Origin of the sequence: Actinoallomurus liliacearum (assembly GCF_039542035.1) — a bacterium.
GTDB classification, from domain to species: Bacteria; Actinomycetota; Actinomycetes; order Streptosporangiales; family Streptosporangiaceae; genus Actinoallomurus; species Actinoallomurus liliacearum.
The window spans coordinates 1-57,107 of record NZ_BAABHJ010000031.1 but is presented as its reverse complement, the minus strand read 5'-3'; the positions used below and the strand labels follow the sequence as shown (position 1 = coordinate 57,107).

Here is a 57,107-nt window from a genome sequence, read left to right as displayed (position 1 = left end):
GGGGTTCTGGTAGCGGAAGAAGGAGGTGCGCTCCGGGGCGGCGAAGTCGCCGTCGAAGTCGACGATGTACATGCGCCAGCCCGGTTGGTCCTCGTTGGTGTGCCAGAGCCGGTAGGCGGACGGCGGGTACCACATGCTGCCCGAGAAGCGAACCTCGGCGTGGAACACGTCCTCCAGCGCGGCGATCGCGCGCGTCTTGGCGGCCAGGTAGGCGTCGTATCCCTGGTGCGCGACGTGGTCGTCGAGGTTGATCAAGTGGAAGTCGCGCCTGACATCGCCGGGGGGCGCGGCGGCGACGCGGTCACGCCAGGCCTGGTACTCGGGGCCGGATGGCGCCAACGCGGTCGAGTGCAGATCCTCCTCACGAAACGCGTCGTGGAAACGGGCCAGGTCGACCGTGGACGGTTGAACCTTCAGCCGCGGAAGCTCGTCGATGATCGCGCCGAAGCCGGGCAGGTCGTTCATGTCGTACTCGTAGTGATAGACCGCGCCTGCCGGTGCCTTCGGGCGGTCCCCGGCCGGTGGGGCGTCCATCGGCTCCGGCACGTCCCTGGCACCGGCCTCGGCGGATGCCGTCATGAGGTCGCGGACGGTGAAGTCGTAGCCGCCGGTACGGGCGAGCCGGATCACCTCCTCGACCCCGGTCAAAGCCTTCATCTGCTGCCGGACCTCCGGGTCCTCCTCGGCCAGGCGCAGGAACCGGGTGCAGGACTCAACGGTCATCGTGTCTCACTCCTTCGATGGGCGGGGCGGGGCCGGCGGGTCGAGGAGCAGGACCGACGGGGTGCTCTCGGGCCGGGCCAGACGCAGGAAGTGCATGCCGAAGCCCGCCAGGCCCAGCATCAAGCCCGGAAAGAATCCCGACTCCGGTCCCGGCCGGGCGTCCTCCAGGTTCCGCCACTGGGCCTGGGCCTGGACGTTGGCCTCCATCCGGAACGCGGGCTCTTCGGCGAGCTCGGCGAACCGCAGGAACAACTCGGCGTTGCCCGAACGGCCGTGACACAGCGAGTCGTTCTGCAGGCGCGGGAAGCCGCGCATCGTGGCCGTGAGCGCTTGACGCGCCTCGTTGAGCATGGCGTCGTCGTCCTTGCCGAGCAGGGCCCAGCTGTGGATCCGGGTCATGCCGATGCCGGCGGCGCCGTTGCACCAGGCGTTGGCGTAGTGGCGCCCGTTGCGGAGCCGGCCGCCCGGGATGCGCCGCAGGTCGTACCAGTCCTGCTCGTCATGGTCGAAATGGCGGGCCTCGTAGGCGAAGGCGCGCCGGCCGGCGTCGACGTATCCGGAACGGTCGTCGCGGCACCCCAGCATGATCAGTGCCCAGCCGATGCCGCCGGCGCCATGCGAGAGGCCGGTCAGGTCGGCCGCCACGGTGTGCGGGTCCGGACTGGGCCACGAGAGGGTGTCGCCGTCGGTCCGCGCATGGCGCAGCAGGTGCGCGGCGCATCGGTGCGCCTGCTCCAGGCCGTGGCCGCCGGTGGCGTCCGCGAGCCCGAGGAACACGGGGATGAGCCCGGCCACGCCGTGGAAGACGTCGAGGTGGCGGTCCTGCTCGATCAGGTCGGCGGTCTCGTCGGCGAGGCGGACGGCACGGTCGAGCAACGCGCGGTCGCCCCACAGGCGGTGCAGATGGGTGAGGAGGTAGACCAGTCCACCGAGCCCGGCGAAGGCCCCGATGCGGCTGCGGTCGCGGGTGTCGAGCGCGTGGGCGAGGGCGCGTTCGGCGGCGCGGCGAAACTCCGGCCGCGGATCCGCCTCGTGGAGGTGGGCGAGGAAGAACGCGACGCCCGCCGACCCGAGGTACAGGTCGCCCTCGATGTCGACCTCGGCCTTGCCGTCGCCGGTGATGACGTACGACGTCCACGGCGCACCGTCCGGCCCGCGCAGCATCTGGCACAGCCGCAGCCCGACGGCGCTCGCCTGCTCGACGCAGGTGGCCGCGAAGTCCGGGCTCGTGACGTCGCCGCCGGACAGGCCCGCGGCGATGTACTGGTCCTGCTGGGCGCGGTTTCGCACGGAGAGCCGCCGGATCCGCGCGGCGGCGTGGTCCAGCGGCGTCGCCTCGACCGTGGCCGCGACCTCGTCGCGGTGGTCGTGGACGAGCCGGTCGCCGGCCGCGTCGACCGTGAACATGGGCACGTCCAGCCGCCACATCGACGCCAGCTCCCAGGGCGGCAGCACGCCCTCGCCGTCCCAGTTGCGGGGGAACGTGCGCACCGTGTTGACGAGCAGGTCCACCTCCAGCGGTTCGATCAGGCACTTGGGGTGGCGCGCGGCCGCGAGCAGTTGCGCGTAGACCTGCGTGCTCCAGTTGATGAAGCGCACCCGGGTGTCGGCGAAAAGCCCGGTCACGTACTCGACCGCCGGCTCGGGCCGCTCCTGGAACCACCGGTAGACGCGGTGGAACCCGGTCCTGATCGCGTCGATGAAGTCCTCGGCCCGGGCGAGCTCGTCGCCGACGAAGACGCGGTTGGGCGCTCCCGGCTCGACCAGCACGCCCGCGCGGTGTGTCACGGCCGCGCCGAAGGACATCCGGTGCTCGTTGACCCGGGGGACCGGCATCGGCATCCGGTAGGCGTCGCCCCCCGAGTAGCCGCTGAGCCTCATGCCCGTGTCGGCCGCCGTCGCAGGTGCGGGCGCGGGCCATTCGATCAGCCCGGTCCTGAACACCGAGTCCATGAGCGTGCCGGACGGCCGCGGTTGCCCCCTGGGCGGCGCGCCGAGCACGGTCTCGCAGTCGCAGATGAACGCGTGGCCGTCGGCGACCAGGACGTTCTCGAAGTGCAGGTCGCCCCCGCCGAGGATGTAGAAGATGGCGAGATAGCCGCCGAGCTCGGCGTACACGTGCCCGGCCTGCTCGCGCGTCTCGACCCGGTTGCGTCCGGACGGGATCAGCGCCTCGTAGCCGTACCCGTCCCTGGGCAGCACCGGCCGCGGGGCGAAGTCGAGGACGTCGTCGTCGCGCAGCCGGACCAGCAGCTCCTGCAGCGCGGCCTCGCCACGGACACAGCGTGGCTTGTAGACGAACGACGCGTCGGTGCCGTCCGCCAGCGTGACATCGACGATCGCCACGCTGCGGGCACCGGCGTGCATGTCGGATCGGCCCAGGCGCACGGAGCGCACTCCGGCGATCGGCGCACCGAAGAACGCCGCGGCGATGACGTCGGCGTCGGCGCGCAGCCGGGCGATCATCTCGCGGCCGTGGCCGGCGAGCAGCTCGGTGACGTGCGCCAGCCATCGTCCGAGGACCGGGAAGTCGAGGTAGAAGCGGTGGTAGGACGCGGCATCGGAGAACGTTTTGTCGAGGTAGGCCAGGTAGTCCTCACGGGTCGTCCGCGCCGGGTCGATGCCGTGCAGCGCGCAGTGCGCCTTGGAATCGGCCTCCACCGCCCAGGCCAGCGCCAGCTCGAAGCGGCCGAGCAGGTGGGCCTGGAAGTCGTCGATCACCTGGGCGTCGATGCGGAGGGCCGTTCGGCCGGCGTCCTCCGCGAGGGCTTCGCCCAGCCGCCGGCCCAGCTCGGTCAGGAACGGCTCGCAGGCGATGGCGAGCCGGCCGTAGTAGGCGTCGAGTTCGCGCCAGCTCGCCTCGGCGGTCCGCTCACCGGACCGGTCCAGCCCTTCCAGGGCGGCCTGGTACGTCGGCAGCCATTCGGCCTGCAGGTCCGTGAGGATCCGGCCGAGGGCGTCGTCGGGGCCGGTGAGCGTCAGCTCGTGCCGCCGGTACTCGGTCAGGATGTCGGTCAGCGAGCGCCGGGTGTGCCGCGCCGGCCCCGGCCGCCGCGCGCGCTCCTCATGGAACCGCCCGGCCAGCCGGTCCGCCAGTCGGCCGATCCGCCACCGGTCGAACTCCGTCAGCGGTGGCGCGTCCTCGGCCGGCCGCAGCGCGGAGACGACCTGAGCCTGTTCGGAGAGGTTCGCGGCACGGGCCGCGAGGTCCAAGGGGAAGAGTGGGGTCACGGCGGGGTTCCTCGCTCCGGCGGTCTGCGCGGGCCGGTGGGCCGGTGGGCCGACCGCGTCGGCCCACCGGTTGGTTCTCGCTCGGCGGTCGGCTACTTGGTGCCGCCGTCGCAGACGATCGTGAACGGACCCGCGCTGCAGCTGCTCGCGCAGGCGTACACCTCGGTGGCGGCCACGCCCTCGGTCCAGAAGTCGAGGGTCTCCTCGTCCAGCGGCTCGACGGAGGCGGGAACGGTGCCCGCGGAGACCCCGAACGCCTCGGGAGCCGCCAGCATCTCGGCGCGGACCTCCGCGTCCGCCGCCGCGTGACGCAGTACGCTGCTCGGTGACATCGCCTTTCTCCTTTTCTGTCGTGAACCCTGCCGTGCTATTCGACCAGTTCGGTCGCCAGTCGTATGCCGAGCTGCCGTTCGGCATTCTTGATCTCGGCTATCGCGGCGTCCATGTTCGGCTTGTCGTTCTGCCAGGCGATCATCTCCTCTTCCTCAGCGGATATTCCATCCCGAATCCAGAGGGATTCGAGCCATTCCTTGGTGGTCTGGGGGTGCAGGTCCGTCACTGGGGTCATCCGCGCCAGCAGCGGCTCCTCGTGGAGCGAGAGCGCGAGCCGGAGCACCTCCTGCAGCCTGCCGTCGGGCGGTAGCAGCGCGCACAGCAGCATGAGGTGCTGGATCTGACGGACCGTATCGATCGCCCGATGCTTGGTCAGATCGCTCGGGGGCTTCGGTCCGGTGCCCTTGAGTCCCATGCGGCATGTCCTCCTCGGGCGATCGATGATCGCTTTGTGTAATTGCATCGTCACGCAGAGTTAAACAAGATGGATGCTATTGATGTGCCAGTGGGAAGTCAAGACCCCGTGGAATGTCCTATAGAGGGTGATTTGACAGGAGATGAAGGTCGAGGGCTTGCCAGTCGAATTCATCAATGCTGGAATCTGCTCACACACGGAAGTGCGGAGGGTGCGAACGGTCCGTGAAGTCTCATTTTTCGGCATTCATCGTGGAGGAGGTGGAATGGCGACTTCCGCGACTCCCGCGACTCCTGTCACCGTCGATCTTCTGGATCCCGAACTGCTACGGGACCCGTTTCACGGCTATTCGCGGCTGCGCGAGCAGTCGCCGATGGCGCAGGTCGTGCACGGCGACCGAGGCTCGGCCCTCTGGATCGTCACGCGGCACGCGGACGTCCGGCTGGTGCTGAGCGACCGCAGGTTCGTCAACAACCCGCGCAACGTGCCCGGCATGGAGCTCGAGGACGCCCGCGCGGAGATCTTCCGGACCATGGGGATCGACGACGAGTACGCGCCGTACCTGCTCCGGAGCGTGCTGGACGTCGACGGCGGCGACCATCTCAGGCTCCGCAGGCTCGTCTCCCGCACGTTCACGGCGCGCCGGGTCGCGACGCTGCTGCCCCGGGTCAGGGAGATCACCGGCAGGCTGCTCGACCGCCTTCCCGACCGGGCGTCCCCGCAGGACGGCGTGGTGGACCTCCTCGAGCACTTCGCCTATCCGCTGCCGATCACGGTCATCTGCGAGCTGGTCGGCATCCCCGAGGAGGACCGCGAGCAGTGGCTGCGGTGGAGCAGCGCCCTGATGCGATCGCACGAGACCGGGAACTTCACCGCGGCGATCCGCGGCATCGTGGAGCACATCGAGGAGCTCGTCGCCCGCCGCCGGGCCGAGCCGGCCGACGATCTGCTGACCGCGCTGATCGGCGTCCACGACGAGGACGGCGCCGTGCTCAGCGAGTTCGAGCTGGTCACCATGGTGCTGACCATCGTGCTGGCCGGGCACGAGACCACCGCGCACCTGATCGGCAACGGCATGGTGGCGCTGCTGACCCACCGCGACCAGCTCGAACTGCTGCGCGCCGACACGACCGTGCTGCTGCCGCGCGCCGTGCACGAGCTGATGCGCTGGTGCGGGCCGGTGCAGGCCGCCCGGTTCAGGTACGCCGCCGAGGACGTCGAGATCGGCGGCAGGAGGCTGCGGAAGGGGTCACCGGTGATGGCCAGCCTCGTCTCCGCCAACTTCGACCCGCGTCGCTTCGCCGACCCGCACCGGCTCGACATCACCCGCCAGCCGGACGGCCGTCAGGAGACCCACCTCGGATTCGGCCACGGCCTGCACTACTGCCTCGGCGCCGCCCTGGCCCGCCAGGAGGCCGAGGTCGCCTTCGCCGGCCTCCTCGGCCGCTACCCCGACCTGTCCCTCGCCGTCCCCCCGGAGAACCTGGACCGCATCCCCATGCCCGGCGCCTGGCGGCTGGCCGCCCTCCCCGTACGGCTCAGCCCCACCGCCTGACCCTGTGTCCACCCCGCCGTTCGCGGGACTCAGCGCGTGTTCGGTGCGGCGAGGCGGTAGAGGATCTCGCCGGCGTCCGGGACGACCAGGAGGTCCGGGTCCGGGTCCGCGATCCACCGGGCGACGTCGACGGTGGCGGGGTCGCGGTAGCCGAGGCCGTGGGCGGCGCAGACCTCCTCGGGGATGCCGGTGGCGAGCGTCACGTTGATCCGCGGCCGCTCCACCCCCGCCTCGAAGGTGCCCTGACCGCGCAGGTGCGTGCTGTGCGCCAGGACGCCGAGCGGCCGGTCGCGGAACCGGTCCCACTGGGCGAGGAAGTAGTCGCGCGTGTGGTAGCCGATCTCGGCGAGGACCGCGCCGTGGGTGACGCTGAACCGGTCGATGTGCGGGGCGTAGACGATCACTTCACCGCCGTCGGCGATCACGGGCTCGACCTTGTACATCCCCTTGGCGGCCGTCCACATGTCGGCGTACCGGCGCGGCATGACCGACAGCACCGTCTTGTACGGCCGGTCGACGTACCGGACGTGCACGCGGGCGGACAGGTCGGCGGCCGCGGCCCAGGCGTCCTCGGGCGTCCCCGCGTAGAGGCCGGCCAGGTCGGTCCCGCCCGGCCGTACGACCATGGCCAGGCACAGCTTCGGCGTCGGGATCATCGTGGCCGCGTGGTCGATGATCGCCCGTACGGGGGTGATGCCGCGGGTGCCGATGATGTCGTGGCTGGTGATCAGGGCGCCGAGCCAGTGCGAGAGATCGATCACCTCCGGGCCGGCGACGCCCGGGAAGAAGTACTTGTTGCCCCCGGAGAACCCGACGACCTCGTGCGGGAACACCGGGCCGCAGACGATCACGAGGTCCGCGTCGACGACGAGACGGTTGATCCGTACGGCGACGCCACTGTCGAGCCGTCCGCCGCTCAGCTCGCGGACCTGTTCGGCCGTGATCGTGCCGAGGGCCGCGTACGTCGCCGGATCGGACCAGGCGTGGTTGAGGACGGTCATCGCCGGGAGCAGACGGTCCCGGCCGATCCCGGTGGCGCCGACGAGGGCGTCGAGGGCGGCGTCGTCCATGGGCTGGTGGGTGCCGAGCGCGACCAGGACGTCGATGCGGGCCGCGCGGCCGGCGAGCGCGTCGTGCAGCAGGCGGAGCATCAGGGGCATCGGCGCCGAACGGGTGCCGTCCGGGATGATGACGGCGACGTGCCGGCCGTCCAGATCCTGGCCGGCCAGCATGTCCTGAACGGTCCGGCGGATCTCCTCCTCGGTGAGCGTGCGCTGCGGCCCGCCCGTTCCCTGTACCACGATCGGATCTTCCTTCCCTCGGTCGCCACCGCCTCCCCGGAAGACCATCTCACCATCGAATCCCTGATGAGAGAACGGGGTTGCGTCCCACGGAACGCGCGGTTCCCACGACGGGTTCTTCTGAGAATCCTCTGAGGAGCACCGGCCTAGCCTCCTGCGCGTCGGACGAGTCGACCGCAGCGAGGCGACGATGCAGGACAGGCCAGACGACGGGCTCTTCCCACGGGCTCTGCTGGACGCGCTGGCGAGCGCGCCGGAGACGCCGGCGTTCGAGCACGGGGACCGTACGGTCTCGCGGGGCGCGCTGCTGGAGACGATCCGGCGGGTGGCGGGCGCGTTGCGGGCCGCGGGCCTCGGCCCCGGTCAGGGCGTCGCGTTGGTGACGTCGGTCTCGCCGGAGGCGTTCGCCGCGCGGGTCGCCGCGTACACGCTGGGCTGCCGGGTCGTCGGCGTACGGCCGGGGTACACGGCCGGGCAGCTCGCCGCGATGCTGGATGCCGACCTCGCGGCGATCGTGGTCGACGGACCGTCCGTGACGCCGGAGCTGATCGCGGAGGCCGGGGCGGTACCGCTGCTGTCGCTGGGGGAGAGCCCGGCGGGGGAGGATCTGCTCGCCCGAGCGGCCGACGGGCCGCTGACCGTCCGGGGGCGACCCGGCGACGTCGCCCGGCTGACCTACACGAGCGGCAGCACCGGGCGGCCCAAGGGGTGCGCGCAGACCTACCAGGCCCTCACCGCGCACTGGGCGCACCGGCCCGCAGCCTGGACGCCGGAGCTCGTCCGGATGGCGCACGACTTCGAGCGCTGCCTGGTGTTCGGCACGCTGGCCAGTCCGGTGGTCATGGACTGGGCCACGTTGTCCCTGATAGGCGGGGGGACCTGCGTGATCCCGGATCCGGGCGACAGGCGCCCGCTGTTCCCCTACGCCCTCGAGCGCCATCGGATCACCGGGACGATCATGACCGTGCCCCGGCTCTACCAGCTGCTCGACGTCCTGCGCGAGGAGGCCGCCGACCTGGGGAGTCTGCGAGCGGTCATGGTGTCCGGGTCGCCGGTGAACCCGCGGCGGCTCGCGGAGGCCGTCGAGCGTCTCGGCCCGGTGGTGTACCAGGGGTACGGGCAGAGCGAGGCGGGTCTGATCTCGGTGCTGACGCCCGACCTGATCGCCGCGGGTCCCGCCGCCGTCCTGGCCTCGGTGGGCCGGCCGCTGCCGTTCGTCGACATCGAGGTACGGGACGAGAGCGGGCGCCCGGTCGGGATGGGGGAGACCGGTGAGATCTGGCTGCGCAGCCCGTACATGATGAGCGGGTACTGGGGCGATCCGGCACAGACCGCCGAAACGCTGCGGGACGGCCTGCTGCGCACCCGCGATCTCGGCCGGCTGGACGAGCGGGGCCTGCTCCACCTCGTCGGGCGCAGCCGCGACGTGATCATCGTCAACGCCGAGGTCTGCTACGCCGGTCCGATCGAGTCGGTCCTGGCGGACCATCCGGACGTCGACCAGGCGTACGTCGTCGGCACCCCGGACGAGCGGACCGGCGAGGCGATCCACGCGTTCGTGGTGCCGGCCGAGGGCCGGACCCCGGACCTCGGCGCGCTGGCCCGGGCGGTGCGGGAGCGGCTCGGCGCCGCGAGCGTGCCCGAGACGATCACGGTGATCTCCGAGGCACCGGTCGCCGCCAGCGGAAAGTTCGACAAGCGGGCGCTGCGCTCCGGACTCGAGGACCGCGGGAAGCGGTGACCACGGATCGTCGTTGCGGTGGTCGCCGTACGGATCGGTTCCTCGTGACGAGGATGGTAACGGACCGTGATCATGGTCTGTCGGATCGTGCATGTCCCCGCACCCGGCGCAGGTAGAAGCAGGTACCCGAAGGGGGAGTTCCCCCGTATCGCCGTCGGCCGGGCAGAGGGACGATCGGTCGTGGTTCCTCCGAACGAGTACACCGAGGCGCAGAAATGACAAAAATCCCCCTCTGCGGCCGGGCTGAGGAGTCGGGCCGTTCGATACCCGTCGGTGGTGTCGTGTGACCTCCTACGACGACCTCCCCGCCGGATTCGCAGACATCGTCGCCCCCAGCCGACAGGCCAGGGCCCTCGCGCGCGCCCTGAGTTTCGGATGGCGGCCCATGGTCGACCGCCTGAGCGGACGCTTCGTATCCCTCACGGTGCTCCGCATGGCCATCGAACACGGCACCCGCCTGCTACGACCGGATCCCGGAGTACGGGTCGAGGCCCTGGCCCGAGCGGCGGGCGCGCCGGTCTCCGGCGAGTGGGTCCGGCCGCCCGAGCCCGCCAAGGGCGCGATCCTGTACCTGCACGGCGGCGGGTACGCGTTCTGCTCGCCGCGCACCCACCGGACGCTCACGAGCCGGCTCGCCGCCGACACGGGGTTGCCGGTCCTGGCGCCGAGCTACCGCCTGGCCCCCGAACATCCGTTCCCCGCCGCGCTCGAGGACGCCCTGGCGGCCTACCGGTGGCTGCTCACCGACCTGCCGCCGTCCCGGATCGTGATCGCGGGCGACTCCTCCGGAGGCCACCTGGCCGCCGCCATGGTCGGCGAGGCGCTCCGTTCCGGACTGCCGGCGCCGGGCGGCGTCGTGCTGTTCTCGCCCTGGGTCGACCTGAGCTGCGAGCTGTCGGTGCTCAGCGACCGGGAGTACCGCGATCCGTTCATCAGCCCCGCGCTGGCGCGGCACTTCGGCCGGCTGTACGTCGGCGATCACAACGACTGGTCCGACCCGCGGCTGTCGCTGCTGGACTGTGACGGCCTCGAGCTGCCGCCCTTCCTCATCCAGGTGGCGAAGCAGGAGGTCCTGCGCGGGGAGGCCGAACGGCTCGCCGAGGCCCTCACCAGCTCCGGGAACAGATGCGAGCTGCAGGTCTGGCCAGGGCAGATCCACGTGTTCCAGCTGTTCAACCGGCTGTTCCCCGAAGCGCGGGCGGCCGTACGGGAGGCGGCCGACTTCATCCACACCGCCGTCGGCATCGACGCCGCCGACGAGGCGGCCTGATCGCCGAGCACGTCCGACACCCGTCGGCCGGTCCGACCGACCGATCCCGGTCACGAGGAGCCGAGGGCCTCCCCCGGGCGGGACGCCCGGCCGGCGGCGTGCTCGGCCGCGCCGAAGCGGGCCACCGCGACGGCGCCGGCGACGGCGAGCACGAAGCCCACCAGTGCGGCCCAGGTGTAGCCGGGGCGTGAGGCGTCGCCGAGCCAGACCACACCGAGCAGGCCGGGGACGACCGTCTCGCCCACGACGAGGGCTGCGGTCGCCCCGTTGACAGAGCCGATCTGCAGCGCGACCGTGTGCAGGTACATGCCTCCGACGCCGCCGACCGTCAGGGCGTACAGGGCGGGGTCGGCCAGCAGCGCGTCCGGGTCGAGCGGTCGCACGCCGTTCAGCACGCGCACGCCCACGCCCACTGCGCCGAAACCCAGTCCGGACAGCAGCCCGGCCAGGATCGCGGCCTTGGCGCCCACCAGCCGTACGACGAGGAATCCGGCGCCGATGAGCAGCACGGAGATCGCCAGGAGCCACCAGTGGGTCGAGATCGAGGTGTCGCCGGTGCCCTCGTGCCCGGCCGCCCCGGCCAGCAGGACGAGAGCACTGCACACGACCGCGATGGACAGCCACTCGAGCCGGTTCAGCCGGACGCCCAGCAGCTTGATTCCCAACAGGGCGGTGATCACCAGGTTCGCACTGATCACGGTTTGCGACAGGAACAGGGGGAGTAGCCGCGCGGCCAGCGCGCCGAGCCCGAAACCGGCCGCGTCCAGGACCGCCCCCAGGAGGAACTCCCACGTGACGGCGGCCTTGGCGGTGGAGGAGAGGCTGGGGCCGCCGTGCGCGGTCGTGGCCGTCGTGGCCCCCGCCGCGATCTCCCGGCGGGCGGACCTGCGCGCCCCCACCGCCTGCAGGACCGATCCGGTGCCGTAACAGGCGGATGCGGCGACGGCGGTCAGGAGGCCGATGACCATGCACTGCTCCGATCGTGCACCGCCGGGTCGGGGATCCCGGCGCCGTGGGCGGGGGTGCGGGGCGACGGAAGTGAGATCACCACCCTCGATAGTCCTGACGCCCGGCGAGGGGTGCGAAGTTCCGGGCACGGGCCGCCGCTCAGGTTTGGGCCGGGACGCACGGGGCATCTCGCGGCCGATCCAGGAGGTGGCTCATGACCGCGCACAGCGCGCACCTACGGGCGGCCGGACGCCGCGCGTCCAACAGCACGCCGTTTCAGCTTCTCGCCCGGAGCGGCCTCGCCGCCCGCGGCCTCAATTACCTTCTGGTCGGCTACCTCGCGATCAAGGTCGCCTTCGGCAAGGGCGGCCACGCGGACCGGCAGGGCGCGCTGGAGACGGTCGCCAAGACCACCGGCGGCAGCCTGATCCTGTGGCTGGTGGCGCTCGGTTTCGCGGGCCTGGCCCTGTGGCGGTACAGCGAGGCCCTCCTCGGCCAGTCCGGGCCGGACGGGCACAAGGCCACCAAGCGCCTGGCCTCCCTGGCGCGCGGGGTGTTCTACACGGGTGTGTGCGCCACCACGGTGGCGTTCATCATCGGCGCCGGCGGGCGGAGCTCCAGCGACAAGAAGTCCAAGGACTACACGGCGAAGGCGATGCACGAGATCCCGGCCGGGCGCTGGCTCGTCCTGCTCGTCGGGATCGGTTTCATCGCCGGCGGCATCGGCATCGCGGTCGGCGCCCTGCGGCGCAACTTCGAGAAGCAGCTCAAGACCGAGCAGATGAGCGCACGGGTCCGTAGGGTCGTCGAGGCACTGGGGATGGTCGGCCGTTCCACCCGGGCGCTCGTGTTCGCGGCGGCCGGGGTCTTTCTCGCCTACGCCGCGATCACCTTCGATCCCGGCAAGGCCAAGGGCGTCGACGGAACACTGCGCGAGTTCGCCTCCACCTCGGTGGGGCCGTGGCTGCTGGTCCTGGTCGCGTTCGGCCTCGTCGTCTTCGGCCTCTACTCCTTCTGCGAGGCCCGCTGGCGCCGGGTGTAGCGCCTCGCGGCGGGCGTCGTCGCCGGTACGGCCAGGTCGTCCGGCGGCGTCGCCCGTACGGGCATCTCGTCCGGCGCCGTGGCCCGTACGGGCGTCTCGTCCGGTGCCGTCGCCGGTACGGCCGCGTCGTCGGGCGGCGTCGCCCGTTCGGGCGCCTCGCCCGGCTCTGGTTCCCGGCTGCCGGTCACCTCACGGGCGAGCACCTGGACGGCGTGGGTGAGCAGGGCGACGCTGACTTCCAACCGGTGGATGCGTTCCTCCAGAAGGGCGATCGACGGCTCCGACAGCCCGGAGGCGATCTGCCGCGGCATCGGCTCTCCTCTCCCGTCCCGTGCGTCCACGCCCGATACCTCCGATCAGCTCGGCGGTATCGCGCTGCCCTCCGGGTGCCGTCCGGGCAGTACCGGCTCGATGCGGTAGAGCGCAGGGGTGGTGATGTGCCCGGCTTGGGCGGGCCGGCGCGCGCCGGCGGCCAGCGCGATCAGGTCCCGTGCCGTGAACAGGCCGGACAGCCGCCCGTCGTCGTCGAGGACCGGGACCACATCGGTCCCGGCGGCCAGCATCGCCCGCGCGGCCGTGGCGACGGAGTCCTGCGGGCGGACGTGCGTCGGCGAACGGTGACCGACGAGGGCCCCCACCGGCTTGCGCATCCGGTCGGGGCCACCGCTGTCCCAGGCGGCGGCCAGCGTCTCGGCGTCCAGAACTCCGACGAAGCCCCCCTCATCGCTCAGGACGGGTACGTGGTGGTAGCCGCCCTGCCGCATCAGCTCCCAGGTCAGCAGGGCGGACTCCGTCTCGGTGACGGCGAGCACGTCCGTCGACATGGCCTCGCCCACCGGCTGTTCTTCCAGTGTCCCGGTCATGGTCTCGCCTCCACCATCATCGGATGAAACCGTCGTCCGCTGACGACGTCACTCCGGATACGGATGAAGTGGTCGTGCCGTCCGGGGATCCACGAATCAAGCGGCAACCGGGACAACCCGGAGCGCTCCCCGGAGTCGTACACCGCCCGCGCCTGCCCGACGACGGTGACGGACCAGCCCGCCCGGTCGCCGGCGTCGAAGGCGTCCACCTCGAACGCGACGATCGCACCGCACGTCGCCGCGGCCAGCTTCGAACCGGACGCGGTCGCGATGATCACGTCCTCGCCGTGCAGGACGAAGTTCACCGGCTGGATCGCGGGCAGGGCCCGGTCGGTGAAGACGATCCGGCCGACCTGGACGGATCCCATGAGGGCGAGGCACTCCTCCCGGCCGAGGACCTCCAGCCCGTTGACGTCGAGGCGCATATCTCGATGCTGTTCCGTCGGAGGTGTCACAGGGCAGAGGCGAACGTCCCATGTCCGATGGCCCTTCTCCGGCGGTGCGTCCGGTTCGGGACCTTCGTACTCGGCACGTGGCTCCGTTCCGCGGCGCGCGCCCGCGCGTCCGGGGACCTTCGTCCCTGCTGGCGTCCCGGCGGCCCGTGATCAGATGGAGATCTCGGGCCGCCGACCGGCTGCGCGACGCTTCGTGCGAGGCGCGCAGGGTGACTGGAGCGGCTCGACCCGTGCCCCTCTCGCTCGAGGAGATCGCGCCATGACCTTGGCGGACGACGAACTGCGCCGGATCGACGCGTACTGGCGGGCCGCGAACTACCTGTCGGTCGGACAGATCTACCTGCGCGCCAACCCGCTGCTGCGGGAGCCGCTGACCCGGGACCACATCAAGCCGCGGCTGCTGGGTCACTGGGGGACCTCACCCGGGCTGAACCTCTGCTACGTCCACCTCAACCGCGTCATCAAGGAACGCGACCTGAACATGATGTACGTCATGGGCCCCGGGCACGGCGGTCCGGCGGCGGTCGCGAACGCCTGGCTCGAGGGCACCTACAGCGAGGTGTACCCGCCGGTGTCGCGTGACGCCGCGGGGATGGCCCGGCTGTTCCGGCAGTTCTCCTTCCCCGGTGGCGTGCCCAGCCACGTCGCGCCCGAGACGCCCGGTTCGATCCACGAGGGCGGCGAGCTGGGGTACTCCCTCGCCCACGCGTACGGCGCGGCGTTCGACAACCCGGACCTGATCGTCGCCTGCATCGTCGGCGACGGCGAGGCGGAGACCGGGCCGCTGGCGGCGAGCTGGCACTCCACCAAGTTCCTCGACCCGGTGGCCGACGGCGCGGTGCTGCCGATCCTGCATCTGAACGGCTACAAAATCGCCAATCCGACCGTCCTCGCCCGCATCCCGGAATCCGAGCTGGTCTCCCTGCTGGAGGGGTACGGTCACCGGCCGATCATCGTCAGCGGCGACGAGCCCGCGGACGTGCACCGGCGGCTCGCGGACGCCCTGGACGACGCTCTGACGGACATCGCCCGCATCCAGGCGGCCGCGCGCGGCGGCGAATCGACGGAGCGCCCGCGCTGGCCCATGATCGTGCTGCGGACGCCGAAGGGCTGGACCGGCCCGCGCGAGGTCGACGGGGTGCCCGTCGAGGGCACGTGGCGGTCCCACCAGGTGCCGCTCGGCCGGGTGCGGGAGGATCCGGAGCACCTGGCCGCGCTGGAGGCGTGGCTGCGCTCGTACCGTCCGGAGGAGCTGTTCGACGAGGACGGCCGGCCGGTCCCCGAGCTGCGGGCGCTGCCGCCCGAGGGGAACCGGCGGATGAGCGCCAACCCGCACGCCAACGGCGGCCTGCTGCTGCGCGATCTGACCTTGCGCGACTTCCGCGAGTACGCGGTGCCGGTCGACAAGCCCGGGACGACCTTCAGCGAGGCGACCCGCGTGCTGGGGGGCTTCCTGCGCGACGTGATCGCCGACAACCCGGACGATTTCCGGATCATGGGGCCGGACGAGACCGCCTCGAACCGCCTGTCGGCCGTCTTCGACGAGACGGACCGGGTCTGGGAGGCCGAACGGCTGCCGACCGACGAGCACCTGGGCCCGCACGGCCGGGTGATGGAGGTGCTCAGCGAGCACCTGTGCCAGGGCTGGCTGGAGGGCTACCTGCTCACCGGGCGCCACGGGCTGTTCAACAGCTACGAGGCCTTCATCCACATCGTCGACTCGATGTTCAACCAGCACGCCAAGTGGCTGTACGTCACCCGCCGCCTGCCGTGGCGACGGCCGATCGCGTCGCTGAACTACCTGCTCAGCTCGCACGTCTGGCGGCAGGACCACAACGGCTTCACCCATCAGGACCCGGGATTCCTCGACGTCGTGGTGAACAAGAAGTCGGAGATCGTCCGGGTCTACCTGCCGCCGGACGCGAACACCCTGCTGTCCGTGGCCGACCACTGCCTCCACTCCCGCGACTACGTCAACGTCGTCGTCGCCGGCAAACAGCCCGCCCTCACGTATCTGCCGATGGAGGAGGCGGTCCTGCACTGCGCGCGCGGCATCGGCATCTGGGACTGGGCCGGCACCGACACCGGCGGCGACCCGGACGTCGTCCTGGCCTGCGCCGGCGACATCCCCACCCTCGAGACGCTCGCCGCCGCGGACCTGCTCCGCCAGTACTTCCCCGAACTCCGCGTCCGCGTGGTCAACGTCGTCGACCTGATGCGGCTGCAGCCCGACACCGAGCACCCCCACGGGCTGTCCGACGCGGAGTACGACGCGCTCTTCACTACCGACAAGCCGGTGATCTTCGCGTTCCACGGCTACCCGTACCTGATCCACCGCCTCGCCTACCGGCGGCACGGCCACGATCACCTGCACGTCCGCGGGTACAAGGAGGAGGGCACCACGACCACGCCGTTCGACATGGTGATGATGAACGACCTCGATCGCTTCCACCTCGTGATGGACGTCATCGACCGGCTCCCGCAGCTGGGCGGGCGGGCCGCGTACGTCCGTCAGCAGATGGTCGACCGCCGTCTCCAGGCCCGCGCGTACACGCGCGAGCACGGCGAGGACCACCCCGACGTGGCGAACTGGGTGTGGCCGCACGGCGGCGGGCTCTCATGAGGATCCTCGTGGTCAACGCCGGGTCGAGCAGCCTCAAGCTGAGCCTGCTCGACTCCGACGACACGGTGCTGGCCCGGCCGCGGAGCGTGGAGGAGATCCCGGACCTGCCCGCCCCCGACGCGATCGGGCACCGGATCGTCCACGGGGGCCGGGAGTTCACGGAGCCGGTGCTGATCGACGACGACGTCGAGCGGCGGCTGCGGGCGCTCGTCGACCTGGCCCCGCTGCACCAGCCGAAGTCGATCGACGGCATCGACGCCGTACGGGCGGTGCTGCCCGGCGTTCCGGAGGTGGCCTGCTTCGACACCGCCTTCCACGCCGGGCTGCCGCCCGCCGCCGCGACCTACGCCCTGCCCGCGGCGTGGCGGGAGAAGTACGGCCTGCGCCGTTACGGGTTCCACGGCCTGTCCCACGCGTACGCCGCGCGGCGGGCGGCGGAACTGGTCGGCGCCGACACGGCGGGGCTGCGCGTCGTCGTCTGCCACCTGGGCGCCGGGGCGTCGCTGTGCGCGGTGGCCGGAGGCCGGTCGGTGGACACCACGATGGGCTTCACGCCGCTCGAAGGGCTGGTCATGGCCACCCGGTCCGGCAGCGTCGACCCGGGGCTGCTGCTGTGGCTGCAGCAGCGCGCCGGCCTGACCGCCGACGATCTCGCCCAGTCGCTGGAGCACGAGTCGGGCCTGCTGGCCCTGGCCGGGACCGCCGACATGCGGCAGATCCTCGCCCGCGACGACCCCGACGCGACGCTCGCGCTGGAGATCTACCTGCACCGGCTGCGCGACCGGATCGCGGGGATGGCGGCGGCCATGGGCGGTCTCGACGCCCTGGTGTTCACCGGGGGCGTCGGCGAGCACGCGCCCGAGGTCAGGAAGGGCGCGGCGGACGGGCTGGCCTTCCTGGGCGTGCGGATCGACCCGGAGCGCAACGCCGCCGCCCGCGCCGACGCGGACATCGGAGCGCCGGGGGCGGCGGTCCGCTCGCTGGTCGTGACGGCGCGGGAGGACGTCGAGGTCGCGGCGGGGACTCGGGCGGTGCTGCGGACGGCGTCCGGCTGACGTGCTCTCCGGCGGTTCGGCCCGGTGGGCCCTGCGCCCCGGTGACCTGGTGTTCCATACTGTGAACAGCGGGTCCGGGCAGCAGCCTGACGGGGGAGGTCTCCGCTGCCATGCCTTCAGACAGCCGGTCGGGCCAGGACCGGTCCGGCCTTCTGCCGCAGCTGAGGCTCGACGAACTGCTCGCCGAGCTGCAGACGCGGCTGGCCGACGTGCTCACCACGCGCGACCGCGTGCACGCGCTGGTGGAGGCGGTCGTGACGATCGAGAGCGACCTCGACCTCGACGGTGTGCTGCGGCGGATCGTCCAGGCGGCGGCCGCCCTCGTCGGCGCCCGCCGGTGCGCGCTGAGAGTGATCGGGGAGGACGACCGGGTCGGGCGGCTCGTGAGCGTCGGAGGCTCCGACGTTCCCGGGACGAACTCGTTGTCGGACCGGTCGTTCAGCGTGCCGGTCCAGGTCCGGGACGCGGTGTTCGGCACGCTCTGCCTCGCCGACAAAAAGGACGGCGGCGAGTTCGACGAGAACGACGAGAACGTGCTCACGGCGCTCGCCGTCGCGGCCGGGGTGGCGATCGAGAACGCCCGGCTGTACGAGGAGGTTCGGCGGCGGGAGCGCTGGCTCGAGGCGTCGGCCGAGGTCTCGGCGTCGTTGCTGTCCGGCACAGAGCCGGACGAGGTGCTCGTGCGGGTCGCCGAGCGCGCCCGGGAGGTCTGCTCGGCCGCCACGGCGTGCGTACTCCTGGCCGCGGGCGACGAATTCGTCATCGAGGCCACCGCCGGCCGGCACGCCGACGCGCTCCGCGGAACACGGCTCCGCCTCGACGACGTCATCGCGGGCCGGGTCTTCCGGAGTGGCCGGTCCGTCGTGCCGGCCGACGCGGAAGAGTATCTGCGCGCCGCCGGGATCCGCCTGCCCGACCCGATCGGGCCGGTGCTGATCGTCCCGCTGGGTTCGGGCATGGCCGCGCGCGGCGTTCTGTCGGTGTCCAACCCGCCCGGCGGGCCGAAGTTCGGGCGGTCCGCCCAGCGGTTGCTGGAGGCGTTCGCCGCACAGGCGGCGGTGGCGCTGGAGCTCGCGGAGCGGCGCCGCGACGCCGAGCGGCTCGTGCTGCTGGAGGAGCGGGGCCGGATCGCCAAGGACCTGCACGACACCGTCACCCAGCGCCTGTTCGCGACGGCCATGACGCTCGTGAGCACGGCCCAGGACATCGAACGGAACGATGTCGCCGTGCGCATCCAGCAGGCGGTCGACGACCTGGACGACACGATCCGGCAGATCCGCTCGACGATCTTCGCTCTACAGGTCGCGCCCTCTGAGCACGGACTGCGCTCGCGGATCCAGCGGGAGATCGACCGGGCGGAGGAGACCCTCGGCTTCGCTCCGGAGGTCCGCCTCAACGGCCCCTTGGACCTGGCGGTGGACGACCAGGTGGCCGGGCAGGTGCCCGCCGTCCTGGCGGAGGCGCTGTCCAACGCCGCCCGGCACGCCCGGGCCCATCGGGTGAGCGTGACTGTGACCGTGACAGCGGCCGACCAAGTGGTCGTACGGGTCGCCGACGATGGGATCGGGATCAGGCCGGGCGGACGCCGGAGCGGCCTGCGCAACCTCGCCGAACGGGCCGAGCGGCTCGGCGGCTCATTCGACATCGGCCCGGGGGCGGACGGCGGCAGCGTCCTGGAGTGGCGCGTGCCCGCCCGCGGACCCGGTAAGCCGGAGCACGCCCGGTGAGGCGAAGGGTCTTCGGTAGGCGGAGACCTGGCGCCCGGCGGGCCCGCGTACGGGCCGCGGACGCTGAGACATCAACGATTTCGCTGGTTACAGGGGCCGAGCGGCGACCATCACGGGGACCTTGGTCCCTTCAACCGCACCTCACCGGAGATGACGCTGGAGAGGTGAAGGAACCCCAGGAACCCCATGAAGATCGCATGGCGTACGCGGCCGGTGGCGGCGACCCGGCCGGGCCGCGACGATCTCCGCTGCCGATCGTCGTCGGGACGGACGGCTCACCCCGCGCCGGCCTCGCCGTCGAATGGGCCGCCGAGGAGGCGGGGCGGACGGGACGTCCGCTGCACGTGCTCCACGCGATCGAACGCTGGCCGTGCGACATGCCGTTCCACCCGGCCCCCGGTCTGGCCGAATCCCGCACCGAGAGCGGTGCTCGCATCCTCGCCGAAGCCGTCGACCTGGCCCTGAAGGCCAGGCCGGACATCGAGGTCACCACCGACCTCGTCGAAGAGACTCCCGCCGAGGCGCTCCGGCAGGCGGCCCTCGGCGCCTACGAGATCGTGATCGGCAACCGTGGCCTCGGGGGCCTCATGGCCCTGCTGCTCGGGTCGACCGGGTTGAAGGTCGCCGGGCACGCTCCCGGACCGGTGATTATCGTACGGGGAGAGCCGGTGGAGACCCATGGTGAGGTCGTCGTCGGAGTCGACCGTTCCGGGGAGTCCGCCCTCGCGCTCCGGTACGCCTTCGACGCGGCGCGGATCCGCGGCGTGTGGCTCCGGGCCGTGCACGTCTGGGAGACGTCGTTGGCCGAGATCGACGGCGCCTACCCGGCCGCGATCCGCGAAGCGGCCGCGTCCGCCGCGAACCTTCTGGTCGGCGCCGTGACGCCCTGGCGGGACCGGTATCCCGAGGTCAGAGTGCTCGAACAGGCGGTCGCGGGGCATCCGGTCGGGGAGCTCGTCGAGCGCTCCGCCCACGCGGACCTGCTCGTCGTCGGCGTGCGCTCGAACTGCGGCGGACGCCACGGCCTGCACCTCGGCTCGGTGAGCCATGGCGTGATCCATCACGCACTCTGCCCGGTCGCGGTCGTCCGCGCCCGTCCCTGACCGGGCGGGCGGCCTCAGGCCGGTGGCTCCTTGTCAGGTGACCCGACCGGCAGCCGGATCCGCACGCAGGTGTGTCCCGGTTCGCTGCTGAGCGTGCTGGACCCGCCGTGGGCCTGGACGACGGCGGACACGATCGCCAGCCCCAGCCCGCTGCCGCCGGCCTTGCGCGATCGTGAACCGTCGCCCCGTACGAAGCGTTCGAAGACGTCGTCGCGCAGCTCGGCGGGGACGCCGGGGCCGTCGTCGACCACCTCGAGGAGGACCGTCCCGTCCGGGTCGGGCGCGGCGACGCGCACGGTGACGTTCGTGTCCGGCGGGGTGTGGGTGCGGGCGTTGGTGAGGAGGTTGCCGAGGACCTGATGCAGCCGGAACTCGTCCCCGTACACCGTGACCGGGTCCTCCGGCAGGTCGAGGGCCCAGTGGTGGCCGGGGCCGGCGGCCCGCGCGTCGCTGGTCGTGTCGATGGCGAGGCGGGTCAGGTCGACCGGTTCGTGCGCGAGCGGGCGCCCTGCGTCGAGCCGTGCCAGCAGGAGCAGGTCGTCCACCAGGTGCCCCATCCGCACCGACTCCGCCTCGATCCGGCGCAGGGCGTGATCGACCCGCGGACCGGTCTGGCCGGGGTCCCGGCGGGCCAGCTCGGCGTGGCTGCGGACGCTCGCCAGGGGGGTGCGCAGCTCGTGGCTGGCGTCGGCGATGAACCGTCGCAGCCTGTCCTCGCTGGCCTGCCGCTGGGCGAGCGCCGACTCGACGTGTTCCAGCATGTGGTTGAAGGCCGTGCTGACCTGCCCGACCTCGGTGTCGGGCTCGGTGTCCGGCACCCGGGCGGGCAGCGCGACCTCCCCGCTCGCCAGCGGCAGCTCGGAGACGTGGATGGCGGTCGCGGCGACGCGGCGCAGCGGACGCAGGGCGAGCCGGACGAACGTGGCGCCGGCCACCCCGCCGACGGCGAGGACCACGATGAACACCGTGATCTCGACCATGACGAGTCGGCCCACCGTCTCGTCGACACCGTGCATCGGCAGCCCGGTGACCAGGACGTCGCGGTCCTCGCCCCGGCTGGCCATGAGCCGGTACTTGCCGAGGGACTCCAGCTCGACCGTCCGGGGCCGGCCGTCGGGAGACAGCGCCTCCAGCCGCGCCTGGTCCGGCGCCGGCAGGTCGAGCGCGCCGCCGTGGTCCCGTACGACGCCGCACTGGGTGACCTGGCCGTCTGCCAGGCGGGCGCCGAACGTGCCGACCGCCTGGCCCTTCACCCGGTCGAAGCGGTCGCCCTCCACGGCGTGCTCGAGGCTGATGGCGTACCGGCCCCTGGCGTCCTGGAGCTGGCTGTCCAGCCGCTCGATGAGGAAGCGCTGCAGGGAGAGGGTCGTGACGATGCCGACGATCGTGCAGGCGAGCGTGAACAGCAGGAGCGACCCGACGATCAGCCTGCCGCGGAGGGTACGGACCCGGAGACGGCCCAGCGGGAGGCGGAGCCGGCGCCGGGGAACGCGGTGGCGGGTGGGTTGGATCATGAGGCGGGCGGCCGCAGGACGTAGCCGACGCCGCGCACGGTGTGGATCATCGGCTCGCGCCCGGCGTCGATCTTCTTCCGCAGGTAGCTGACGTACAGCTCGACGACGTGCGCCTGCCCGCCGAAGTCGTAGTTCCAGACGCGGTCGAGGATCTGCGGCTTGGACAGCACCCGGCGCGGGTTGCGCATGAAGTAGCGCAGCAGCTCGAACTCGGTGGCCGTCAGCTCGATCAGGTCGCCGCCCCGGCGCACCTCACGGGCGCCCTCGTCGAGGGTCATGTCCCCGACCGCGAGGGTCTCGCCGCCCTGCGCCCGCGCCAGTCCGGAGCGCCGGAGCAGGCCGCGCAGCCGGGCCAGCACCTCCTCGAGGCTGAACGGCTTGGTGACGTAGTCGTCACCGCCGGCGGTGATGCCCGCGACCCGGTCCTCCACGGCGTCCCGCGCGGTCAGGAACAGCACGCACACGTCCGGATTGTCCGCCCGTAGCCGGCGCATGACCTCCAGGCCGTCGAAGTCGGGGAGCATCACGTCGAGCAGGACGGCGTCGGGCCGGAACTCCCGGCCCGCCTTCACCGCCTCGGCGCCGGCCCCGGCGGTCATGACCTCCCAGCCCTCGAAGCGCAGGACGCTGGCGAGGACCTCCGCGAGGCTCGTCTCGTCGTCCACCACCAGCGCGCGCACGGGTGAACCATCGGGGCGGGTCATCAACGGGTGCCTGGTCGACGGGGATTCGGGGGGCCGGGGGTCGTTCATCGTCACCTACGCTGCTCGCCGCACTTCTGCTCACCCTAAACGTTCGCTGAGAATCCCCTCTGAACGTCCCTCATCCGCGCAGGTCGCCGCGGTCTCAGCGGGCGCGCACAAGTGGTTCAGAAGGAACGTTCAGGTTCGAGCCCGAGAGTAGGCGTCCGAACGACCCAAAGCATACGGGGGGACAACTCGTGACCACTCTCAACGAACGGGCGACGGTGCGCCGGCCACCCGCGCGCCGGCAGCCGGTGCGCGCCCGGCCCGAGCACGTGCTGGTCCCGATCGGCCTGGGAGCGGCCGCGGTGATCGCGTTGTGGTGGCATGACACTCCGGCCATCACCGGGTTCGGTGACTGGCTCACCAACGCCGGGCGCATCACCGGGCTGCTGGCGGGCTTCGCCGCCGTCGTCCTCGTCGCCCTCATGGCCCGGATCCCGGCGCTCGAGCGCGGGGTCGGCACGGACCGGCTCGCCCGGTGGCACGCGATGGGCGGCCGGTACATGGTGTGGCTCGTCGTGGCGCACGCACTCCTGATCATCTGGGGGTACGCCGTCACCGCGCACACGGACCCGATCCACCAGACCAAGACGCTGCTGCTGAGCTATCCGGACGTGCTGATGGGCACCGTCGCGGCGTTGCTCTTCGTCGGCGTCGGCATCGTGTCCGCCCGCGCGGCACGCCGCCGGATGCGCTACGAGACGTGGTACTACCTGCACTTCTACACCTACCTGGCGATCGCGTTGGCGTTCAGCCACCAGTTCGCGACGGGCGCCGACTTCATGGCGAGCCTGCCCGCCCGCGTCCTGTGGTCCGCGCTGTACATCACCGTCGGCGCGCTGCTCGTCTGGTTCCGGATCACGGTGCCGCTGTGGCGGGCGTTCCGGCACGGGATGCGGGTCGAAGGCGTGTACCACGAGGGTCCCGGTGTCGTCTCGGTGTGGGTCCGCGGCCGGCACCTGGACGAGCTCCGGGCGGAGCCGGGCCAGTTCTTCCGCTGGCGGTTCCTCACCCGTGACCTGTGGTGGGCCGCGAACCCGTACTCGCTGTCGGCCCCCGCCCGGCCGGACATGCTCCGCGTCACGGTGAAGAACTTCGGGGAGCACAGCGCCGGGCTGTCCCGGCTGCGGCCCGGAACCCGCGTGTTCGCCGAGGGCCCGTACGGGGCGTTCACCGCGGGGCGGCGCCGGCAGCGGAAGGTGCTGCTGCTGGCCGGCGGGGTCGGCATCACCCCCATCCGCACGCTGTTCGAGACGCTCCCGGCCGCTCCCGGTGACCTGACGCTCGTCTACCGGGCCACCGACTGGTCCGACGTGGTCTTCCAGGAGGAGCTCCGCCGGATCGCGGAGGCCCGTGGCGCCGCGCTGTACTACCTGGTGGGATCGCGCCGGGATCTCGGCGGCGACCCGCTGTCCCCGCAGGTCCTCACGCGGATTCTGCCGGACCTGAGCGCCCACGACGTCTACGTCTGCGGCCCGGACGGCATGGCGAACGCCGCGAAGGCGGCCCTCCACCAGGCGGGTGTGCCGCGCCGCCGCATCCACCACGAGTCTTTCGAGTTCTGAGGAGACGAGAACCAATGAAGAGGGCGATCCTCACCATCGTCGGGACCGTCGCCGGGCTGGTCCTGCTGCTGAGTTTCAAGACGCATCAGGCCTCGAGCAGCGGCGCCGCCGGGGCAGCGGCGGGCACGGGTTCGGGCACGGACAGCGGCGCGGCGGCGCCGAGCGCCGGCAGCAGCGAGAGCGCCGGCACCGGGACCGGAAGCGGGACCGGCAAGACGACCAAGTCCACGACGCGGACCGTCACCGGGAACACCATCGACACGCGCTGGGGTCCCGTCCAGGTGCAGGTCACTCTCAAGGACGGGAAGATCACCAAGGTCCAGGCGATCCAGTTGCCGAGCGAGAACCCGCGCGACCGGGAGATCAACAACTTCGCCGTGCCGCAGCTCGACCAGGAGACCCTGTCGGCGCAGAACGCGCAGATCGACGCGGTATCCGGCGCCACCTACACCAGCGAGGGCTACATCCGGTCGCTGCAGAGCGCGCTCGACAAGGCCGGCAAGTGACGGCGCTGCGGCACGTCGAGCCCTGCATGGGGACGGTCTTCTCCTTCGACCTGCGTGAGCCGTACCCCAGTGACGGCGCGCTCGAAGAGGTCATCGCCTGGCTGCACTGGGTCGACGCGACCTTCTCAACGTACCGGCCGGAGAGCGACATCAGCCGGCTGGCGCGCGGTGAGGCGGAGGTGGGCGACTGCGCGCCGGAGGTCGGGGAGATCCTGGCCCTGTGCGACCGGCTCACCGAGGCCACCGACGGCTGCTTCAGCGCCTACGCCGGCGGCGCGCTCGACCCGTCCGGTGTGGTCAAGGGCTGGGCGATCGAACGCGCCGGAAGCATGCTGCGCGCGGCCGGGTCGCCGAACCACCACGTCAACGGGGGCGGCGACCTCCAGTTGTCCGGGGGCCCCGAGCCGGGCCGGCCGTGGCGGGTGGGCATCGCCGATCCGCTGCGCCCCGGCACGGTGGCCACGGTCGTCGCCGGGCGCGACATGGCCGTGGCGACCTCCGGGACCGCCGAACGCGGCGCGCACATCCTCGACCCGCGCACCGGACGGCCCGCAGCCGCCCTCGCCGCGGTGACCGTCGTCGGGCCGAGCGTCACCTTCGCCGACGCCTACGCGACCGCGGCCTTCGTGATGGGGGAGGCCGCCCGCGACTGGATCGAGGGCCTGGTCGGATACGAGGCGTACGGCTTCGGGATCGACGGGCGGACCTGGGCCACCGCCGGGCTGCGCGCCGACGCCCCCGGTCAGCCCTCGACCAGGTCCGGCAGGTCGACCATGTCCACGAGGTCGGCGATCGAGTCCGCGACCCGCTGCGGACGGAAGGGGTAACGCTCGATCTCGCCCTGGGAGGTCACCCCGGTCAGCACCAGGATCGTGTACAGACCGGCCTCCATGCCGGACACCACGTCGGTGTCCATGCGGTCACCGATCATCGCGGTGCTCTCGCTGTGCCCGCCGACGGTGTTGAGGGCGTTCCGCATCATCAGGGGGTTCGGCTTGCCGACGAAGTAGGGCTCCACCCCGGTGGCCTTGGTGATCAGCGCGGCGACCGCGCCGGTGGCCGGCAGCGCGCCCTCGGTGGAGGGGCCGATGGGGTCGGGGTTCGTGGCGATGAACCGTGCGCCCTTGTTGACCAGGCGGATCGCGGTCGTGATCGCGGTGAAGCTGTACGTCCGGGTCTCGCCCAGGACGACGTAGTCGGGTTCCAGGTCGGTCAGGACGTACCCGATCTCGTGCAGGGCGGTCGTCAGGCCGGCCTCGCCCAGGACGTACGCCGAGCCGCCCGGGCGCTGGTCGTCGAGGAACTGCGCGGTGGCCAGCGCGGACGTGTAGATCGACTCGACCGGCACGTCGAGTCCGGCCGCGCGCAGCCGGACGTGCAGGTCCCTCGGCGTGTAGATCGAATTGTTGGTCAGCACGAGGAAGGGCTTGCCGGCCTCCTTGAGGCGGGAGAGGAACTCCTTGGCCCCCGGTACTGGCTGGCCCTCGTGCACCAGCACGCCGTCCATGTCCGTCAACCAGGTGTTGATCGGCTTGCGCTCAGTCATGCGACCAAATATCCCGCATCGCCGTGGCCGTTATCCAGCCGGGACCACCCCGGCGGGTGACCCCCCGAAGTCGCGGGGGTGTCCGGCCGCCGACCTGGTGTTCCTTCAGCGGCGGAGGCGGTTGATCACGCGGTCGAGGCCGCTGGGCGGCGGCCGCCGGAACGGCGCGGCCAGACGAGTCCGGCTGGTGCGGCCGCGCAGCGTCACGGCGCTGCCGAGCCGCCAGTGCGCGGCCTCGGACTGGTCGGCGGACGCGACGACCGCGGCCGACGCGAGCAGCCGGTCGGGCGCCGCCGTCTTGGCGAGGTCGCTGAGCCGCGCGGCCTCGTTGACCGGATCCCCGATCACGGTGTACTCCAGGCGCTGCTCCGCGCCGATGTGCCCGGCGACGACCTGCCCGGCCGACACGCCGATCCCGGCGACCAGCTGGGGGAGCTCCTCCCGCAGTCGCCACGAGAGCTCACGGGCGGCGGCCAGGGCCTGGCCCGCCGGGTCCTCGAGCCGCTCGGGCGCACCGAAGACGGCCAGGGCCGCGTCCCCTTGGAACTTGTTGATCAGGCCGCCGTGCTCGGCCACGACCTCGACGACGACGCCGAAGTAGGCGTTCAGCAGGGCGACGACCTCACCGGGCGGCCGCGTCGCGGCCAGGTGCGTCGAGCCCTGGAGATCGACGAAGAAGACGGCGGCGTCGCAGGTCTCGCCGCCCAGGACGACGCCGTGTTCCAGCGCGTGCCGGGCGACGTCCTCCCCGACGTGCCGGCCGAACAGGTCCCGCAGCCGCTCGTTCTCCCGCAGTCCCGCCGCCATGTGGTTGAACCCGGCCTGCAGCCGGCCCAGCTCGCTCGCGTCGTAGACCGGGACCGACGCCCGCAGGTCACCACGCTCGATCCGCGCCAGCCCCTCCCGTACGGAGCGGACCGGGTCGGCGATCGCCCGGGCGGCGAAGTAGGTCACCTGGAATCCCACCAGCAGGGCGACGCCGCCGAGCACCAGGATCGTGACGGCCAGCTGGGTGAGGGACATGCCGTCGACGACCAGCGCCGCCACCGCGGCGGCGACGAGGCCCAGGACGGGCACCCCGCTGCCGAGCGCCCACGCGAGCATGGTGCGCGGCGTGATGCCGAACCACGCGTCGTACTGCGCCGGGCCCGCCGCCATCACCACCGCCGCGATGGGCCGCAGCAGGCGCTCGGTGAGCAGGTACACGATCGCGCAGGTGGTGACCCCGCCGAGCGCCGTGATCATGCCGACCTTCAGGGCGAGCAGATCGGAGTAGGGCGCGTCGATCACGGCCCAGCCGACCGCGCCCAGGCCCCACAACGTGCCCTGCATCGCCATCAGCCGCAGCGGGCCGCGCAGCACGCCGCGCCGCTCCTCCTCGGTGGGATCGCGCTCATGGCGGGCGAAGGTGCGCACCGGGCGGAACAGCCACATCCCCCAGGTGACGCCGATCGGCGCGCCGAACAGGAGATAGGCGCAGAAGACCAGGAGGTTGACGAGCCGGACGTGCGCGGGATCGGCGATCCCCGGCGGGTCCGGCATCACGAACGTCGAGAAGAGCAGGACGAACAGCGCGCCGGCGAGGTTCGCGCCGCCGACCGCCACCATGAGCAGCCACCGCGCACGGCGTTCGAGCATCGCGCGCGAGGCACCCGGCGGCCCGTCCAGCCGACCGTGCAGCCCCTTCTTCGTCACCGCTCTGGCGGCCACCGCCCGACTGCCTCCTCCGCGCATCTGTGGAAGACCAGTGTGACTGATCGTCCGGAGAACTCGTGCGGGGGAGGCCGGGACCCCCGGCGGACGGCCTCGTGGCACGGTAGGGGGATGACCGTGATCGGGAGGATGGGGCTCGGGCTGGCCGCCCTCGGGCGACCGGCGTACATCAACCTCGGCCGCGACGGCGCGCTGCCCGACGAACGTACGGTGGAGGCGATGCGGGCCGCCGCCTGGCAGGTGCTGGACGCCGCGTACGACGAGGGGCTCCGCTGGGTCGACGCCGCCCGCTCGTACGGGCTGGCCGAGGAGTTCCTGGCCGGCTGGCTGGACGAGCGGGGGCACCGGGACGTCACCGTCTCCAGCAAGTGGGGATACGCCTACGTCGGTGAGTGGCGGCTGGACGCGGACGTCCACGAGGTCAAGGAGCACTCCCTGCCGAGGTTCCGGGACCAGTCGGCGCGGACGCGGGAGCTGCTCGGCGACCGCCTGGCGGTCTACCAGATCCACTCCCTCATGGCGGACGGCCCGGTGTTCGCCGACGCGGCCCTGCAGCGGGCGCTGGCCGACCTCGCGGCCGAGGGCGTACGGATCGGCTTCTCCACGTCCGGGCCGGCCCAGGCCGGGACCGTACGGCGCGCGCTCGACCTCGAGGTCGACGGGCGGACCCTGTTCACGGCCGTGCAGTCGACCTGGAACGTCCTGGAGCCCTCGGTGGGCGACGCGCTCGCCGAGGCCCACGCCCGTGGTCTCCACGTCCTCGTCAAGGAGGGGCTGGCCAACGGCCGGCTCGCGGTCGAGCCGCCCACGGCGCTGCGGGAGATCGCCGCGGCGCACGGGGTCGGGACGGACGCGGTCGCGCTCGCCGCCGTGCTCGCCCGGCCCTGGGCGGACACCGTGCTGACCGGCGCGGTGAGCGTCCCGCAGCTGACGTCGAACCTCGCGGCCGCGCGCGTCTCGCTGAGCGCCGACGAGCGCGCCGCACTGGACGCGCTCGCGACCCCACCGGAGGAGTACTGGAGACACCGCGCCGCCCTCGCCTGGACATGACGCGGTATTGATCCAAACTGAGTACGAGATCCACCTATATCGGCGAACATGGCTATTGACGCCATGATCGCTATCCGCGACAGTCGTGACACTTGGAGCGAGGAGCAGGTGTCGCGAAGCGGGACGAAAGGCTCGGTGTATGGGTGGATCCGACGTCAGGGGCGCAGTCCTGGCGCTGATGGCGACCCTCATCTACTACCTGGGCTTCATCGTCTTCCGAGTGGCGGCGGGCCGCATGCCCGAACTCCGCGGTACCCGTCCGCTCCGTCTCCTGCGGTACACCTACACCGACTGGCTGTGGCTGTCCGGCCTGGTGATCGTGCTGGCCGGCGTGGCCACCCAGGTCAAGGCGCTGACGATGCTCCCGCTGAGCCTCGCCCAGCCGATCTTCGCCGCCAGTCTCCTGTTCATCCTCTTCTACGCCGGCGTCTTCTTCGGCGAGCGGCTGACCGGCCGCGAGTGGGCCAGCGTGGGCCTGTTCGGCCTGGCGACCGCGATGGTCGGAGCGTCGAACGGCCGGCACGAGGTGCTGACCAGCGCGGTCGCCGGGCCGCTCACCCTGGCCGCCGTCGTCGTCCCCGGGATCCTGGTGGGGGTGGCGGTCCTCGTCGGCGGTGACATCCGGACGTTCGGCCGGCACGCGCGGCCGCTGGCCGGCATCGCGTACGGCCTCGGCTCCGGCGTCAGCCTCGGCGTCTCCGAGCTCGCGCTCAAGGGGGTGGCCGCCATCTACAACACGCACGGGCTCGCGGCCGCCGCCTACGGCTCGCCGTACCCGTACGTCGCGGTCGGGATGGCGGCGCTCGGTCTGGCCCAGCTGCAGATCGGCCTGCAGCGCTGCCGGATGTCGATCGTCGTGTCCGTGCTCACCGTGATCGCCAAGACCCAGCTCGTCATCCTCGGCGCGGTGCTGTACAAGGAGCCGTGGCCGTCCGACCGCCTGCTGGTGGCGCTCCGGATCGCGGCGTTCGTGCTGGCGGGTGCGGCGCTGGTGCTGTTCCCCCGGCACGAGGTCGTGGAGGAGCGTCCCGGCGCCGCGCTGGTGTCCTCCGCGCGCGAGCGTGCGTAGCGGAGATTAACCGGACAGCCCCTAGCCTGACTCAATGGGTCAAAAGCCGCGTTTGTCATCTGATGTACTTCGGCGTGCGTCTAACGGGGCAGGGACTCGCGCGGCGCGCCGCGCGACAGAACGATGAGGTGGAATGGCCGACAACGACGCTGAGGACGTGACGCCGGAGAAGGCGTCACCGAAGGCGCCGGACTCCAAGGGCCCGGCGGGCGACGCGCCGACCGCGGAGACGCGACGGGGTGAGAAGGGCGAGCCGGGCGGTGAGCCGGCCGAGAAGGAGCCGGTGCCGTCGGAGGCCGCCGAGAAGGGACCCGAAGATGGGCCCGCCGAGGGGGAGCCCGAAGAGGGGTCCGGCGGGAAGAGGTCCGAAGAAGGACCCGCCGGCGGGGAGTCCGGAGAGGGACCCGCCGAGTCCACGCGCTCGGCCGGCGCGCCCGCCCAGGGGGCGCCGGCGGGCGACGGGCCCGGCGAGACGACCGCGGGCGCCGCGCCCGCAGAGGAGGCGCCTGCGGCGGCTGCGGTCAAGCCCGCGGGCCGCCGGGGGCGGCGGGCTCTGCGCTGGGTCGCGGTCGGGGTCGTGGTGGCGCTCCTCGCGGCGGGCGGCACGGCGTTCGGCCTGTACGAGAAGCTGCAGGGCAACATCCACAAGGAGCACGTCGACCAGCAGCAGCTGGGCACGAACCGCCCGCCGAAGCTGAACAAGTCGATGAACATCCTGCTGCTCGGCTCGGACTCCCGGGACGGGGACAACCACGAGTACTGGTCGCCGGACATCAGCGGGGAGCGCTCGGACACGACGATCCTGCTCCACCTGTCGCCGAACCGGGACCGCGCGGTCGCGATCAGCTTCCCCCGGGACTCCATGGTGCACGTCCCGGAGTGCAAGAAGAAGAAAGGCGGCACGGTGCCCGCCTTCTTCGGCATGCTCAACGCCGCGTTCGCCTACGCCGGGGCGACCTGCACCTGGAAGATGATCGAGTCGGACACCGACATCCACATCGACCACTACGTCAAGATCGACTTCGCCGGGTTCAAGCGGGTGGTCGACGCGCTGGGCGGGGTGGAGATCTGCGTGCCGCAGGCGGTCAACGACCCGCGCGCCAACCTGTCCCTGAAGGCCGGCCGTCAGGTCGTGAAGGGCAACGACGCGTTGGGGTACGTCCGTACGCGCTACGGCCTCGGCGACGGGTCGGACCTGGAGCGCATCCAGCGACAGCAGAAGTTCATGGCCTCGGTGGTCAAGAAGGCCACGAGCCAGGACATGCTGACCGACCCGACGCGGGCGTACCGGTTCCTGAACGCCGCCACCAAGTCGATCGCCACCGACGACGAGTTCAGCGTCTCCGCGATGAAGAAGCTGGCCACGAGCCTCAAGGGAATCAGCGCGGGCACCGTGCGGTTCGTCACCGTGCCGACGCAGACCTATCCCAAGGACCCGAATCGGGTGCAGTGGGACATGTCGCAGGCGGGTCCGCTGTTCGAGGCCATCCGCAAGGACGACGACCTGCCCGCGCCGAAGCCGGAGCCGTCCAAGCCGGCCGCGCCCACGCCCGACCAGGTCAAGGTCACCGCGGTGAACGCGCCGAAGAAGGTCGTGCGGGACCTGAAGGCCCAGGGCTTCCACGTCAAGGCGGCGAAGGGCCCGGCGCAGCCGCAGACCAGGATCCTCTACGGGCCGGGGGCCGAACGCTTCGCCGACGCCCTGGCGGTCGCCGTTCCCGGCGTGGTCATCGCCGCCGACAACGCGGTCGCGCCGGGCACCGTCTCGCTGGTCGTCGGCCCCGAGGGCGTGCCGGTGAAGGCACCGGACATCCCGAAGGTCAACGGGGAGATCAACGCGGCACAGAATCCGTGTCAGTGAGGACGGCCTCGTTGGGCCGGGGGCCGGAGCGGAGACCCGCCCACAGTCCCCGGCCCAGGTCCCGTACGAGCGCCGCCCGGTCGGCGGAGCCCGCGAGCGTACGGGCCCAGCGGCGGGCCGTCGCGCCGGCGTAGAGCAGGCGTTCCCCCGGGCCGAGGCAGCGGCTGCGGGTGAAGAGCCAGACCTTGTTGCGGACCTCGTGGAAGAACCGCCGCCCCGGGTCGAAGGCGGGGGAGGCGGTCTTGTGCACGGCCACGCTGTCCCGGCACAGCAGGCCGGTGCGCCCGCGCAGCAGCCGGAGCGTGAACTCGAAGTCGTCGTTCCACAGGAAGTAGTCGGCGATCGGCAGCCCGCGCTCCCGTACGGCCTCGGCGTCGACGAGCACCGACACGAACGACGCCGAGCGGATCCGGGCGCAGCCGGGGACGGGCGACGGCCGCGACCGGGGGGTGTTCATCGGATGGTCACGGCCGTCGGTCCAGACGACGCGGCCGGCGACGAGCGCGGGCGGCCGCCCGCCGCGGTCCCGTCCCCGGTCGCGCGCCGCCAAAAGGGCGGCCAGCGCCTCCGGTTCGGGCACGGTGTCGTCGTCGAGCAGCCAGAGCGCGTCCGCCCCGAGGCTCAGGGCGTGGGCGATGCCCGTGGCGAAGCCGCCGGCCCCGCCGGTGTTGCGGGGGAGCGTGAGCAGGCGGGCGGCCGGGAACCGCTCGCGGACCAGTCGCGGAGTGCCGTCCGCGGAGGCGTTGTCGACGACCACGATCGTGTCCGGCGGGCGCGTCTGCCGCTCGAGGGCGGTCAACGCCTCGGTCAGGAGATCTCGTCGGTCGTGTGTGACAACCACGGCGGCGATTTGGGCGTCTTTCAGCTGACACCTCACGAATCGCCGGGTCGGTAGGAGTAAAGCCGCGCGCATGAAGCTCGCAAAAGTAGCATAGGATGCATTCCGCCCCACTGGCCTCATCGCCTCCCCTTTCGGAGCGAGACGGACGCATGGCCGAACCCTTCGCGCTTCTCCTCACCGTCTACGGCGGGGATCGGGCGGACCACGTGCGGGAGGCGTTCCACAGCTCGGTGGACGCCCAGACGCGCCGACCCGACCAGGTGATCCTCGTGCAGGACGGACCGGTCTCGGCCGTACTCGCCGACTGTCTGGCCCGGCTGACCGAGGAGAGCCCCGTTCCGGTGACGTTCCTCCCGCTGGAGCACAACGGCGGCCTGGGCCTCGCCCTCGACGCCGGGCTGGCGGCCAGCCGGTACGACGTCGTGGCCCGCATGGACGCCGACGACATCGCCATGCCGCACCGCTTCGCGGTGCAGTTGCCGGTGATCGAACGGGGCGCCGACCTGGTCGGCGCGGGAATGCTGGAATTCGGGACGGGCCGGGAGGACATCGTGGGGAGCCGCACGCCGGTCTCCGACCCGGAGCACATCGCCCGGTACGCCCGGCTGCACGACCCGTTCAACCACCCGACGATCGTGTACCGGCGCACCGCCGTCCTGGCCGCCGGCGGCTACGGCGACATGCCGCTGATGGAGGACTACTGGCTGTTCGCGCGGATGATCGCGACCGGCGCGAAGGTCGTCAACCTGCCCGAGGCGCTCGTGTACTACCGCGTGGGCGAGGGCGCGTACGAACGTCGTGGCGGGCTGACGCTGCTGCGGGCCGAGCTGCGTCTGCAGGGCGAGCTGCGGCGCAGCGGCTTCACGACTCTCGCCCAGTACCTGCGCAACGTCGGCGTCCGCGGCGCGTACCGGCTGACGCCGTCGTGGATCCGCCGGCCGATGTACCGGCGGTACGTCGCGCCTCGCGGCGCGGTGGCACGGACCCCGGTGGAGGAGACGAGTGAACGCTGACCTGGTGGTCGCCGGCGCCGGCCTGTTCGGGCTGACCGTCGCCGAGCGCTGCGCCCGGGAGCTCGGCCTCCGGGTGCTGGTCGTCGAGCGCCGCGACCACATCGGCGGCAACGCCTACAGCGAGACCGAGCCGTCCACCGGCATCGAGGTCCACCGGTACGGCGCGCACCTGTTCCACACCTCGAACGAGCGGGTCTGGGAGTACGTCAACCGGTTCACCGCCTTCACCGACTACCGGCACCGGGTCTTCACGGTCTTCAAGAACCGCGTGTACCCGATGCCGATCAACCTGGGCACCATCTGCGAGTTCTTCGGCCGGGTGATGTCCCCCGACGAGGCCCGCGCGCTGATCGCCGAACAGGCCGCCGAGATCACCGACCCCGCCAACCTGGAGGAGAAGGCGATCTCGCTCATCGGGCGGCCGCTGTACGAGGCGTTCATCCGGGGCTACACCGCGAAGCAGTGGCAGACCGACCCCCGGGAGCTGCCGGCGGGGATCATCACGCGGCTGCCGGTGCGCTACACCTTCGACAACCGCTACTTCGCCGACCGCTACGAGGGCCTGCCGGTGGACGGCTACACCGCCTGGCTGGAGCGCATGGCCGACCACCCGAGGATCGAGGTCCGGCTCGACACGGACTTCTTCGACCTGGACGCCGTCGGCAACGTCCCGGTCGTCTACACCGGCCCGCTCGACCGCTACTTCGGCCACCGCGAGGGCGTGCTCGGCTGGCGCACCCTGGACTTCGAGCTGGAGGTCCTGCCGATCGGGGACTTCCAGGGCACGCCGGTGATGAACTACGCCGACGAGGACGTCCCGTACACGCGCGTTCACGAATTCCGGCACTTCCACCCGGAGCGGGAGTACCCGGGAGACCGAACCGTGATCATGCATGAGTACTCTCGGTTCGCCGGGCCCGCCGACGAGCCGTACTACCCGATCGACACGCCCGCCGACCGCGCGATGCTGGACCGCTACCGCGAACTGGCCCGCGCCGAGAAGGACGTGCTGTTCGGCGGCCGCCTCGGCACCTACAAGTACCTGGACATGCACATGGCCATCGCGTCCGCGCTGACCATGTTCGAGAACCGGCTGCGGCCGCGTTTCACCGGAGGCACGGAATGAGGGTGCTGCAGCGCGTCGTGCTGCCCATCCAACGCGACCCGGACGTCGTCGGCCTGTACGTCGACGGCCGTGTCGTGTGGGGCCGGGAGAAGGCCGGCGAGGACGGCGCCACGACGCGGCGGTCAACGGCACGGACCGGCTCCGAGGCCAGGATCACCGGCCGGCGCGGCCTCGTCGTGCCCGCCGGCCGTCGCGTGTCGTTCTGCACCTACTTCAACGCCTTCCCGGCGAGCTACTGGCGGCGGTGGAGCGTGGTCGACACCATCACGCTCCGGCTCCGGCTGCGCGGCGACGCCGTCGTGAACGTCCACCGTTCCACGGGCAAGGGCCTCACCCAGCGGGTCACGCGACTGGACGTCGACGCGAGCACGACCGTCACCCGCGAGGTCGAGCTGTCGCTGAAACCGTTCATCGACGGCGGCTGGTACTGGTTCGACATCGTCGCCGGCGACCGCGAGGCCGTCCTGGACGGCGCGGAGTGGTGCGCCGACACCGACCGGCCGCGGGGCAGCGCGAGCATCGGCATCACGACGTTCAACCGGCCGGACTTCTGCGTCGAGCAGCTCGTCGCGATGGGCGAGGCGAGCGACGTGCTCGAGGTCGTCGACGAGATCTTCGTCGTCGACCAGGGCACCGACCGCGTAGAGGACCACCCGGACTTCGCGGCCGCCGCCGAGTCGCTGGGCGACCGGCTGCGCCTCATCGACCAGGGCAACATCGGCGGGTCCGGCGGGTTCGCCCGGGCGATGAACGAGACCCTCGACGCCGGGCGGAGCGACTACGTGCTGCTCCTCGACGACGACGTGACCGTCGAGCCGGAGGGCATCCTGCGCGCGGTGACCTTCGCCGACCTGGCCCGGACCCCGACGATCGTCGGCGGCCACATGCTGGACATCTTCCACCGGTCCGTACTCCACGTCTTCGGCGAGACCATCGCGCGCTACCGCTGGTGGATGACGCCGGCCGCGCACACCCACCTGGGGCACGACCTGGCCGCGCACCCGCTGCGCCACACGCCCTGGCTGCACCGGCGGGTCGACGTGGACTACAACGCCTGGTGGATGTGCCTCATCCCGGTCGACGTGGTGCGCAAGGTCGGGCTGTCGCTGCCGTTCTTCATCAAGTGGGACGACATCGAGTACGGCATCCGCGCCGAGAAGGCGGGATACCCGACCGTGTCGCTGCCGGGCGCGGCGGTCTGGCACGTGCCATGGCATTCCAAGGACGACACGCTCGACTGGCAGGCCTACTTCACCGAGCGGAACCGCATCATCACCGCGCTCATGTACTCGCCGTACAAGCGGGGCGGCAACATGCTCAAGGAGAGCCTGTTCATCACCACCAAGCACGCCCTGGCGATGCAGTACTCCACGGCCGAGCTGATGCTGCTCGCCATCGAGGACGCGCTGCGCGGTCCCGAGCACCTGCACGAGTCGATGACCACGAAGCTCGCCGAGCTGCGGGCGCTGCGCGCCGCGTTCCCCGACGCGCTGGCCAAGCCGGACGTCGATGAGTTCCCCAAGGTCCAGCGGCGCAGGCCGCCCCGGCGCGGCCGCGAGCCCGAGCCGCCCGAAGGGCGCAAGGCGATGGTCCGGGCGGCGCTCGGCGGAATGCTCCGGCACTCCCGGCCGGTCGACTCCTTCCCCAAGTCGCACCCCGAGGTGTCCGTGCCGCACGTCGACCAGGCGTGGTGGCTGCTGTCGCGGTACGACAGCGCCCTGGTCACCTCGGCCGACGGCACGAAGGCCGCCTGGTACCAGCGGGACCCGGCACGGTTCCGCTCGCTGCTGCAGCGCGCCACGGCGCTGCACGCGCGGCTGGCGTACGAGTGGCCGGAGCTGAGCCGCCGCTACCGCGCGGCCATCCCCGAGCTCACCTCGCCCGAACGCTGGCGCGAGACGTTCGAGGCGGCCCGGCCGGAGGAGCGATGACGGCTCCGCCGCTGACCGCCCCGGGCAGCGGCGGCGGTCTGCTGGAGGTCGCCCGCCGCAGGTACCTGCTGCGGCTGCTGGTGCGCCGGGAACTGCGCAGCCGCTACCAGGGCTCCCTGCTCGGGCTCGGCTGGTCCTACGTCCGTCCCGCCGTCAACTTCGCGGTCTACTTCTTCGTCGTCGGCATCTTCCTGAAGATGAGCAAGTCCATCCCCGGGTACCCGGTGTTCCTGTTCTCCGGGATGGTGCTGGTCAGCTTCTTCACCGAGACGCTGATCACCAGCACGTGGTCCGTCATCGGGAACGCGCCGCTCGTGCAGAAGATCTACCTGCCGCGCGAGATGTTCCCGGCCTCGTCCACGCTGGTCTCGGCCGTGCACATGCTGCCCGGCATGGCGATCCTGTGGGGCGGCGCGCTGCTCGGCGGCTGGCGGCCCTCCACGCTCGCGGTCGGGTCGATGGCGCTCGGGCTCGCGATCGTGGCCGTGCTCGGCCTGGCGTTCGGCCTGCTGTTCGCCGGGATCAACGTGTTCTTCCGCGACTTCGGGCAGGTCGTCGACATCCTCAACATCGTCATCCCGTGGACCACTCCGATGATCTATCCGTGGACGGCCGTGCAGGACTCGGCCGGGAACGGCCTCGGGCTGCAGATCTACCTCGCCAACCCGCTCGGGACGGCGACGTTGCTGTTCCAGCGGGCGTTCTGGTGGCCCGCCAACCCACGCCAGGCGCACCTGCCCGACGGCACCCCGACCTTCCCGGACGGCAGGCACGCGTTCCCCGACCACCTGACCGTACGAGGGCTGGCGAGCCTCCTCGCCGCCGTCGTGCTGCTGGGGCTGGCCCAGATGGTCTTTCACCGCCTGCAGCGGCGGTTCGCCCAGGAGCTCTAGTTGGAATCGATCGTCGTCGACGGCGTGACGAAGCGCTTCACGCTGCGCCACGCGCACTCGATCAAGGAGATGACCGTACGCGCCGCGCGGCGCCAGAGCCTGTCGCAGCGGTTCACCGCCCTCGACGAGGTGTCGGTGTCCGTCGAGCAGGGCGAGTCGCTCGCCCTGATGGGGCTCAACGGATCGGGCAAGAGCACACTGCTCAAGCTGATCTCCGGCGTCATGCAGCCCGACCGCGGCTCGGTCGGGGTCCGCGGCCGGGTCGCGGGCCTGATCGAGGTCGGCGCCGGCCTGCACCCCGACCTGACCGGCAAGGAGAACATCTTCCTCAACGCCGCGATCCTCGGCATGAGCAAGGCGGAGACCCAGGCCAAGTACGACGAGATCGTCGCGTTCTCCGAGATCGAGAAGTTCCTCGACACGCAGGTGAAGTTCTACTCCTCCGGCATGTTCATGCGCCTGGGCTTCTCCGTCGCCGTCCACACCGACCCCGACATCTTCCTCGTCGACGAGGTGCTGGCCGTCGGCGACCCGCCCTTCCAGAAGAAGTGCCTCGAGCGCATCGAGGAGCTGGCCGACGAGGGGCGCACGCTCGTCATCGTCTCCCACGACATGGGCACGCTCGAGAAGGTCTGCGCGCGGGGCGTCGTGCTGCGTGAGGGCCGGCTCGCGTTCGAGGGCGAGATCACCGAGGCCGTCGACCTCCTCAACCCACCGGACGGCCCCCTCGACGCCGCCCGCCGGCAGCGCGGCCGCCAAGAGGCCAGGCTCGCCGCCGCCACGCTCAAGGCGGAGAAGGCCGCGGCCGCCGAGACGGCCGAGGTGATCGACGAGATCATGCCCGACGCCACGGCCCTGCCCGACCCGCAGGCGACGCTCGAGCACGCCCTGTCCCTCGCCGAGGGCCGGGAGGGCATGGCGCTGGAGTTCGGCGTCTTCTCCGGCCGTACGCTGCGGACCATCACCGCCGCCCGCGACGGCAAGAACGTCTTCGGCTTCGACTCCTTCGAGGGGCTCCCGGAGGACTGGCGGGACGGCTTCCCGGCCGGCACGTTCGCCGTCGAGGAGCCTCCGGAGGTGCTCGGCGCCGAACTGGTCGTCGGATTGTTCGAGGACACCCTCCCCGGATTCCTCGACGAGCACCCCGAGCCGGTCGCCTTCCTTCACGTCGACGCCGACCTGTACTCCTCGACGCGGACCGTCCTGCGCCACGTCGGACCGCGCCTGCGGCCCGGCAGCGTCATCGTCTTCGACGAGTTCTTCGGCTATCCGGGCTGGCGCGAGCACGAGTTCCGCGCGTGGACGGAGCACGTCGAACGGACCGGCCTGCGGTTCCGCTACGAGGCCTACACCCGCGGCAACGAGCAGGTCGTCGTGCGGATAACGGAGCGATGACCCCGATGGACGGGTCCACCACGGACGAGGCCAAGAACGGCGGGGCTCAGAGCGGCGGGGCTCAGAGCGGCGCGGCCGTCCGCCGGCGGGACCGGTCGGGAGGGCGGCTCCGCGAGCTGGACCTGCTGCGCTTCGTGGCCGCCGCCGCCGTCATGCTGCACCACTTCACCGGGGTGCCCGCGCCGGAGTGGCCCGGCGGGAGCGCCCGGAAGATCTTCCCCGGCCTCGGCGAGGTGACGCGGTGGGGCTTCCTCGGGGTCGAGCTGTTCTTCCTGATCAGCGGATTCGTCATCCTGATGAGCGCCTGGGACCGCCGCGTGGGCGACTTCGCCGTGTCCCGGTTCACCCGGCTGTTCCCGGCGTACTGGGTGAGCGTCTGCCTCTCCCTCGCCGCGTACCTCGCCTTCCGTTCCTACGTTTCCTTCGGGCCGAACACCGACGGGCCCATCATGCGGTTCCTGCCGAACCTGACGATGCTCCAGGAAGGCGTCGGGTCGCAGCGCATGGAGGTCGTCTACTGGACCCTCTACGTCGAGCTGCACTTCTACGCGCTCATCGCGCTGCTCGTCTGGCGGGGCATCACGTACAGCCGGGTCGTCGCGTTCATGACCGGCTGGCTCCTGCTCAGTGTGTTCGCCGTGGAGGCCGACTTCGGCTTCGTCAAGGTGCTGCTGCTCTGGCGGTACGCGCCCTTCTTCGTCGCCGGCATGGGCTTCTTCCTCGTCTACCGGTACGGCGGCAACCTCATCGTCTGGCTGCTCATCGCGGCGAGCTGGGCGCTCGGCTGTTATTACGACCTCAAGTACCAGTTCCCCGACTTCATCGTGCCGGGCGTCTCGGAGTACGTCATCCCGGCCGGCGTCACGTTCGTCTTCGCCGTCATGGCGCTCGTCGCCACGCACCGGCTGGCATGGCTGCGCTGGCGCGGCCTCACGATGCTGGGGATGCTCACCTATCCGCTCTACCTGGTGCACCAGACGATCGCGCGGACGCTCGTCCCGCGCCTCTACCCGCACATGAGCAGATGGGCCGTGCTCGGCGTACTGATCGCCGTGGCGCTGACCTCGGCCTACCTGATCTACCGGATCGTCGAGGCCCCCGCACAGCACCGGCTCCGCGCCCGGCTGAAGCTCGCGCTGGCGCAGATCCGGCGGAACGGCCTCCCCGCGCCGGCCGGAGACGCCACCGGCGGCGACGCGACGGGGCGACCGGCGCGGGACGGCACCGGCGACGCCGAGCGTGACGCGCCCGCGCGACCGCGCGGAGACGGCGCCGACAGTGACGGGTCGGCGCGACCGGCACGGGCCGCCACCGACCGCGACGCGGCGGCGCGGCCGGCGGGGGACGGCGCCGAGGCGGCGTCGTCCTGAGCGTGGGTCAGCGGGCGGGCGCCAGGTCGATCGCGTCGATCTCCGCGCTACAGGTCTGCGGGGTGAACCGGATCGTGTTCCGGCCGGCGTTCAGCCACACGTCGACCGCGTTGATGGTCCACTGGTCCCAGCCGTACGGGCGGTAGAGCAGCCGTCCCTGCGGCCGGCCGTTGACCGAGAGCGTCTGGCTGCACGGGGCGTCCATGCCGTCGGCGGCGCGTACGTACATCCGGTAGCGGCCGCCGCTCGGCAGCGGCAGCGCGAACTCCAGGTAGCTCTCCGGGGCGGCGAGGTACCCGGCCTTGCCGTCGCCCGACGCCCGTGCCGTGGTCAGCCGCTCCCCGCCGTTGATCGTGGTGTACGCCGGGGCCTCCGCCTCCCAGCGCGTCATCGGGACGCCGGTCAGCGCCGCGTACCACCGCGCCGCCATCTTGGAGTAGCCCCCGTCGGTCGGGTGGATCCCGTCGGCGGACAGGTCGGCCTTGGTGAGCGCCGCGTGCATGTCGACGAGGTGGACGTGCCGGCCCTGCGCGGCCCGCGCGGAGACGATCCCCGGGATCGCCCCGTTGTACCGGCGGGCGAGCCGGTCGCCGGCCGGGGCGGCCAGCGGGACGATCGTGGCGACGTACACCTGGGCGTTCGGCAGCGTCGCGGTGATGAGGTCCACCAGGGCCGCGAGGCGCGCCGGAGCGTGCGGCAGCGCACTGCGCTGGATGACGTCGTTCGTGCCGATGTGCAGGAGGACGACGTCGGGGCGGTACACGCGCAGCCACTCACGTACGCGCACGGTGAGCTGGTGGATCCGCCACCCCGGATGGCCCTCCTCGTTACGGTCGCCGAGCTGCGAGGGGCCGGTCGCCCGTGACCCCACGAAGTCGGCCGACCTGCCATCGGCCGTCAGGTACTGCCACAGGTCGGTGCGGTAACCGCCGAGCGTCTGCAGCCCGTCGGTGATCGAGTCGCCGAGCGGCATGATCCGCAGCGGCGGCCGGGGCGTCGCGACCGGAGCGGGACGGCGGGGCTCCGTCGTGGCCCGGGATCTCGCCTCCACGCACGCCGTCGCCGTGACGAGCAGACATGCGCTCGCCACGGCCGCCACGGCGGTCCGGAGGCGGCCGGTCACGACCGCGCGGCCCGCATCGGCGTCGGGAACCTCACGGCAACGGCCTCCGCCACAGTGTCGGCTGCTCGCCCTTGTGATCGGCGCTGACCCCGACGGCGAGCAGGTCGCCGCCCAGCGGTGTCATCCCGGTGAGCCACTGGTCACCCCGCTCGGACAGGCCGGTGCCCTGGGGCGTCTGCGCGGTCCACGAGCGCCCGTCGCGGGAGGTCCACAGCACGACGTCCGAGCGTCCCAGCCGCCCCCCGGCGCCGGTCACGACGAAGCCCCGGGGGGTCGCGGTCGCGGCGGTGACGATCGAGTTACGGTCGCTGGAGTCCGGACCGTCCGGGCCGGCGGCCGGCAGCCGGACCTCCTGCCAGGAGGCGCCGCCGTCGGGTGAGACGAACGCGAACGCCCTCCGGCCGGAGGGCGTCGCGGCGGATCCGGTGGCGACGACCACGTTGCCGACGGCGGCGACCTTGTCGAACCACGCCTCGAGCGCGCCGGACGGCAGCGGCACCTGATGCAGCGTCCACTTCTTCCCGTCCGTCGACGTCCAGGCGGCCGGCCGGCCCCTCGGGCCGTCCTTGACCGCCGGATCGTTCAGCCCGCCGACCGCGACGTAGCCGAACGAGCCGCCGACCACTCCGCGCATCCAGCGATTGGCCTGCTGGTCGCCGGTGAGGTCCGGACCGGCGCCCCGATCCCAGGTCTTGAGATCGGCCGAATGCCAGGTTCCCGCCGAGGAGCCGTACTCGCCGACGATCACGTAGCCGGCCGGCCCGACCGTCGCCGCGTACGTGGCGACGTGGTCGGCGTCCCCGGGTTCGAACGCCTTCCCGCCGTCGACCGCCCGCCACGTCGTGCCGTCCTCGGAGGCGACGATCAGCGGGCGCGTCGTGTCGAATCCGACGGCGAGCCAGCCCGCGTTGCCCGACACCACGCTGATGAGGCGCTGTCTGCCCGGCCGGGCGAGCGCCTGGCCGGTCGCCTGTCCCCGGCTCCAGCGCCGGCCGTCGGCCGACGTCCAGACCGCGGCGTCACCGTTCGTGCTGCCCACCGCGACGCTGAGGCGGGAACCCGTCGCGACCGCCGTCAACGCCTGGTCCGGCTGGACCGCTCCGGCGATCCGGGTGGGGTCGACGGCGATCTCCTGCCCTTGGGCGTCGCGGACCGAGAGGACCGCGTCGGCGTCCTGGGCGTCGGCCTCGCGACCGGCGACGATGGTCGCGCCCGCCGTGACCGCCATGCCCTGGATCGAGACGCTCGACGGCGTCGGCACCTCCCCGGCGTTCTGCCAGGCCCGTCCGTCCGGGCTGCGCGCCAGCAGGACCTTCCGGTCGCCGCCGATGAGGGCGGCCACGCCATTGTCGAATCCGGCGAACCGCTGCAGACCGCCGTAGCCGGGCAGGTGGATCTCCCCGGCGGCCTGCCACTGCTTACCGTCGGCGGACGTCATGATCACGCCGTACCGCTCCGACTTGGAACTGCCGTTCCGGCCGGCGACGAAGCCGTGCGACGTCGCCCCGATGGCGATGCCCGGCCCGGCGGTGCCCTTCGGGTGCGGGACGTCGACCGGCTCCCAGTTCCGGCCGCCGTCGGCGGACCGCCACACGGCGTCCTTGACGACCCGTCCCTTGCCGTCGGTCGTCCACCCGTAGACGATCGCGGTGTTCCCCACGGTGGCCACGTCGACGAGGGACAGCGGGCCGCCGGACAGTGACATCTTGAGCTGGTCGTTGCCCAGCCGCTCCCAGTTCCGGCCGTCCGTGGAGAGCCAGACGACCGGCACCGCGTCGCTGTAGTCGCCCTTCTGCGAGGTCTCGCCGATGGCGACGAAGCCGCTCGCGGTCCGCGCGACCCGGGCGATCCGGTCCCGGCCGAAGGACGCGCCCGACGTGTCCGGCTGCCGGACCCAGGTGCTGCCGTCCTTGCTCGTCCACACGGCCGTCCCGGTGTGCGAGCCGCCGAGGGCGACCCAGCCGCCGCCCGATCCGGCGATCACCCGTGGGACGTCGCCGTACGCGGGCTCGGCGCCGTCGGTCGTACGCAGCCCGGCGAGGCGGAAGGAGCGCCCGCCGTCGGTCGAGTAGAGGAACTCGGCCCGGTAGTCCGCGGTGTCGGCCTCGCCGCCGATGGCGACCACCGTCGAACCCGACGACGCGACCCCGAGCAGTTCCTGATCCCGCCCGTCCGTGCCGGCCGCCGGGTCGGCGGCGAAGATCCTGCCCGCGAGCTGGGCCGCCGGTGTCTTCGGCGCGGAGCCCTTGTCCGTGCCGGTGAGGACGTACACGCCGCCGGCGACCAGCCCGGCGACCACCACGCCTCCGACGCCGATCAGGATCGGCCGCAGCGGTAGCCGACGACCCGTCCGGCCGGGCGTCTCCGTACGCCACGGCTCATCGAACGTGACGGACCGGTGCTCGCCGGACGTCCGTGGATCGTGCTCGGGGGCACCGGGCGGTCGTGGGGTCGACCGGGGGACCATCGCGGACGGCGGCAGGTCCAGCGCGGTCGACTCGCCCGCGCCATAGGCGGGGAATCGCGGCTCAGGCGGTTCCTGCCCGCCCGGCCCGTACGTAGCCGGGGGCGGCGCGGGCACGGCGGGGGAGGACTCGACGGCCGGGTCCCACACCGGCTGCGGCGGGATCCGCCATGGATCGCCCGCCGGCTCCCACTCCTGCGTCCCCGGCGGCCGCTGCGGTATGTCGTCCTGCGGCTCCACCGGCGCGGAGTCCTGGGGCGGAGGTGGGCCGAAGTCCAAGAGTTCTTCCGCTGGTGCCTCCGGCGTGGAGCCCTGAGGAGGCCGGCCGAAGTGCAGGGGCTCGTCCTGCGGCGGTGCGTACGGCCCCGGGGGCGGCTGCGCCGGGGCGTACGGCTCCTGCGGTTGCTGCGCCGAGGGGTACGGCTCCTGTGGCGGCTGCGGTGGCGCGTACGGCGGCGAACCGGGCAGGCCCGGCGGCGGAGCGCCGTACGGGGGCGCGGGAGGCACGGCCCAGGGCGGCAGCGGCGGCTGGGCCGGATCCGGCCCCCAGGCCGGGGGCGGCGGGGGAGGAGGTGCCCACTGATCGTCGGACGAAGGCTCTTTGTTCGGATCGTCGTCCGGCGGCTTCTGCCCGGCCACACGCACCCTTTCCGTCCATCGCCGCGAAGGCGACCCCCACCCGACCTCCACGCAGAGCGTCGTGGCCAGATCTTATCGGGGCAAAGCGGCCATGGCGGTCCCGTTTGTCCCCGGTGTCCTGCTCCAACGACCGGTCGAGTCGTGAAATCGCGCACGCCGGTCCGGAAAGTGTCGTGTCACTCTGGATACGGCTAAGCGGATCGCCGTCTGAAATGAGAGGTGCCAAGGCATGCCGAGACTGCCGGTGATCGTCGCTGTGGTGCTCGCATCGGCTGGGACAGGATGTTCGCTTGTGGGTGCAGGCCAGGGAGATCCGGTCACGGCCGTGCCGCCGACCTCGGCACCGTCGGCGGTGGTGCGGATGGCGGGCGACGCGCAGGTGTGCACCGTGCGTCGTGCTTCCGGTCGTGACCGGGTGCGCGGTCTGGTCGCGGTCGATCCCCACCCCGTCGGCATCGTCGTCGTGTGGCTGCCTGGCATGAATCAGCATCCATGCCGTGCCGAGTTAACACGGGGGAACGCCGATCTGGCACGGCGCATTGCCAAGGATGTCGAAGCGGCACCGAAATGGCCGTCCGGGGTCTTCCACTGCCCGATGGACGATGCCCTGGATGCAGAGTTGTACTTCGAACAGCCCAGGCACGCGAAGGCGGAACTGGTCGACGCCGGCCTTGCAGGCTGCAGAGGGATCGCCGCTCCGGGTAGGTCGGCGCGTCAGTTCACCGACCGATTCGCCCGCGACCTCGCGTCGATCGCGCCGTCTCCTTGGCGAACCCGGCTCTGACGAGTTGATAGCTGAGAGTGATCGCCAGGAACCCGGACGCCGAGAGTCGCCTGGCTGGTCAGGCGTTGCTCGAACGCCTGACCAGCGGCCCGCGGCTGACGCCGGATCGGATCGACGCCATGGCCGACCGGTGCGGCGCCTCGCCCGAAGCGAGCCTCTGCCGGAATGTCTGGATCCGAGGTGCCGGTCCGCTCACTACTTCGACGCTCGGTTCTTCGAGGGCGTACTGCGTATCGGCCGTGCGGCGATCGGAGACTGCGCGCGCTACGCAGCCCTGGCTTACCTCCACCCCAGGCGACAACGGGAGGCAGGTGTGACAAGCCTGGCCTTTCCGAGGTCGTTCCCCGAGCCTTCTGCGCCCGCAGGTCAGGCGCGCTGGTCCTCGTCGGCGACCGCGACGCAGCCGCCGAGGGATAAGCCACGCGTCGAGAGGCAGGAGAAGCCTTGGCCGTCGGCGCTTTGCCGTCGCCGTTGACCGATTGCCGTCGGTGTGGCCCGTCCGGCGTCCGGATAGCCGGATTTCCCCGGTCAATGGCGGCCGCAATGTCCAATGCCGCCCGCCTTGGTGGGTGGGGCTCCCCGTGGGCGTGCGGAACGCTCGGGCAACGCGGCACGTTCGGGCGCGCAGATGCCGGTAAAGAGCGATAAGTCGGGCTGCCAGCGGGGGCGTTTCCCGAGGCTTGTGTATGCGGCTCACCCGCGTACACCGCCGAATCATCCAGAGCGCCGAGAGCGGAAGGCGTCCGGGGTGGCGGTGGCGCGCTCACGCGCCGACCGGCCTGTTCGTAAAGCTTCGTGGTCGATCTGCCTTCGAGCTACCGATCGGTGGTTGGGACATACCGTCACGAGTGCATCGGCATCGCAGGTCGCTGGTCGGCTGATTCCGTAGAGGGGGACGCGGATCGATCCTGTCCGACGTCACCACGGAGATGCTCGGCCTTTCCAGGGCTTCCGGAATTGTGGCGAGTCTCGGTGTGTCGGATCAGTCTTTCGGCAGCCGATCCGAAGGACGTGACGAGCGTGGACATCGCCCGACTGTACGAGATTCCCCGCAGGTTCGATCTTAAGCTGTTCGCTTATGCGGAGAACGTTTATCTCGTCCGTAATCTGGTGGATCAAGCCGTTGACTCCTGGGGCCTCTCCGAGAACGTCAGATTCGCTGGACGGCTCATCCTCACGGAGCTGGCCACCAACGCGGTGCGGCTCTACGAGGGCAAGGAAGTGCACGTGTGGGTCTCCAGCCAGGCCGGCCGGGATCTTCTGGAGCTGGCCGTCTGGGATCCCGACCCGGACAACCTCCCCAAGATCCTTCCGCTGACCGAGTGCGGCGAGTCCGGCCGGGGACTCGCGCTGGCCTACGAGCTGTCCGACCAGCGGCTCGGCTGGTACCGGTCGACGACGGCCCGCGGAAAGGTCGTCTGGGCGCGCGTAGGGCCGTAGTCCCGATGTATGGAGCAGTCTGGAGCGGTTTGGGTATGGGGTCACAGTGCCCGTCTGGGCGAGTTTTCGGGAATCGGCTGCGTTAAGGCAACGAAGTATCTACTCTCCGCAAGTAGTCGCTCACGCTGGATATCCAAGGAGAGTCGATGTCGGTCGTCCGGGCTCCGCTCAACCCGAAGGTCTCGCTCTGGCACATGCTGGCCTACCTGCTCAGGTGGGAGCGCGAGAAGAACGGTCTCTCGCTGGCGCAGTGGGGGAAGATCGCCACCGCCGCGCCGTCGACGGTCTCCAACGTCGAGGCGGGACGGAGAAAGATCGACGAGAGGCAGGCAAAGATCATCGATCGCCACTTCCGGACCGGCGGCCTCTTCGAGCTGCTGCTCTGGTACGCCCAGAACGGCCACAACCCCGACTGGGCCCAGTCCGTCACCGCGTACGAGGCCATCGCCCAACTGATCAGGATCTACCAGGGGCAGTACATCCCAGGTCCGTTTCAGACCGAGGACTACGCGCGAGCCCTGCTGCTGGCCGGCAGCGAAGTCAAGGATCTCGGCGAGACACTCAAGGCGAGGATGGAACGGCAGGCCGCGATTCTGGACCGGCCCGAGCCGCCCTACGTCTGGGCGCTGCTGGACGAGGACGTTCTGGACGACTGCATCGGCGGCGTTGAGGTCATGCGGGCACAGCTCCGGTACCTGCTCGAACTGATGCAGCGGCCGAACATCTCCATCCGCATCATCCCGCGTTCGACAGGTGCCCATATCGGTAAGGACGGCTCGTTCCGCGTCATCACTGTCGATTCCCGCGATATCGCCTACGCTGGAGCGGCGAGAGGCGGTCGGCTGATCGAGATGTGCGGCGAGGTCGAACAGTTCAAACTGGACTTCGACCGGATCGGGCAGAAGGCAGCCTCCGAGGACGCCTCGCGTGTGCTGATCGAACGGCGATTGGAGGCCACCGAGTGGCGATGCAGTGGCGCAAAAGCTCAGTTAGCACCGGGGTCAACGACGAGGCGTGCGTCGAGGTGGCGTCGCTGACGTCACGGGAGACCGCTGGACTCACGGTCGGCGAAGCCGATCATTGAGCAACGCCGCGCGATCTGTGCGGTTACTGCTAACACACCGCGAGAGGCGGTCGGCTGATCGAGATGTGCGGCGAGGTCGAACAGTTCAAACTCGACTTCGACCGGATCGGGCAGAAGGCAGCCTCCGAAGATGCCTCGCGCATCCTGATCGAACGGCGATTGGAGGCCACCGAGTGGCGGTGCAGTGGCGCAAAAGCTCAGTTAGCGGCGGGGTCAACGACGAGGCGTGCGTCGAGGTGGCGTCGCTGACACAGGAGACGACCGGCGAAGTCGGTCGCTGAGCGACACGGCGCGGCCGGTACGGACACCGGGACCGTACGGCCGCGCCTCGGCCTATGCCGGTCTACTTGAGCCAATCGGCGGTGGGCCAGGTTTCCCGCCGCCAGGCGCTGTCCCAGAACATCCACTCGTACTCGGTGGCGCGGAAGAAGGCGCGGGTCATCGCCTCGCGGGTCGCCGGGTCGGTGGTCGCGGCCAGGCGGTCGGTGATGTCCTTGGCGCGCTCGGTGGACTCGGCGAAGGCCGGGTCGGAGTAGGTCGCGATCCAGGCGCGGTACGGGTGGTCCTCGACGCCCGCGGTGTTCTCGAGCAGGGCCGTCCCGACGTCCTGGTACACCCAGAAGCACGGCAGCACTGCCGCCGCCAGCACCGGGTACGGGTCGGCGAGGGCCGTCGCCTGGAGGAAGGACGCGTAGCCGAGGCAGGTGGGGGAGGTGTCGATGCCCGCCAGGTCGTCGGCGGTCAGGCCGAACTCCTCGATGTACCCGGCGTGCAGCGTACGCTCCGCCGCCAGCGCGGCGTGCGCGCTCTCGGCGAAGAAGACGGCGTCGTCGGTGTCGGTGGCCCGGGTCGAGGCGACCGCGAGCGCCCGGGAGAACGCCTCCAGGTAGCGGGCGTCCTGCACGATGTAGAAGGCGAACCGCTCCCGGTCCAGCGTGCCATCGCTGAGGGCGGTGTTGAACGGGTGCTCGTGGATCGCGCGGAGCAGTCGCGCCGAGCGCTTCCACACGTCGTCGCAGAACATCGAGATCTCCTCAGCGGTTGGCGGACGGCACGGCACGGACGCTCGACAGCACCAGGAGAGAACCGGTCATGGCGACGTCCCTTCGCTAGTCCTAGCTAGATCAGGTTCGACGGGTGTGTTCTCAGCCCGGGCCATGCCGGGCACCCCGCGTCACCGCCGACCGTAACAAGGATCGCCTGGGACCTGCCACTCATGGCGGCGCCCGGGGCGGGCCTCCAGCGGGTGCGAGGCAGTCTCCGCCGGCTGCCGCGCCGGCGTGTGACCAGGCTTGAGCATCACCTCCTGATTCGCGGGTCGTTCGACGCGTATCGTCCAGGCATGGACACCGCTGCTTCACCCCGCGTCCTCGTCATCGGGTTTGACCCGTATCGGGTGCCCGGGCCGTGGGATCCCGAGCCGGTGGCCAAGGCGATCGAGGCGGGACTGACCAAGTTCGCCGAACATGGCGTGGGCGTCGAGACCTGCCTGATCGGCCTTGATGGAAGTGACGACGTGGAAGCGGTCGTCGGGAATGCGCTGCGAGCCCATCCGTGGGAGTGCGTCACCGTCGGCGGTGGCCTGCGGCACTCAGACGATCAAGTCGAACTCCTCGAGCAGGTGATCAACCTGGTGCGGCGGCACGCGCCCGATGCGGCCATCGCGTTCAACAGCACCCCGGCCACCACCTACGAGGCCGCTGCCCGTTGGATCGAGTGACGACGGCGAACGACGCGGCTTGAGCGTCAGCTTCTGGCTCGTCGTCGGGATGCTCGACGAGAGCCACTTACGGCCTGACGCGTTCGGGGAACCCGGTCCAGCGCAGGTCGGCCGGGAGGTGGCTCATGTCGTTGAACATCACGATCGTGGGCGGCAGGCCATCGCGGTACTCGATGACCGTCAGTGCGGTGTTGGCGCTGTTCAGTCCGAGCCACCGTGATGGCGGCGCCTCCAGCGCGTGCCGCACCAGCCACGCGATCGGGTAGGCGTGCGTCACCAGGACCTCGTGCGTGTCGGTCCGGCTCCTTTTCGCGGTCGTGTCGGGGACCTTCGCGAATCGGGCGACCAGGGCCTCGGCAAGCCTCTGGCCCGACGCTGCCTCGGTGTCGTCGTAGCCGTCGAAGAAGCCGGCCCAGGACGGGGGTGTTTCGGCGGCACTGGGGACGTAGGGCACGTGGTCGACGAGTTCGGCGGCCTCGGTCACGGGCACGTTCGGTAGATGCCGCGCGAGTTCGTGCGCGCTTGCCACGGCGCGTGGCAGCGGAGAGTGCCACACGGCGTCGACCGGTACGCCGGCGAGCCGTTCGCCCAGCAGGCCCGCCTGCCGGCGCCCGACGTCGGTGAGCTCCCCGAACGCGTCGGCCGCGCCGTGGCGTGCCAGGTAGAGGTGTCGCGTTGTCATCCGTGGTCAGGGACGCGGTGCCCGTGCGGGCCCGTTCCCATCTCCTCTCGATCTGTAGGGGTGGGTTCGGCGGCTATGTAGGCGAGGTGCGACGCCTGGCGATGGCTCCCGGCCGGGGGCGGAAGCGATCGGTCACGCGTTCGTCCCCGTGACGGTGCCGGCGGTCCCGTCGATGGTGATGACGGCGTCGTCGCGGAGCCTGGCCGTTGCGTTCGGGATGCCGAGGACGGCGGGGATGGCGTGCTCGCGAGCGACGATCGCGGCGTGGGAGAGCGCGCCTCCGGTCTCGGTGACGACGCCGGCGGCGATGCGCAGCAGCGGCGTCCACGCGGGGTCGGTGAAGGGGCAGACAAGGATGTCGCCCGGCTGCACGCGCGCGAAATCGCCGGGACCGCGGACGATCCTCGCGGTGCCGGTCACGGTCCCGTGGCTGCCCGGTATTCCGTTGAGGGTGGCAGGTGGGGTGTCCGAGGTGCCGGAAGGCGATGGTGGCGGTGGGGGCGCGGCGGTGACCGGCCGCGCTTGCAGAATCCAGGCGCGGCCGTCGACGATCGCCCACTCGATGTCCTGCGGTCCGCCGAGTACGGCGGCGATCTCCTTGCCCAACGCGGCGAGGTGCGTGGCGGTCGCGTCGTCGAGCGCGGGTCGGTGCCGGACACGGATGGGCACGTCGCGAACGACGAGCCGCGTACCGCGCCGGTCGAGGCGGGTCCGTTTGTCCGCGACGGTGCGTGTGATCGACCCGTCCTCGGCGACGCGATAGGCGTCAGGGGTGACGGTGCCCCCGACGACGCTGGGGCCGAGGCCCCAAGACGCCTCGATCTCGGTCGCGTCGTTCGGTCCCGCGGGGGTGAACATGACCCCGGACACCTCGGCGTCCAGATGGCGCTGGAGGATGACGGCCATCAGGAGGTCGTCGGACGGCCGGCCGTCGCGGCCGGAGGCGCCCCGGTAACCGAGGGCACGTGGAGACAACAGCGAGGCCCAGCAGGCACGTACGGCATCGGCGACTTCGCCGACTCCGCGCACGGCGAGAAAAGTCTCGTACTGACCGGCCGCCGACGCCTGACCGGTGTCTTCGTTCGCCGCCGATGATCTCACCGCCACGGGCGGGTCGCCGAGCTCGTCGAGTGCGCGTCCCAGCGCGTCGACCAGGGTCGCGTGGAGTGGGCGGGCCTGGATCGCCTGCCGCGCCGCGTCAAGCTCGTCCGGCTCGCCGGTGAACCGCCCGAGGCCCAGATCGCCGATAGTGGCCAGGTAAGCGGCGAACGAGACGACGAAGCCGTCAGGAACCGGTAGACCCGCGCGGAGCAGCGCGCCAAGTGCCCCGGCCTTGCCTCCGCAGGTATCGGCGGCGGCCTCCAGGAGGGGTACGAGCACCGATCCCGCCCTTCAACAGATCGTTGACAACGTTTTGTTGAGTGTGCATCATCGGTCGCATGCCACGCAAGCAGGACATCGCTCACGGCGCGCATGCCGACCACCTTCAGGCCCAGCGTGAGCAGGACGCGCGTGAGCGTCTACTGGACCTGGGCGCCGATGCGCTCGACGCCCGTCCGTGGCGACCATCGCCGGCCCCGCCGTCGGCGGTCGACCTCGTGCAGTTCGCCGTCTGGCGCTGCGCCGACCTGGACCCGGAGGACATCCTGAGCGCGCTCGCCCTCCTGCCCGCCGCACGCGCGGAGGTCGAAGGACTCGAATCCGCCCTGCTGTTCATGGCCCGGAGTGCGGGATTGACCTGGACGCAGATGGCGGACGCGATGGGGTTCAACTCCCCGCAGGCGTGCCAGCAGCGGTACACCCGCCTGGCGGCACGACAGGACGCCGGCTCATGACGCGGGACTCTCCACTCGGCCTCCTGGTCCTGCACGCCGTGCGCATCACCGGGTTCGCGGACACCCCCGTTGTCGCTCATCGGTACGGGCTCGACGCGGCCGAGACGAAAGAGACGCTGCTCGACGCCCAGGCACGTGGCTGGGTCGAGCACACCGCCTTCGCCGGCGCCGGAGGTTGGTCGTTGACCGAAGCGGGCCGAGCCGAGAACGAGCGCCGGCTCGCGGCCGAACTCGCACGCGTCGGCGGCGCCGAGGAGGTCCGTGACGTCTACCGCGAGTTCCTCCCGCTGAACGCCCTCCTGCTACAGGCCTGCACCGACTGGCAACTCCGGCCCGCCGCCGGCGATCGGCTCGCCGTCAACGACCACTCCGATCCCGCCTGGGACGCCGGAGTCCTCTCCGAACTCGCGGGCATCGACCGCGCACTCACGCCACTCGCGGACCGGCTCGAGGGCGTCCTCACGCGGTTCCGCGGATACGACGAACGATTCACCGCGGCCCTGGCGCGCGCCCAGGGCGGGGAGGGCGACTGGGTCGATCGCACCGACGTCGACTCCTGCCATCGGGTCTGGTTCGAGCTCCACGAGGACCTCATCGCCACGCTCGGTCTCGACCGTCACGCGGAACCCTGACCCCGGCCTCCCCTGCCCCGCATCCTCGATTCGGCAGTGCACCGGGACCTGCCACCCGAGGCTCTGAGGCGTACCGAATGCTCGGTGACCGCGTTCCACGGAAAGGGCAAAGCGTCCATACCGGCACCACAGGCGGACCTTCTCCGAGCATCCGGTACGCCCCCGCGGCGCACTCAGGGTGGGGTCCCCGTCACCCCCGAGGCGGTCCGACACCGTTCTCTCAGGAGGGCCATAGAGGGTCGGCTCCGACGGACTCACCCGGACTGGGAGTTCACGAGCGATGGCGTGTCGCGTCCGGCTTCGGGTTCTCCGTCCCAGGGTGAGCAGGGCTAGGACCCCTCCAGGCAACGGCCCGCGCTAGGGCCTGTCTCGAAGTGAGTGGAGCCATTCGTTGATGGCGGTGATGTGGATGGTGGCCTGGTAGCGGACGGCGAGCTTGTCGTATCTGGTCGCGACGGCCCGGTTGCGTTTGAGCCGGTTGATTCCGCACTCGACCGCGTGACGCTGCCGGTACAAGACCAGATCGAAGGCGGGTGGCCGGCCGCCCTTGGACCCTTTGCGGCGCCGGGCGGCGTCCTGGTCGGCCTTGCTGGGGATCGTGGCTTTGATCCCGCGTCGGCGCAGGTGAGCGCGGTTGGCGCGGGAGGTGTAGGCCTTGTCGGCCAGGACCCGGTCCGGCCTGGTCCGGGGCCGGCCCCTGCCCAGCCGGGGCACGCTGATGGCGGCCAGGACTCCGACGAACTGCGGACTGTCCCCGCGCTGGCCGCCGGTCACCACGATCGACATCGGCTTTTGGCCTTGCTCACAGCTCAGGTGCAGCTTGGTGGTCAACCCGCCGCGTGAGCGGCCCAGCGCGTGATCTGCCGGCTCGTCGGCCAGGCCACCGCCGGGAGGCTCGGTCTGCTGATCGGGGCGGGTGCGGGCCCCGGCGGCGTGCTGGTGGGCCCGGGTGATCGTGGAGTCCACGCTGACATCCCAGGTGATCAAGCCGGTCGCATCAGCTCGTGCTTGGAGCCCGGTGAGGATCTGTTGCCAGATGCCCGCCCGCTGCCAGCGGCGGAACAATCCATAGACCGCTTGCCAGGAGCCGTAACACTCTGGGACATCCCGCCAGGGCGCCCCGACGCGGACCCGCCAGCGGATCCCGTCGATGAGCTGGCGTTTCGTCCACTTCGACGGCCGGCCTGGCCGGGCGGGCACGGGCAGCAGGGGTTCCAGCCGCGCCCATTGCACATCGGTCAGGTCGAACCGCCTCGTCACCGCTAGGGTGGCCACGAGGCCTCCGGTGTTCAGTTCTTCTTGGTCGATGAACCCAACTACCGGAGGCCTCGCTACTTATCGATCACGACACGCCGTCATCCGGACACAAGCCGCACTTCGAGACAGGCCCTAGCGGGCAGCGAATCGGTGTCCCGGTGGGGGCGCGTGGCCGGCGGCCGCGCAGCCCTCCCCGGGACATTCTCGACCGCGGCGCGAGCGCACGGACCCCGGTGCCGGATTTCGGGTGAGCGGCACACCGGGCGATGACTTCTCACGCCGGACCCTGTCCATACGGGTGGTGTTTCACCGATGGAAGGGACTGTCATGCCTGAACTGCGAACCCTGCTCACCGGCCTGGGGCTGGTCGAGTCGCCTCGATGGCACGAGGACCGCCTCTACGTGTCCGACTGGACCGCCGGCGAGGTCATCGCGGTCGACCTGGACGGCGGCCACGAGGTCGTCGCGAGGGTCGCTTCACTGCCGCTCTGCACGGCCTGGTCACCCGACGGCCGGCTGTTCATCCTCGATTCGGCCGAGGCCCGGCTGTTGCGCCTGGACGCCGACGGAACGCTCGCGGACCACGCGGACCTCGGCGGGTTCGGCCACGGCTGGAACGACATCGTCATCGACGGTCGCGGCAATGCCTACGTCAACCGGATCGGGTTCGACATGTCCACGGGCGAGGACCCCAGGCCCGGTGACATCACGCTCGTCAGACCGGACGGATCGGCCCGGAAGGTGGCCGACGGCATCGAGTTCCCCAACGGCATGGCCGTCACCGAGGACGACTCGACCTTGATCGTGGCCGACTCGTACGGCACGTCGCTCGTCGGCTTCGACATCCGGCCGGACGGGAGCCTCTCGGCGGGACGGCTGTGGGCGGACCTGCGCGGCGAGGCGCCCGACGGCATCTGCGTCGACGCCGAAGGCGCCGTCTGGTACGCGACGGTCCCGGGCAGGCGCTGCGTTCGGATCCGGGAGGGCGGCGAGATCCTCGGGACGGTCGACCTCGACCGCGGTGCGTTCGCGTGCGCGCTCGGGGGCCCGGACCGGCGCACGCTGTTCATCGCCGCCGCCGAGTGGCCGGGCTGGCCGACGCCGGTACCCCGTGGCAGCGGGCAGGTGCTCGCGACGTTGGTGACGGTCCCGGGCGCGGGCCGGCCCTGACCCGGCGGCGAGTCCCGCCCCGCTCCGACCCCGTTCTCACGCCGAACGTCAACCGGACCGGCGCGTCAGGTCGACCTGGTAGCGGATGAAACCGCGGTGCTCGGCCATCGTGTCGTACAGCCGCCGGGCGGTGGCGTTCGACTCCTGGGTGTGCCAGTAGACCCGGGCGCAGTCGTGGGCCTTCCCCCAGTCGGTGACCGCCGTGATCAGGGCGCGGCCGACGCCCTTGCCCCGTACGTCCGGAGCGGTGAAGAGATCCTGCAGGTAGCAGACGTCGGCGTCCGGCATGGAGGTGCTGGCGTGCGTGAGGAAGTGCACGATCCCGACGAGCCGGCCGTCGAGCTCCGCGCCGAGGGCGTGCATGCGGGTGTCCGCCTGGAACTCGCGCCACGCCCGCTCGTACATCTCGTCGGGTTCGACCCGCTCGTAGAAGGCGACGTAGCCGCGAAACAGTTCCTCCCAGGAGGCCCTGTCGGGCGGAACGAGCCTGCGGACGCTGATCATCGGTCTCCTGCGCGATCTGATGCGGCGTGGCCGGGCGACGGCCGGCTTCGGCCCCCGAGCGTACGGACCGGGCGTAGGGCGGGAACACGGCCACTCGCGTACGAAAGCGCGAGACCAGTTCCGTCGTCGCGGGGAAACCGGGAGCCGGCCTGTTGCCGCGCGACATCGGGCCGGGACAGTGACCACTGCGGCCAAGGGGTGTGAAGGACGACAGACAAGACGACGAGTTGTCTCGTGATGACGAATAACGCAACAGTAAGTGAGCGACCCCACCGCTGGACGGTCCTGCCGTCCACGGCGAGAGAGGCTGGTCGCCGAGGCCTTGGCGCGCGGCGCCGACGGCCTTACGGCGAGCCGGCTGTTCCGAGTAGGTCGCGCGACCGCTGTGCGTACGGTCCTGAACGGCGAAGGGCTGTACTCGTTCACCTCTAAGGCCGAACGGCGCGCCGTGGAGGCGGCCCTCCGTGACACGTACGACACCGCCTGGAAGACCATCGTCGTTCTCACCGGCGACGGCGGCAGGAATTGCTCGAATCACCGGATGATCCGGATCTGGGAGGTCCGACCTTCCGCAACGACACCGCGCTCGCGATGTTCGAATGCCTGACCAGCGACCCGTGGCCGGCGCCGGACCGGATCGACGCCCACGGCCACCCGGTCAGCGCCTGGCGAGTTCGCGCAGGAATGGGACATGAACCCGGCGCGCGGGTCCGCACGCTTCTTCGACGTCCGCGTGGCTCGGATGCGTCCTGCGCGTCATTCGCGCGGCCATCGGAGACTGCGGGCAGTACGCGGCCCTGAGCGAAAGGCAAGGCGGCGACGTACAAGGGCTCCTGTGTCCCGGTTACGGCCGCATGGCGCAACGCCCACGCATGTACGCGCGCGGCGGGCTCGCACATGGCCCCGGACCGGCCCGGCGACGGGCCGGTCCAGGGCACGGGAGGCTCATCTCCGCCCCGAATGACAAGAGAAGGCCGGTCGGCGCGTGCACGCGCCAACCGGCCTGAGTCCCCCCTTACGGAGCTGCCGGAAGCGGTGCGGCGTGGGGCCGCCGCGCCGGTTCGGGCCAGCCGGGCGCCGTCGTCGCGGTGGTGGGGCCGGCCGTACGCGTCAAGCGGGGGATGGCGGCACTGCGCGGCCGTCCGGTGCGTCCGTAGCGTGAACGTCCCATGCGAATCTCGACGCACCGCCTAGGGTCTGTCCGGTGGATCACGTGGTGATCCACAACAGTGCGGAGACCAGGGTGATC

49 protein-coding genes, 1 pseudogene and 1 riboswitch (1 of these 51 running past the window's edge) are annotated in these 57,107 nt (G+C 71.5%); of the genes and pseudogenes, 29 read left to right on the top strand and 21 right to left on the bottom strand.

All coding sequences use genetic code 11. The features are described 5' to 3' along the window. From ABD978_RS34970 to ABD978_RS34955, 4 genes are all read right to left on the bottom strand, one after another. Positions 1-723: the 5' portion of a Nif11-like leader peptide family natural product precursor gene (locus ABD978_RS34970; RefSeq protein WP_345364282.1), read on the bottom strand. The gene continues 180 nt to the left of window position 1, outside the view; only the first 723 of its 903 coding nucleotides appear in the window; its start codon is at positions 721-723; its stop codon lies off the left edge, out of view. A gap of 6 nt (positions 724-729) precedes the next feature. Then, positions 730-3,954 carry a type 2 lanthipeptide synthetase LanM family protein gene (locus tag ABD978_RS34965; RefSeq protein ID WP_345364280.1) on the bottom strand — a complete coding sequence of 1,075 codons (3,225 nt, stop codon included), beginning with the start codon at positions 3,952-3,954 and terminating at the stop codon, positions 730-732. 92 nt (positions 3,955-4,046) lie between these two features. Continuing rightward, on the bottom strand, positions 4,047-4,286 hold the full coding sequence (locus ABD978_RS34960) for a cinnamycin family lantibiotic (protein ID WP_345364278.1): 240 nt from the start codon (positions 4,284-4,286) through the stop codon (positions 4,047-4,049). Positions 4,287-4,321: 35 nt separating this feature from the next. Further along, entirely contained in the window at positions 4,322-4,702 is a 381-nt protein-coding gene (locus ABD978_RS34955) for a DurN family substrate-assisted peptide maturase (protein ID WP_345364276.1), read from the bottom strand. A 265-nt stretch (positions 4,703-4,967) separates the two neighbouring features. Here ABD978_RS34955 and ABD978_RS34950 point away from each other — a divergent pair, with 265 nt between their 5' ends. Beyond that, a complete protein-coding gene (locus tag ABD978_RS34950; protein ID WP_345364274.1) occupies positions 4,968-6,257 on the top strand; it encodes a cytochrome P450 family protein in 1,290 nt (429 codons plus the stop codon). A gap of 29 nt (positions 6,258-6,286) precedes the next feature. Here ABD978_RS34950 and ABD978_RS34945 read toward each other — a convergent pair whose 3' ends face one another. Beyond that, positions 6,287-7,558: a lactate racemase domain-containing protein gene (locus ABD978_RS34945; RefSeq protein ID WP_345364272.1), complete on the bottom strand. Its 1,272-nt coding sequence runs from the start codon at positions 7,556-7,558 to the stop codon at positions 6,287-6,289. Positions 7,559-7,748: 190 nt separating this feature from the next. Between ABD978_RS34945 and ABD978_RS34940 the strand changes: the two genes are divergently transcribed. Together ABD978_RS34940 and ABD978_RS34935 are read left to right on the top strand one after the other, a co-directional pair. Next, positions 7,749-9,299: a class I adenylate-forming enzyme family protein gene (locus ABD978_RS34940; RefSeq protein WP_345364270.1), complete on the top strand. Its 1,551-nt coding sequence runs from the start codon at positions 7,749-7,751 to the stop codon at positions 9,297-9,299. 433 nt (positions 9,300-9,732) lie between these two features. Then, complete coding sequence (locus ABD978_RS34935; RefSeq protein ID WP_345364268.1) at positions 9,733-10,569, top strand: alpha/beta hydrolase; 837 nt, start codon at positions 9,733-9,735, stop codon at positions 10,567-10,569. A gap of 50 nt (positions 10,570-10,619) precedes the next feature. On the opposite strand, the gene ABD978_RS34930 is transcribed toward ABD978_RS34935, so the two are convergent. Continuing rightward, a complete protein-coding gene (locus tag ABD978_RS34930; protein ID WP_345364266.1) occupies positions 10,620-11,537 on the bottom strand; it encodes a DMT family protein in 918 nt (305 codons plus the stop codon). 194 nt (positions 11,538-11,731) lie between these two features. On the opposite strand from ABD978_RS34930, the gene ABD978_RS34925 reads away from it, so the two are divergent. Further along, complete coding sequence (locus ABD978_RS34925) at positions 11,732-12,559, top strand: DUF1206 domain-containing protein (RefSeq protein WP_345364264.1); 828 nt, start codon at positions 11,732-11,734, stop codon at positions 12,557-12,559. Here the strand turns inward: ABD978_RS34925 and ABD978_RS34920 are convergent. The 3 genes from ABD978_RS34920 to ABD978_RS34910 are packed head-to-tail and all read right to left on the bottom strand — an operon-like array spanning position 12,523 to position 13,847. Next, a complete protein-coding gene (locus ABD978_RS34920; protein ID WP_345364262.1) occupies positions 12,523-12,870 on the bottom strand; it encodes a hypothetical protein in 348 nt (115 codons plus the stop codon). The two genes, ABD978_RS34925 and ABD978_RS34920, sit on opposite strands and share 37 nt — an antisense overlap. A 45-nt stretch (positions 12,871-12,915) precedes the next feature. Then, the gene (locus tag ABD978_RS34915; protein WP_345364260.1) at positions 12,916-13,422 is read right to left on the bottom strand and encodes a CBS domain-containing protein; all 507 of its coding nucleotides are present in this window, start codon (positions 13,420-13,422) and stop codon (positions 12,916-12,918) included. Continuing rightward, complete coding sequence (locus ABD978_RS34910; RefSeq protein ID WP_345364258.1) at positions 13,419-13,847, bottom strand: pyridoxamine 5'-phosphate oxidase family protein; 429 nt, start codon at positions 13,845-13,847, stop codon at positions 13,419-13,421. The genes ABD978_RS34915 and ABD978_RS34910 overlap by 4 nt, the downstream gene beginning before the upstream one ends. 289 nt (positions 13,848-14,136) lie before the next feature. Between ABD978_RS34910 and ABD978_RS34905 the strand changes: the two genes are divergently transcribed. From ABD978_RS34905 to ABD978_RS34890, 4 genes are all read left to right on the top strand, one after another. Further along, on the top strand, positions 14,137-16,500 hold the full coding sequence (locus ABD978_RS34905; protein ID WP_345364256.1) for a phosphoketolase family protein: 2,364 nt from the start codon (positions 14,137-14,139) through the stop codon (positions 16,498-16,500). Further along, complete coding sequence (locus ABD978_RS34900; RefSeq protein WP_345364254.1) at positions 16,497-17,555, top strand: acetate/propionate family kinase; 1,059 nt, start codon at positions 16,497-16,499, stop codon at positions 17,553-17,555. The genes ABD978_RS34905 and ABD978_RS34900 overlap by 4 nt, the downstream gene beginning before the upstream one ends. Before the next feature lie 110 nt (positions 17,556-17,665). Then, positions 17,666-19,282: a sensor histidine kinase gene (locus tag ABD978_RS34895; protein WP_345364252.1), complete on the top strand. Its 1,617-nt coding sequence runs from the start codon at positions 17,666-17,668 to the stop codon at positions 19,280-19,282. Positions 19,283-19,446: 164 nt separating this feature from the next. Continuing rightward, on the top strand, positions 19,447-20,385 hold the full coding sequence (locus ABD978_RS34890) for a universal stress protein (RefSeq protein WP_345364250.1): 939 nt from the start codon (positions 19,447-19,449) through the stop codon (positions 20,383-20,385). Between the two features lie 14 nt (positions 20,386-20,399). On the opposite strand, the gene ABD978_RS34885 is transcribed toward ABD978_RS34890, so the two are convergent. Both ABD978_RS34885 and ABD978_RS34880 read right to left on the bottom strand, forming a co-directional pair. Next, the gene (locus ABD978_RS34885) at positions 20,400-21,899 is read right to left on the bottom strand and encodes a sensor histidine kinase (RefSeq protein WP_345364248.1); all 1,500 of its coding nucleotides are present in this window, start codon (positions 21,897-21,899) and stop codon (positions 20,400-20,402) included. Next, positions 21,896-22,579 carry a response regulator transcription factor gene (locus ABD978_RS34880; RefSeq protein ID WP_425550802.1) on the bottom strand — a complete coding sequence of 228 codons (684 nt, stop codon included), beginning with the start codon at positions 22,577-22,579 and terminating at the stop codon, positions 21,896-21,898. The genes ABD978_RS34885 and ABD978_RS34880 overlap by 4 nt, the downstream gene beginning before the upstream one ends. Positions 22,580-22,839: 260 nt before the next feature. On the opposite strand from ABD978_RS34880, the gene ABD978_RS34875 reads away from it, so the two are divergent. Genes ABD978_RS34875 through ABD978_RS34865 form a run of 3 tightly spaced genes read left to right on the top strand, consistent with a single transcriptional unit; the run spans position 22,840 to position 25,543 of the window. Further along, positions 22,840-24,210 (top strand): ferredoxin reductase family protein, encoded by a 1,371-nt coding sequence (locus tag ABD978_RS34875; RefSeq protein WP_345364245.1) that lies wholly within the window; start codon positions 22,840-22,842, stop codon positions 24,208-24,210. Positions 24,211-24,224: 14 nt separating this feature from the next. Then, positions 24,225-24,716 carry an FMN-binding protein gene (locus ABD978_RS34870; protein WP_345364243.1) on the top strand — a complete coding sequence of 164 codons (492 nt, stop codon included), beginning with the start codon at positions 24,225-24,227 and terminating at the stop codon, positions 24,714-24,716. Beyond that, positions 24,713-25,543: an FAD:protein FMN transferase gene (locus ABD978_RS34865; RefSeq protein ID WP_345364241.1), complete on the top strand. Its 831-nt coding sequence runs from the start codon at positions 24,713-24,715 to the stop codon at positions 25,541-25,543. The genes ABD978_RS34870 and ABD978_RS34865 overlap by 4 nt, the downstream gene beginning before the upstream one ends. Here the strand turns inward: ABD978_RS34865 and ABD978_RS34860 are convergent. Both ABD978_RS34860 and ABD978_RS34855 read right to left on the bottom strand, forming a co-directional pair. Then, on the bottom strand, positions 25,459-26,262 hold the full coding sequence (locus ABD978_RS34860) for an HAD-IIA family hydrolase (protein WP_345364239.1): 804 nt from the start codon (positions 26,260-26,262) through the stop codon (positions 25,459-25,461). The genes ABD978_RS34865 and ABD978_RS34860 overlap by 85 nt on opposite strands. 105 nt (positions 26,263-26,367) lie before the next feature. Continuing rightward, positions 26,368-27,972 (bottom strand): adenylate/guanylate cyclase domain-containing protein, encoded by a 1,605-nt coding sequence (locus ABD978_RS34855; RefSeq protein WP_345364237.1) that lies wholly within the window; start codon positions 27,970-27,972, stop codon positions 26,368-26,370. Positions 27,973-28,086: 114 nt separating this feature from the next. On the opposite strand from ABD978_RS34855, the gene ABD978_RS34850 reads away from it, so the two are divergent. The 3 genes from ABD978_RS34850 to ABD978_RS34840 all read left to right on the top strand — a co-directional run bounded on the left by ABD978_RS34850 (position 28,087) and on the right by ABD978_RS34840 (position 31,955). Next, on the top strand, positions 28,087-29,025 hold the full coding sequence (locus ABD978_RS34850; RefSeq protein WP_345364235.1) for an aldo/keto reductase: 939 nt from the start codon (positions 28,087-28,089) through the stop codon (positions 29,023-29,025). A gap of 139 nt (positions 29,026-29,164) precedes the next feature. Beyond that, complete coding sequence (locus ABD978_RS34845) at positions 29,165-30,094, top strand: DMT family protein (protein WP_345364233.1); 930 nt, start codon at positions 29,165-29,167, stop codon at positions 30,092-30,094. A gap of 133 nt (positions 30,095-30,227) precedes the next feature. Beyond that, complete coding sequence (locus ABD978_RS34840) at positions 30,228-31,955, top strand: LCP family protein (RefSeq protein WP_345364231.1); 1,728 nt, start codon at positions 30,228-30,230, stop codon at positions 31,953-31,955. Here ABD978_RS34840 and ABD978_RS34835 read toward each other — a convergent pair. After that, on the bottom strand, positions 31,927-32,796 hold the full coding sequence (locus ABD978_RS34835) for a glycosyltransferase (RefSeq protein ID WP_345364229.1): 870 nt from the start codon (positions 32,794-32,796) through the stop codon (positions 31,927-31,929). The two genes, ABD978_RS34840 and ABD978_RS34835, sit on opposite strands and share 29 nt — an antisense overlap. A 149-nt stretch (positions 32,797-32,945) precedes the next feature. On the opposite strand from ABD978_RS34835, the gene ABD978_RS34830 reads away from it, so the two are divergent. Genes ABD978_RS34830 through ABD978_RS34805 form a run of 6 tightly spaced genes read left to right on the top strand, consistent with a single transcriptional unit; the run spans position 32,946 to position 40,524 of the window. Further along, entirely contained in the window at positions 32,946-33,809 is an 864-nt protein-coding gene (locus ABD978_RS34830) for a glycosyltransferase (protein ID WP_345364227.1), read from the top strand. After that, complete coding sequence (gene glf, locus ABD978_RS34825) at positions 33,799-34,935, top strand: UDP-galactopyranose mutase (RefSeq protein ID WP_345364225.1); 1,137 nt, start codon at positions 33,799-33,801, stop codon at positions 34,933-34,935. The genes ABD978_RS34830 and glf overlap by 11 nt, the downstream gene beginning before the upstream one ends. Further along, positions 34,932-36,866 (top strand): glycosyltransferase, encoded by a 1,935-nt coding sequence (locus ABD978_RS34820; RefSeq protein ID WP_345364223.1) that lies wholly within the window; start codon positions 34,932-34,934, stop codon positions 36,864-36,866. Before glf ends, ABD978_RS34820 begins: the two co-directional genes overlap by 4 nt. Next, positions 36,863-37,759, top strand: coding sequence for an ABC transporter permease (locus ABD978_RS34815; RefSeq protein ID WP_345364221.1), 897 nt, complete (start codon positions 36,863-36,865; stop codon positions 37,757-37,759). Before ABD978_RS34820 ends, ABD978_RS34815 begins: the two co-directional genes overlap by 4 nt. Next, positions 37,760-39,154 carry an ATP-binding cassette domain-containing protein gene (locus tag ABD978_RS34810; RefSeq protein ID WP_345364219.1) on the top strand — a complete coding sequence of 465 codons (1,395 nt, stop codon included), beginning with the start codon at positions 37,760-37,762 and terminating at the stop codon, positions 39,152-39,154. It abuts the gene before it with no gap. Then, positions 39,151-40,524 carry an acyltransferase family protein gene (locus ABD978_RS34805; RefSeq protein ID WP_345364217.1) on the top strand — a complete coding sequence of 458 codons (1,374 nt, stop codon included), beginning with the start codon at positions 39,151-39,153 and terminating at the stop codon, positions 40,522-40,524. The genes ABD978_RS34810 and ABD978_RS34805 overlap by 4 nt, the downstream gene beginning before the upstream one ends. A 7-nt stretch (positions 40,525-40,531) precedes the next feature. Here the strand turns inward: ABD978_RS34805 and ABD978_RS34800 are convergent, their stop codons facing one another. After that, positions 40,532-41,614, bottom strand: a complete 1,083-nt coding sequence (locus tag ABD978_RS34800; protein WP_345364216.1) for a GDSL-type esterase/lipase family protein — start codon at positions 41,612-41,614, stop codon at positions 40,532-40,534. Between the two features lie 64 nt (positions 41,615-41,678). Then, entirely contained in the window at positions 41,679-44,750 is a 3,072-nt protein-coding gene (locus ABD978_RS34795; protein ID WP_345364214.1) for a beta propeller repeat protein, read from the bottom strand. Positions 44,751-44,979: 229 nt separating this feature from the next. On the opposite strand from ABD978_RS34795, the gene ABD978_RS34790 reads away from it, so the two are divergent. From ABD978_RS34790 to ABD978_RS44085, 5 genes and pseudogenes are all read left to right on the top strand, one after another. Then, positions 44,980-45,534: a hypothetical protein gene (locus ABD978_RS34790; RefSeq protein WP_345364212.1), complete on the top strand. Its 555-nt coding sequence runs from the start codon at positions 44,980-44,982 to the stop codon at positions 45,532-45,534. A 1,020-nt stretch (positions 45,535-46,554) separates the two neighbouring features. Then, positions 46,555-46,974, top strand: coding sequence for an ATP-binding protein (locus ABD978_RS34785; protein WP_345364210.1), 420 nt, complete (start codon positions 46,555-46,557; stop codon positions 46,972-46,974). Positions 46,975-47,120: 146 nt separating this feature from the next. Beyond that, positions 47,121-47,906, top strand: a pseudogene (locus ABD978_RS34780) (helix-turn-helix domain-containing protein); the annotation flags it as partial. 35 nt (positions 47,907-47,941) lie between these two features. Then, positions 47,942-48,058: a DUF397 domain-containing protein gene (locus tag ABD978_RS44090; RefSeq protein WP_425550801.1), complete on the top strand. Its 117-nt coding sequence runs from the start codon at positions 47,942-47,944 to the stop codon at positions 48,056-48,058. 17 nt (positions 48,059-48,075) lie between these two features. Next, complete coding sequence (locus ABD978_RS44085) at positions 48,076-48,339, top strand: DUF397 domain-containing protein (RefSeq protein ID WP_425550803.1); 264 nt, start codon at positions 48,076-48,078, stop codon at positions 48,337-48,339. A gap of 62 nt (positions 48,340-48,401) precedes the next feature. Here ABD978_RS44085 and tenA read toward each other — a convergent pair whose 3' ends face one another. Next, a complete protein-coding gene (gene tenA, locus ABD978_RS34775; protein WP_345364206.1) occupies positions 48,402-49,082 on the bottom strand; it encodes a thiaminase II in 681 nt (226 codons plus the stop codon). Positions 49,083-49,142: 60 nt separating this feature from the next. Next, positions 49,143-49,240: riboswitch (TPP riboswitch) on the bottom strand. 160 nt (positions 49,241-49,400) lie between these two features. Here tenA and ABD978_RS34770 point away from each other — a divergent pair. After that, positions 49,401-49,778, top strand: a complete 378-nt coding sequence (locus ABD978_RS34770; RefSeq protein WP_345364204.1) for a hypothetical protein — start codon at positions 49,401-49,403, stop codon at positions 49,776-49,778. Positions 49,779-49,845: 67 nt separating this feature from the next. On the opposite strand, the gene ABD978_RS34765 is transcribed toward ABD978_RS34770, so the two are convergent. Together ABD978_RS34765 and ABD978_RS34760 are read right to left on the bottom strand one after the other, a co-directional pair. Next, entirely contained in the window at positions 49,846-50,460 is a 615-nt protein-coding gene (locus tag ABD978_RS34765) for a histidine phosphatase family protein (RefSeq protein WP_345364202.1), read from the bottom strand. 132 nt (positions 50,461-50,592) lie between these two features. Next, the gene (locus ABD978_RS34760) at positions 50,593-51,840 is read right to left on the bottom strand and encodes a PEP/pyruvate-binding domain-containing protein (protein ID WP_345364200.1); all 1,248 of its coding nucleotides are present in this window, start codon (positions 51,838-51,840) and stop codon (positions 50,593-50,595) included. A gap of 59 nt (positions 51,841-51,899) precedes the next feature. Here ABD978_RS34760 and ABD978_RS34755 point away from each other — a divergent pair, with 59 nt between their 5' ends. Continuing rightward, positions 51,900-52,295, top strand: coding sequence for a DNA-binding protein (locus ABD978_RS34755; protein WP_345364198.1), 396 nt, complete (start codon positions 51,900-51,902; stop codon positions 52,293-52,295). Beyond that, entirely contained in the window at positions 52,292-52,927 is a 636-nt protein-coding gene (locus ABD978_RS34750) for a transcriptional regulator (protein WP_345364196.1), read from the top strand. The genes ABD978_RS34755 and ABD978_RS34750 overlap by 4 nt, the downstream gene beginning before the upstream one ends. 357 nt (positions 52,928-53,284) lie before the next feature. Here the strand turns inward: ABD978_RS34750 and ABD978_RS34745 are convergent, their stop codons facing one another. Further along, the gene (locus ABD978_RS34745; protein WP_345364194.1) at positions 53,285-54,202 is read right to left on the bottom strand and encodes an IS5 family transposase; all 918 of its coding nucleotides are present in this window, start codon (positions 54,200-54,202) and stop codon (positions 53,285-53,287) included. A 309-nt stretch (positions 54,203-54,511) separates the two neighbouring features. On the opposite strand from ABD978_RS34745, the gene ABD978_RS34740 reads away from it, so the two are divergent. After that, positions 54,512-55,354, top strand: a complete 843-nt coding sequence (locus ABD978_RS34740; RefSeq protein ID WP_345364192.1) for an SMP-30/gluconolactonase/LRE family protein — start codon at positions 54,512-54,514, stop codon at positions 55,352-55,354. 48 nt (positions 55,355-55,402) lie between these two features. On the opposite strand, the gene ABD978_RS34735 is transcribed toward ABD978_RS34740, so the two are convergent. Further along, positions 55,403-55,858, bottom strand: coding sequence for a GNAT family N-acetyltransferase (locus ABD978_RS34735; protein WP_345364190.1), 456 nt, complete (start codon positions 55,856-55,858; stop codon positions 55,403-55,405). Positions 55,859-57,107 lie beyond the last annotated feature (1,249 nt).

Excerpts from the sequence above, each read along its gene's own strand:
- ABD978_RS34960 (WP_345364278.1), bottom strand. The coding sequence starts at position 4,286 with ATGTCACCGAGCAGCGTACTGCGTCACGCGGCGGCGGACGCGGAGGTC.
- ABD978_RS34955 (WP_345364276.1), bottom strand. The coding sequence starts at position 4,702 with ATGGGACTCAAGGGCACCGGACCGAAGCCCCCGAGCGATCTGACCAAG.
- ABD978_RS34950 (WP_345364274.1), top strand. The coding sequence starts at position 4,968 with ATGGCGACTTCCGCGACTCCCGCGACTCCTGTCACCGTCGATCTTCTG.
- ABD978_RS34940 (WP_345364270.1), top strand. The coding sequence starts at position 7,749 with ATGCAGGACAGGCCAGACGACGGGCTCTTCCCACGGGCTCTGCTGGAC.
- ABD978_RS34935 (WP_345364268.1), top strand. The coding sequence starts at position 9,733 with ATGGCCATCGAACACGGCACCCGCCTGCTACGACCGGATCCCGGAGTA.
- ABD978_RS34930 (WP_345364266.1), bottom strand. The coding sequence starts at position 11,537 with ATGGTCATCGGCCTCCTGACCGCCGTCGCCGCATCCGCCTGTTACGGC.
- ABD978_RS34925 (WP_345364264.1), top strand. The coding sequence starts at position 11,732 with ATGACCGCGCACAGCGCGCACCTACGGGCGGCCGGACGCCGCGCGTCC.
- ABD978_RS34920 (WP_345364262.1), bottom strand. The coding sequence starts at position 12,870 with ATGCCGCGGCAGATCGCCTCCGGGCTGTCGGAGCCGTCGATCGCCCTT.
- ABD978_RS34915 (WP_345364260.1), bottom strand. The coding sequence starts at position 13,422 with ATGACCGGGACACTGGAAGAACAGCCGGTGGGCGAGGCCATGTCGACG.
- ABD978_RS34910 (WP_345364258.1), bottom strand. The coding sequence starts at position 13,847 with ATGCGCCTCGACGTCAACGGGCTGGAGGTCCTCGGCCGGGAGGAGTGC.
- ABD978_RS34905 (WP_345364256.1), top strand. The coding sequence starts at position 14,137 with ATGACCTTGGCGGACGACGAACTGCGCCGGATCGACGCGTACTGGCGG.
- ABD978_RS34900 (WP_345364254.1), top strand. The coding sequence starts at position 16,497 with ATGAGGATCCTCGTGGTCAACGCCGGGTCGAGCAGCCTCAAGCTGAGC.
- ABD978_RS34895 (WP_345364252.1), top strand. The coding sequence starts at position 17,666 with ATGCCTTCAGACAGCCGGTCGGGCCAGGACCGGTCCGGCCTTCTGCCG.
- ABD978_RS34885 (WP_345364248.1), bottom strand. The coding sequence starts at position 21,899 with ATGATCCAACCCACCCGCCACCGCGTTCCCCGGCGCCGGCTCCGCCTC.
- ABD978_RS34870 (WP_345364243.1), top strand. The coding sequence starts at position 24,225 with ATGAAGAGGGCGATCCTCACCATCGTCGGGACCGTCGCCGGGCTGGTC.
- ABD978_RS34860 (WP_345364239.1), bottom strand. The coding sequence starts at position 26,262 with ATGACTGAGCGCAAGCCGATCAACACCTGGTTGACGGACATGGACGGC.
- ABD978_RS34850 (WP_345364235.1), top strand. The coding sequence starts at position 28,087 with ATGACCGTGATCGGGAGGATGGGGCTCGGGCTGGCCGCCCTCGGGCGA.
- ABD978_RS34845 (WP_345364233.1), top strand. The coding sequence starts at position 29,165 with ATGGGTGGATCCGACGTCAGGGGCGCAGTCCTGGCGCTGATGGCGACC.
- ABD978_RS34840 (WP_345364231.1), top strand. The coding sequence starts at position 30,228 with ATGGCCGACAACGACGCTGAGGACGTGACGCCGGAGAAGGCGTCACCG.
- ABD978_RS34830 (WP_345364227.1), top strand. The coding sequence starts at position 32,946 with ATGGCCGAACCCTTCGCGCTTCTCCTCACCGTCTACGGCGGGGATCGG.
- ABD978_RS34820 (WP_345364223.1), top strand. The coding sequence starts at position 34,932 with ATGAGGGTGCTGCAGCGCGTCGTGCTGCCCATCCAACGCGACCCGGAC.
- ABD978_RS34815 (WP_345364221.1), top strand. The coding sequence starts at position 36,863 with ATGACGGCTCCGCCGCTGACCGCCCCGGGCAGCGGCGGCGGTCTGCTG.
- ABD978_RS34805 (WP_345364217.1), top strand. The coding sequence starts at position 39,151 with ATGACCCCGATGGACGGGTCCACCACGGACGAGGCCAAGAACGGCGGG.
- ABD978_RS34790 (WP_345364212.1), top strand. The coding sequence starts at position 44,980 with ATGCCGAGACTGCCGGTGATCGTCGCTGTGGTGCTCGCATCGGCTGGG.
- ABD978_RS44090 (WP_425550801.1), top strand. The coding sequence starts at position 47,942 with ATGCAGTGGCGCAAAAGCTCAGTTAGCACCGGGGTCAACGACGAGGCG.
- tenA (WP_345364206.1), bottom strand. The coding sequence starts at position 49,082 with ATGTTCTGCGACGACGTGTGGAAGCGCTCGGCGCGACTGCTCCGCGCG.
- ABD978_RS34770 (WP_345364204.1), top strand. The coding sequence starts at position 49,401 with ATGGACACCGCTGCTTCACCCCGCGTCCTCGTCATCGGGTTTGACCCG.
- ABD978_RS34765 (WP_345364202.1), bottom strand. The coding sequence starts at position 50,460 with ATGACAACGCGACACCTCTACCTGGCACGCCACGGCGCGGCCGACGCG.
- ABD978_RS34755 (WP_345364198.1), top strand. The coding sequence starts at position 51,900 with ATGCCACGCAAGCAGGACATCGCTCACGGCGCGCATGCCGACCACCTT.
- ABD978_RS34750 (WP_345364196.1), top strand. The coding sequence starts at position 52,292 with ATGACGCGGGACTCTCCACTCGGCCTCCTGGTCCTGCACGCCGTGCGC.
- ABD978_RS34740 (WP_345364192.1), top strand. The coding sequence starts at position 54,512 with ATGCCTGAACTGCGAACCCTGCTCACCGGCCTGGGGCTGGTCGAGTCG.
- ABD978_RS34735 (WP_345364190.1), bottom strand. The coding sequence starts at position 55,858 with ATGATCAGCGTCCGCAGGCTCGTTCCGCCCGACAGGGCCTCCTGGGAG.